The 57671-nt window shown below is 41.5% G+C and carries 48 protein-coding genes, 1 tRNA gene and 1 rRNA gene (1 of these 50 running past the window's edge); 23 read left to right on the top strand and 27 right to left on the bottom strand.

Annotation, left to right across the window (positions count from 1 at the left end; translation table 11 throughout):
- The 5 genes from uppS to rpsB form a co-directional block, all read right to left on the bottom strand.
- On the bottom strand, positions 1-665 hold the 5' portion of the coding sequence (uppS, locus tag CTN07_RS14210; RefSeq protein WP_005297922.1) for an undecaprenyl pyrophosphate synthase. The gene continues 100 nt to the left of window position 1, outside the view; 665 of the gene's 765 nt are visible here — the first part of the coding sequence; its start codon is at positions 663-665; its stop codon lies beyond the left edge, outside the window.
- Between the two features lie 80 nt (positions 666-745).
- Entirely contained in the window at positions 746-1303 is a 558-nt protein-coding gene (frr, locus tag CTN07_RS14205; protein WP_005297920.1) for a ribosome recycling factor, read from the bottom strand.
- A gap of 59 nt (positions 1304-1362) precedes the next feature.
- On the bottom strand, positions 1363-2091 hold the full coding sequence (pyrH, locus tag CTN07_RS14200; RefSeq protein ID WP_005297918.1) for a UMP kinase: 729 nt from the start codon (positions 2089-2091) through the stop codon (positions 1363-1365).
- A 92-nt stretch (positions 2092-2183) separates the two neighbouring features.
- Positions 2184-3029, bottom strand: a complete 846-nt coding sequence (gene tsf, locus CTN07_RS14195) for a translation elongation factor Ts (protein WP_005297916.1) — start codon at positions 3027-3029, stop codon at positions 2184-2186.
- A 113-nt stretch (positions 3030-3142) separates the two neighbouring features.
- Positions 3143-3868, bottom strand: a complete 726-nt coding sequence (rpsB, locus tag CTN07_RS14190) for a 30S ribosomal protein S2 (protein ID WP_005297915.1) — start codon at positions 3866-3868, stop codon at positions 3143-3145.
- Between the two features lie 324 nt (positions 3869-4192).
- On the opposite strand from rpsB, the gene map reads away from it, so the two are divergent.
- Positions 4193-5020, top strand: a complete 828-nt coding sequence (gene map / locus CTN07_RS14185; RefSeq protein ID WP_005297913.1) for a type I methionyl aminopeptidase — start codon at positions 4193-4195, stop codon at positions 5018-5020.
- A 79-nt stretch (positions 5021-5099) separates the two neighbouring features.
- Positions 5100-7721 carry a bifunctional uridylyltransferase/uridylyl-removing protein GlnD gene (gene glnD, locus CTN07_RS14180; RefSeq protein WP_005297911.1) on the top strand — a complete coding sequence of 874 codons (2622 nt, stop codon included), beginning with the start codon at positions 5100-5102 and terminating at the stop codon, positions 7719-7721.
- A 128-nt stretch (positions 7722-7849) separates the two neighbouring features.
- Here the strand turns inward: glnD and CTN07_RS14175 are convergent, their stop codons facing one another.
- The 3 genes from CTN07_RS14175 to CTN07_RS14165 form a co-directional block, all read right to left on the bottom strand.
- Positions 7850-8311 carry a flavodoxin gene (locus tag CTN07_RS14175; protein ID WP_036763308.1) on the bottom strand — a complete coding sequence of 154 codons (462 nt, stop codon included), beginning with the start codon at positions 8309-8311 and terminating at the stop codon, positions 7850-7852.
- A 97-nt stretch (positions 8312-8408) separates the two neighbouring features.
- On the bottom strand, positions 8409-9188 hold the full coding sequence (gene truC, locus CTN07_RS14170) for a tRNA pseudouridine(65) synthase TruC (RefSeq protein WP_005297909.1): 780 nt from the start codon (positions 9186-9188) through the stop codon (positions 8409-8411).
- Between the two features lies 1 nt (position 9189).
- Positions 9190-9507: a YqcC family protein gene (locus CTN07_RS14165; protein ID WP_036763305.1), complete on the bottom strand. Its 318-nt coding sequence runs from the start codon at positions 9505-9507 to the stop codon at positions 9190-9192.
- Between the two features lie 148 nt (positions 9508-9655).
- On the opposite strand from CTN07_RS14165, the gene CTN07_RS14160 reads away from it, so the two are divergent.
- Positions 9656-10696, top strand: coding sequence for a DUF3549 family protein (locus CTN07_RS14160; protein WP_005297907.1), 1041 nt, complete (start codon positions 9656-9658; stop codon positions 10694-10696).
- A 3-nt stretch (positions 10697-10699) separates the two neighbouring features.
- Complete coding sequence (locus CTN07_RS14155) at positions 10700-11023, top strand: DUF3301 domain-containing protein (RefSeq protein ID WP_036763302.1); 324 nt, start codon at positions 10700-10702, stop codon at positions 11021-11023.
- Here the strand turns inward: CTN07_RS14155 and norR are convergent.
- Complete coding sequence (gene norR / locus CTN07_RS14150; protein WP_005297906.1) at positions 11009-12529, bottom strand: nitric oxide reductase transcriptional regulator NorR; 1521 nt, start codon at positions 12527-12529, stop codon at positions 11009-11011. The two genes, CTN07_RS14155 and norR, sit on opposite strands and share 15 nt — an antisense overlap.
- A 190-nt stretch (positions 12530-12719) precedes the next feature.
- Between norR and CTN07_RS14145 the strand changes: the two genes are divergently transcribed.
- The 3 genes from CTN07_RS14145 (at position 12720) to CTN07_RS14120 (ending at position 17722) form a co-directional block, all read left to right on the top strand.
- Complete coding sequence (locus tag CTN07_RS14145) at positions 12720-14984, top strand: nitric-oxide reductase large subunit (RefSeq protein ID WP_005297904.1); 2265 nt, start codon at positions 12720-12722, stop codon at positions 14982-14984.
- 2224 nt (positions 14985-17208) lie between these two features.
- Positions 17209-17439: a DUF2789 family protein gene (locus CTN07_RS14125; protein WP_036763299.1), complete on the top strand. Its 231-nt coding sequence runs from the start codon at positions 17209-17211 to the stop codon at positions 17437-17439.
- Between the two features lie 16 nt (positions 17440-17455).
- Entirely contained in the window at positions 17456-17722 is a 267-nt protein-coding gene (locus CTN07_RS14120) for a hypothetical protein (RefSeq protein WP_036763296.1), read from the top strand.
- A gap of 28 nt (positions 17723-17750) precedes the next feature.
- Here the strand turns inward: CTN07_RS14120 and CTN07_RS14115 are convergent, their stop codons facing one another.
- Together CTN07_RS14115 and syd are read right to left on the bottom strand one after the other, a co-directional pair.
- On the bottom strand, positions 17751-18524 hold the full coding sequence (locus CTN07_RS14115) for a Zn-ribbon-containing protein (protein WP_005297902.1): 774 nt from the start codon (positions 18522-18524) through the stop codon (positions 17751-17753).
- Positions 18525-18526: 2 nt separating this feature from the next.
- Complete coding sequence (syd, locus tag CTN07_RS14110) at positions 18527-19081, bottom strand: SecY-interacting protein (protein ID WP_036763295.1); 555 nt, start codon at positions 19079-19081, stop codon at positions 18527-18529.
- A 132-nt stretch (positions 19082-19213) separates the two neighbouring features.
- Between syd and queF the strand changes: the two genes are divergently transcribed.
- The 5 genes from queF to xni all read left to right on the top strand — a co-directional run bounded on the left by queF (position 19214) and on the right by xni (position 26572).
- On the top strand, positions 19214-20062 hold the full coding sequence (gene queF, locus CTN07_RS14105; protein ID WP_005297900.1) for an NADPH-dependent 7-cyano-7-deazaguanine reductase QueF: 849 nt from the start codon (positions 19214-19216) through the stop codon (positions 20060-20062).
- Between the two features lie 118 nt (positions 20063-20180).
- Positions 20181-22457, top strand: coding sequence for a tetratricopeptide repeat protein (locus CTN07_RS14100; RefSeq protein ID WP_005297898.1), 2277 nt, complete (start codon positions 20181-20183; stop codon positions 22455-22457).
- A 149-nt stretch (positions 22458-22606) separates the two neighbouring features.
- Positions 22607-24157: a GGDEF domain-containing protein gene (locus tag CTN07_RS14095; RefSeq protein ID WP_005297896.1), complete on the top strand. Its 1551-nt coding sequence runs from the start codon at positions 22607-22609 to the stop codon at positions 24155-24157.
- 190 nt (positions 24158-24347) lie between these two features.
- Positions 24348-25724 carry a nucleotide 5'-monophosphate nucleosidase PpnN gene (gene ppnN, locus CTN07_RS14090; protein WP_005297895.1) on the top strand — a complete coding sequence of 459 codons (1377 nt, stop codon included), beginning with the start codon at positions 24348-24350 and terminating at the stop codon, positions 25722-25724.
- A gap of 71 nt (positions 25725-25795) precedes the next feature.
- Entirely contained in the window at positions 25796-26572 is a 777-nt protein-coding gene (gene xni, locus CTN07_RS14085) for a flap endonuclease Xni (protein WP_005297892.1), read from the top strand.
- A 56-nt stretch (positions 26573-26628) separates the two neighbouring features.
- On the opposite strand, the gene rlmM is transcribed toward xni, so the two are convergent.
- From rlmM to CTN07_RS14065, 4 genes are read right to left on the bottom strand one after another with little or no spacing between them, the layout of a single operon-like run.
- Positions 26629-27717 carry a 23S rRNA (cytidine(2498)-2'-O)-methyltransferase RlmM gene (gene rlmM, locus CTN07_RS14080; RefSeq protein ID WP_005297891.1) on the bottom strand — a complete coding sequence of 363 codons (1089 nt, stop codon included), beginning with the start codon at positions 27715-27717 and terminating at the stop codon, positions 26629-26631.
- 9 nt (positions 27718-27726) lie between these two features.
- Positions 27727-28131 carry a DUF423 domain-containing protein gene (locus CTN07_RS14075; RefSeq protein ID WP_050787745.1) on the bottom strand — a complete coding sequence of 135 codons (405 nt, stop codon included), beginning with the start codon at positions 28129-28131 and terminating at the stop codon, positions 27727-27729.
- Between the two features lie 4 nt (positions 28132-28135).
- Positions 28136-28834 carry an alpha/beta family hydrolase gene (locus tag CTN07_RS14070; RefSeq protein WP_005297889.1) on the bottom strand — a complete coding sequence of 233 codons (699 nt, stop codon included), beginning with the start codon at positions 28832-28834 and terminating at the stop codon, positions 28136-28138.
- Positions 28824-29735, bottom strand: a complete 912-nt coding sequence (locus tag CTN07_RS14065; RefSeq protein WP_005297886.1) for a transcriptional regulator GcvA — start codon at positions 29733-29735, stop codon at positions 28824-28826. The genes CTN07_RS14070 and CTN07_RS14065 overlap by 11 nt, the downstream gene beginning before the upstream one ends.
- Before the next feature lie 371 nt (positions 29736-30106).
- Here CTN07_RS14065 and csdA point away from each other — a divergent pair, with 371 nt between their 5' ends.
- Together csdA and csdE are read left to right on the top strand one after the other, a co-directional pair.
- Positions 30107-31327, top strand: coding sequence for a cysteine desulfurase CsdA (gene csdA / locus CTN07_RS14060; RefSeq protein ID WP_005297885.1), 1221 nt, complete (start codon positions 30107-30109; stop codon positions 31325-31327).
- 17 nt (positions 31328-31344) lie between these two features.
- Complete coding sequence (gene csdE, locus CTN07_RS14055; protein WP_036763294.1) at positions 31345-31770, top strand: cysteine desulfurase sulfur acceptor subunit CsdE; 426 nt, start codon at positions 31345-31347, stop codon at positions 31768-31770.
- Between the two features lie 27 nt (positions 31771-31797).
- On the opposite strand, the gene CTN07_RS14050 is transcribed toward csdE, so the two are convergent.
- Positions 31798-32076 (bottom strand): hypothetical protein, encoded by a 279-nt coding sequence (locus tag CTN07_RS14050; RefSeq protein WP_036763291.1) that lies wholly within the window; start codon positions 32074-32076, stop codon positions 31798-31800.
- 143 nt (positions 32077-32219) lie between these two features.
- Positions 32220-32615 carry a hypothetical protein gene (locus CTN07_RS14045; protein ID WP_036763288.1) on the bottom strand — a complete coding sequence of 132 codons (396 nt, stop codon included), beginning with the start codon at positions 32613-32615 and terminating at the stop codon, positions 32220-32222.
- A 541-nt stretch (positions 32616-33156) separates the two neighbouring features.
- Between CTN07_RS14045 and CTN07_RS22800 the strand changes: the two genes are divergently transcribed.
- The gene (locus CTN07_RS22800) at positions 33157-33333 is read left to right on the top strand and encodes a hypothetical protein (RefSeq protein ID WP_153274593.1); all 177 of its coding nucleotides are present in this window, start codon (positions 33157-33159) and stop codon (positions 33331-33333) included.
- A gap of 88 nt (positions 33334-33421) precedes the next feature.
- Here the strand turns inward: CTN07_RS22800 and tcdA are convergent, their stop codons facing one another.
- Together tcdA and mltA are read right to left on the bottom strand one after the other, a co-directional pair.
- Positions 33422-34225, bottom strand: coding sequence for a tRNA cyclic N6-threonylcarbamoyladenosine(37) synthase TcdA (tcdA, locus tag CTN07_RS14040; protein WP_005297881.1), 804 nt, complete (start codon positions 34223-34225; stop codon positions 33422-33424).
- Positions 34226-34329: 104 nt separating this feature from the next.
- Positions 34330-35472, bottom strand: a complete 1143-nt coding sequence (gene mltA, locus CTN07_RS14035; RefSeq protein ID WP_080551705.1) for a murein transglycosylase A — start codon at positions 35470-35472, stop codon at positions 34330-34332.
- A 414-nt stretch (positions 35473-35886) separates the two neighbouring features.
- Between mltA and argA the strand changes: the two genes are divergently transcribed.
- A complete protein-coding gene (gene argA / locus CTN07_RS14030) occupies positions 35887-37212 on the top strand; it encodes an amino-acid N-acetyltransferase (protein WP_005297878.1) in 1326 nt (441 codons plus the stop codon).
- A 10-nt stretch (positions 37213-37222) separates the two neighbouring features.
- Here argA and CTN07_RS14025 read toward each other — a convergent pair whose 3' ends face one another.
- From CTN07_RS14025 to CTN07_RS14005, 5 genes are all read right to left on the bottom strand, one after another.
- A complete protein-coding gene (locus CTN07_RS14025; protein WP_036763285.1) occupies positions 37223-37657 on the bottom strand; it encodes a DUF302 domain-containing protein in 435 nt (144 codons plus the stop codon).
- Positions 37658-37848: 191 nt separating this feature from the next.
- A complete protein-coding gene (gene recD / locus CTN07_RS14020) occupies positions 37849-39972 on the bottom strand; it encodes an exodeoxyribonuclease V subunit alpha (protein ID WP_005297876.1) in 2124 nt (707 codons plus the stop codon).
- Complete coding sequence (recB, locus tag CTN07_RS14015) at positions 39965-43630, bottom strand: exodeoxyribonuclease V subunit beta (RefSeq protein WP_005297874.1); 3666 nt, start codon at positions 43628-43630, stop codon at positions 39965-39967. Before recB ends, recD begins: the two co-directional genes overlap by 8 nt.
- Before the next feature lie 293 nt (positions 43631-43923).
- Positions 43924-47379 (bottom strand): exodeoxyribonuclease V subunit gamma, encoded by a 3456-nt coding sequence (gene recC, locus CTN07_RS14010; RefSeq protein ID WP_005297872.1) that lies wholly within the window; start codon positions 47377-47379, stop codon positions 43924-43926.
- Between the two features lie 201 nt (positions 47380-47580).
- Positions 47581-48567 (bottom strand): TDT family transporter, encoded by a 987-nt coding sequence (locus tag CTN07_RS14005; RefSeq protein ID WP_005297871.1) that lies wholly within the window; start codon positions 48565-48567, stop codon positions 47581-47583.
- A 153-nt stretch (positions 48568-48720) separates the two neighbouring features.
- Here CTN07_RS14005 and CTN07_RS14000 point away from each other — a divergent pair, with 153 nt between their 5' ends.
- Entirely contained in the window at positions 48721-49608 is an 888-nt protein-coding gene (locus tag CTN07_RS14000) for a LysR substrate-binding domain-containing protein (RefSeq protein WP_036763283.1), read from the top strand.
- Here the strand turns inward: CTN07_RS14000 and CTN07_RS13995 are convergent.
- On the bottom strand, positions 49605-50294 hold the full coding sequence (locus CTN07_RS13995; protein ID WP_005297869.1) for a DNA-3-methyladenine glycosylase I: 690 nt from the start codon (positions 50292-50294) through the stop codon (positions 49605-49607). The two genes, CTN07_RS14000 and CTN07_RS13995, sit on opposite strands and share 4 nt — an antisense overlap.
- A gap of 81 nt (positions 50295-50375) precedes the next feature.
- Here CTN07_RS13995 and CTN07_RS13990 point away from each other — a divergent pair, with 81 nt between their 5' ends.
- The 6 genes from CTN07_RS13990 (at position 50376) to CTN07_RS13965 (ending at position 57317) form a co-directional block, all read left to right on the top strand.
- Positions 50376-50678, top strand: a complete 303-nt coding sequence (locus tag CTN07_RS13990; protein ID WP_005297868.1) for a YebG family protein — start codon at positions 50376-50378, stop codon at positions 50676-50678.
- Positions 50679-51013: 335 nt separating this feature from the next.
- Positions 51014-52045, top strand: a complete 1032-nt coding sequence (dapD, locus tag CTN07_RS13985) for a 2,3,4,5-tetrahydropyridine-2,6-dicarboxylate N-succinyltransferase (RefSeq protein ID WP_005297867.1) — start codon at positions 51014-51016, stop codon at positions 52043-52045.
- A 546-nt stretch (positions 52046-52591) separates the two neighbouring features.
- Positions 52592-54118 carry a glutamine/gamma-aminobutyrate antiporter GadC gene (gene gadC, locus CTN07_RS13980; protein WP_005297866.1) on the top strand — a complete coding sequence of 509 codons (1527 nt, stop codon included), beginning with the start codon at positions 52592-52594 and terminating at the stop codon, positions 54116-54118.
- A gap of 10 nt (positions 54119-54128) precedes the next feature.
- Entirely contained in the window at positions 54129-55088 is a 960-nt protein-coding gene (gene glsA / locus CTN07_RS13975) for a glutaminase A (protein ID WP_005297865.1), read from the top strand.
- An 11-nt stretch (positions 55089-55099) separates the two neighbouring features.
- A complete protein-coding gene (gene gad / locus CTN07_RS13970) occupies positions 55100-56500 on the top strand; it encodes a glutamate decarboxylase (protein WP_005297864.1) in 1401 nt (466 codons plus the stop codon).
- A 202-nt stretch (positions 56501-56702) separates the two neighbouring features.
- Positions 56703-57317 carry a trimeric intracellular cation channel family protein gene (locus CTN07_RS13965; protein ID WP_005297863.1) on the top strand — a complete coding sequence of 205 codons (615 nt, stop codon included), beginning with the start codon at positions 56703-56705 and terminating at the stop codon, positions 57315-57317.
- A gap of 96 nt (positions 57318-57413) precedes the next feature.
- On the opposite strand, the gene CTN07_RS13960 is transcribed toward CTN07_RS13965, so the two are convergent.
- Positions 57414-57502: transfer RNA gene (locus CTN07_RS13960), tRNA-Asp, on the bottom strand.
- A gap of 42 nt (positions 57503-57544) precedes the next feature.
- Positions 57545-57660 (bottom strand): 5S ribosomal RNA (rrf, locus tag CTN07_RS13955).
- Positions 57661-57671 lie beyond the last annotated feature (11 nt).

Below are 57671 nucleotides of genomic sequence, written 5' to 3'. Positions count from 1 at the left end.
AAATCAGGCCAGTGTTGCTCGGTAAAATACAATTCAGCATAAGCCGTCTGCCAGAGCATGAAATTACTGATTCGGCATTCGCCACTGGTACGAATAAGTAAATCAACATCAGGCTCCCCTGCTGTTGATAGTTCCGCAGAAATCATTTCTTCAGTCATAGAGTCAGGTTCTAATCCTTGCTCTATTAATTTCTGCATCGCCTTTTTAGTCGCTTGGAGAATATCCCACTGACCGCCATAGTTTGCAGCGACATTTAATACCATTCCAGTATTATTTTCAGTAAGAGCTTCTGCTGAAGCTATTTTATCTTGAAGGCGCTGACTAAAACGACTTTTATCACCAAGAATCTTTAACTTAATGCTATTTTTGTGCAGACGCTTAACTTCGCGACCAAGTACGGTGATAAAGAGCTCCATCAATAGAGAGACTTCATCTTCAGGTCGACGCCAGTTTTCGCTACTAAATGCAAATAAGGTTACAGCCTTAATACCAAGACGATTAGCTGTAGAAACGGCTTTACGAACCGCTTCGACTCCCGCCTTGTGGCCAAATACTCGAGCTTTACCTTTGGCTTGAGCCCAACGGCCGTTACCATCCATTATTATGGCAATATGCTTAGGCAAACTGTCTGCACAAAGTTCAGTTTCGATCATTTGCTCTGCCATATTTCTCCCTCAAAGAAAAAGCGCTGTACTGCACGCACAGCGCTTCAAATTTCAAAAAGCTAAAGCGCTAACAGAATGGATTACACTTCCATTAACTCTTTTTCTTTAACTTCTAGAACAGCTTCAATTGACTTGATAGCGTCATCTGTCAGTTTTTGAATTTCGTCTTGTGCACGACGATCATCATCTTCTGAAATTTCTTTGTCTTTTAGTAGAGCTTTAACATTCGCGTTAGCGTCACGACGAATATTACGTACTGCTACACGACCTTGCTCAGCTTCTGCGCGAACGATCTTAACAAGATCACGACGACGCTCTTCTGTTAGTGCTGGCAATGGAACGCGAATTACAGTACCTGCAGACATTGGGTTTAGACCAAGGTCTGACATCATGATTGCTTTTTCTACTTTAGGAGCAAGCTCACGGTCAAATACAGTAATAGCAAGAGTACGAGAATCTTCAGCAACTACGTTAGCTACTTGATTCAACGGAGTGTTTGCACCGTAGTACTCAACGTAGATAGTATCCAATAGGCTTGGGTGCGCACGACCAGTACGAACTTTAGCTAGTTGGCTTTTAAGCGCATCAACGCTTTTTTCCATACGCGTTTTAGCGTCTTGTTTGATTTCATTAATCACGATTAATACCCTTGATCATTCGGTCAACAATAGCATGTTATCCAACATGCTAGCTTGAATTAGTCGTTTGAAATTAGTGTGCCTTCTTGCTCACCCATCACCACGCGGCGAAGAGCACCTGGCTTGTTCATGTTAAATACACGAATTGGCATGCCATGGTCACGAGCAAGAGTAAATGCAGCAAGATCCATTACTTTCAGTTCTTTTTCAAGAACATCTTGATAGCTTAGCTGAGTATATAGCGTTGCTTCTGGGTTCTTAACCGGATCGGCTGTAAATACACCATCAACTTTTGTCGCTTTCAATACTACATCGGCTTCGATTTCAATACCACGTAAACACGCAGCAGAATCGGTTGTAAAGAATGGATTGCCTGTACCTGCAGAGAAGATCACCACGCGACCTTGACGAAGCTGGCTAATTGCATCAGCCCAGTTATAGTTGTCACACACACCATTTAAAGGAATTGCAGACATCACTCGAGCGTTCACATAGGCACGGTGTAGTGAATCACGCATAGCTAAGCCGTTCATCACAGTTGCTAGCATACCCATGTGGTCGCCCACAACTCGGTTCATACCTGCTTCTGCAAGGCCTGCGCCACGGAATAGGTTACCACCACCAATAACAAGACCGACTTGAACACCTAGCTCAACAAGCTCTTTAATTTCTTGCGCCATACGATCAAGTACATTCGCATCGATACCAAAGCCTTCTGCACCTTGTAGTGCTTCACCGCTTAACTTTAAAAGAATACGTTGATAAGCTGGTTTTGGGTTTGTGGTCATAAATTTTACCTTCCAGGGTTACTTAAGAGATATGGAGTTGTAAAAAGACCGTAGCCATGGCCACGGTCTTCTATCAGCAATTCACTCAGGAATTAACCTTTCTGAGCTAGTGCAACTTCTTCAGCGAAGCTTAGGCCTTCTTGCTTCTCGATACCTTCACCAACTTCTAGGCGAACGAAACCAGAAACAGTAGCACCAGCTTCTTTAAGCACTTCACCTACAGTTTTCTTAGGTTCCATGATGAAAGCTTGACCAGTTAGAGAAACTTCGCCAGTGAACTTCTTCATGCGGCCTTCAACCATCTTCTCAGCGATAGCTTGTGGCTTGCCTTCGTTCATTGCGATTTCTACTTGAACTTCACGCTCTTTAGCAACAACTTCAGCTGGTACATCTTCAGGAGTTACGTACTCTGGGCGAGATGCAGCAACGTGCATTGCGATGTGCTTAAGAGTTTCTGCATCACCGTTACCAGCAACAACAACACCGATACGTGCGCCGTGGCTGTAAGTTGCGATGTTTTCGCCTTTGATGTACTCAACGCGACGGATAGAAACGTTTTCACCGATCTTAGCAACAAGAGCTACGCGAGCTTCTTCGAACTTAGCTTGTAGTTCTTCAACAGAACTTTGAGCAGCTAGAGCAGCTTCAGCTACTTCGTTTGCAAAACCAAGGAAGTTGCCATCTTTAGCAACGAAGTCAGTTTGGCAGTTCACTTCTACAAGTGCAGCTACACCTTCACCTTCTTTGATGATGATGATGCCTTCAGCAGCTACGTTACCTGCTTTCTTAGCAGCTTTAGCAGCACCGCTCTTACGCATGTTTTCGATTGCTAGCTCGATGTCAGCGTTAGCTTCAACTAGCGCTTTTTTACATTCCATCATGCCTGCGCCAGTACGTTCACGCAGTTCTTTAACTAGGGCAGCTGTAACTGTTGCCATTGTCATATCCTCAGATTGAATTCTTTTATTAAAAATCAGGGGCCATTAGCGGCCCCTGGTAACCATTCTTAGTTTACACAAGGTAACTTAAGATGCTCAAATGGAGCTGGCTATTATTCAGCTTCTACGAAACCGTCTTCAGCTTGAGCAACGATGTCTTGGTTACGACCTTCGTTAACAGCTTGTGCTACTGCACCAGTGTATAGCTGGATAGCACGGATCGCGTCATCGTTACCTGGGATAACGAAGTCAACACCGTCAGGATCTGCGTTAGTATCAACTACTGCGAATACTGGGATACCTAGGTTGTTAGCTTCTTTAATTGCGATGTGCTCACAATCTGCACCAACTACGAAGATAGCGTCTGGTAGGCCACCCATGTTTTTGATACCACCAAGAGATTTCTCTAGCTTCTCCATTTCGCGAGTACGCATTAGAGCTTCTTTCTTAGTTAGCTTATCAAAAGTACCGTCAGTAGATTGAGTTTCAAGATCTTTTAGACGCTTGATTGATTGACGAACTGTTTTGTAGTTAGTCAACATACCACCCAACCAACGGTTGTTCACGTAGTACTGATCACAGTTGATAGCAGCTTCTTTAACTGCTTCGCTTGCTGCACGCTTAGTACCAACGAAAAGAACTTTACCTTTGCGAGCTGCAATCTTGTTGATTTCAGCTAGCGCTTCGTTGAACATTGGTACAGTTTTCTCAAGGTTGATGATGTGTACACGGTTACGAGCGCCGAAGATGAATGGCTTCATCTTAGGGTTCCAGTAACGAGTTTGGTGACCGAAGTGTACACCAGCCTTAAGCATGTCGCGCATTGATACAGTTGCCATTATAAATTCCTCTATGGGGTTAGGCGTCCACATATCCCATTCAGCCGACCCCACTAAAGCTTTGCGAAAGCTAAGGAGCACCCCGGAGAATGTGACGATATGTGTGAATGATTAAAAATAGTTTAGTTAACTCACCAATAAGTTCCTACTTTTAAAAGGTAAGAGACAAATTAGCGAATTACGGCGCGCTTTATACCATATATTGCTACCAGTAATCCAGCTTAATATGCATATGAGAACGAATCTTACTTTCCATAACCTAGCTTGGACTGGTAAGATAGTGGTAGGAGTAATTCCATTAAATAACGCTTAAGAGACGATTATATGAGCATTAAGATCAAGACGGCTGAAGAAATTGAAAAAATGCGCGTCGCAGGCCGTTTGGCTGCTGAAGTGCTGGAAATGATCGAACCACACGTTAAAGCCGGTGTGACCACGGAAGAATTGGATCGTATTTGTCACGATTACATCACCAAGGAACAAGGTGCGATTCCAGCGCCACTGAACTACCATGGTTATCCAAAATCTGTTTGTACTTCTATCAACCACATTGTGTGTCATGGTATTCCAAGCGCAATTGATGAAAACATGGGTAGCAAATACAGCAAACCAGCTGTATTACAAGATGGTGATATCATCAACATTGATGTAACGGTTATCAAAGATGGCTACCATGGTGATACATCTCGCATGTTTGAGGTGGGTGAAGTATCAATGGAAGATAAGCGCCTTTGCCGTGTTGCTCAAGAAAGCTTATACATTGGTATGAAGAAAGTGAAACCTGGTGCTACCGTTGGTGATATTGGTACTGCAATCCAAAAATTCATCAAAAATGGTACAAGCCGCTTCTCTATCGTAAAAGACTACTGTGGTCATGGTATTGGTAACGAGTTCCACGAAGAGCCTCAAGTTGTTCATTACAAAAACAACGACCGTACCGTACTTAAAGAAGGTATGTGTTTTACCATTGAGCCAATGATCAATGCTGGTAAATTTGGCTGTGTAACAGACGACGATGATGGTTGGACTGTTTACACTGTTGATGGCAAAAAATCGGCACAGTGGGAACATACTCTACTTGTGACTAAAGACGGTTGTGAAGTGCTTACTCTTCGTTCAGATGAAAGCATTCCTCGTCTAATGCATAACTAATTCTAGTTAGAATGATAAGGCCGGCTATGATGCCGGCTTTTTATTATCTTGCGCCAACTTTGCACGGACAGCCTACATTATGGAATCATTAATCTCTGCAGTTGCTCACTACACTCCCTCTCAACTCAATCAGGATTCTCTTCGTCAAGCTTTGGAACAATTTGGCGAACAACAGAAAATCTTATTTAAGCGCCATCACCCAATTGCAGATCTGGTTCATGCCCGAGCAAAATTTATCGATCAGTTACTGATTAGACTGTGGCATCATTTTGATTTTGCAAAACACCAAGATTTAACGTTAGTCGCAGTAGGCGGGTATGGTCGAGGTGAGCTACATCCCCTCTCTGATATTGATTTATTAATTCTTAGCCACCAGCCTTTAAGTGATGAGCTTGGTGAACAGTTGTGTCAATTTCTCACACTACTGTGGGATTTAAAACTTGAAATTGGCCATAGTGTACGTACCGTTGATCAATGCATAGATATCGGCCGAGAAGATCTCACTGTTGCAACCAATTTAACCGAATCAAGATTACTATTTGGAAACCCTTCAGCATTTGAACAACTCAAACAACGCATATCGCTACCCGATTTCTGGCCCAGTGAACCTTATTATCGAGCCAAAGTAGACGAACAAATAGCCCGACACGCTCGCTATCACGATACTACGTACAATTTAGAGCCCGATATTAAGTCTAGCCCCGGTGGTTTAAGAGATATTCACACGTTAGGTTGGGTAGCTCGTCGCCACTTTGGTGCAACAAACCTACTTGAAATGAGTCGGTTTGGATTTCTAACCGATGCTGAGTATCGAGAGTTAGTTGAATGCCAAAATGCATTATGGCGTATCCGCTTTGCCTTACACATTGAGCTCAGACGTTATGATAATCGCCTAACCTTTGCTCACCAACCCTCTGTCGCCGAAAACCTAGGGTACAAAGGCGAAGGCAACCAAGCCGTTGAAATGATGATGAAAGAGTTCTATCGCACCTTACGTCGTGTGGTTGAACTGAACAAAATGTTATTGCAACTGTTTGATCAAGCAATCTTAAATAATGGTTTAGAAATTGACCCCACCCCTCTTGATGATGATTTTCAATTACGCGGCCATTTAATTGAAGCAACTAAACCGGCACTGTTTCAAGCTCGACCTGAAACCATTTTAGATATGTTTCTCCATATTGCTAAAAACTCAACCATTGATGGTATTGCGGCACCAACGCTAAGGCAATTGAGAACAGCAAGACGTCGACTTAACCGCTTCTTAGTTGAAATCCCCGCTGCCCGTGAAAAATTTATGGAGCTGGTTCGCCAACCGAATGCTCTGCAAAAAGCATTTCGTCTGATGCATCGTCATGGTGTATTAGCCGCGTATCTTCCTCAATGGAGTCAAATAGTCGGTCAGATGCAATTTGATCTGTTCCATGTTTATACCGTTGATGAACACAGTGTGCGACTTCTAAAAAATCTAAATAAATTTAATGATCCTGAAAATCGCACGCGCCACCCTATTTGCTGCGAAGTCTTTCCTCGTATTATCAAGAAAGAAATCTTGATCCTTGCGGCTATCTTTCACGATATTGCCAAAGGTCGCGGAAGTGACCACTCTGAATTAGGTGCGATTGAGGCTCATGATTTTTGTCTGCAACACGGCTTATCACGACCAGATGCAAAGTTAGTCGCTTGGCTGGTACAAAAGCATTTATTAATGTCTGTCACCGCTCAACGACGAGACATCTATGACCCAGAAGTGATCACCGAGTTTGCGAAAGAAGTTCGGGACGAAGAGAGATTGGATTATCTGATCTGTTTAACAGTAGCTGATATTTGCGCGACAAACCAAGAGCTATGGAATAGTTGGAAGCGAACCTTATTGGCAGAGCTTTATTACGCCACACAAAAGTCCCTTCGTCGCGGATTAGAAAACCCACCTGATATGCGAGAACGAATTCGTCACAATCAGCAAATGGCCTCAGCATTATTGCGAAGCCAAGGATTCGCTCAGCGTGATATTGATGTGTTATGGCAAAGGTTTAAAGCTGATTATTTTTTACGTCATACCCATAAGCAGCTGGCCTGGCACGCTGAAGCTTTATTGAATCACGACCATGAAAAACCGCTTATATTAATCAGTAAAAAGCCAACTCGAGGTGGAACAGAGGTTTTTGTTTACAGTAAAGACAAAGCCAAACTGTTTGCGATTGTTGTGGCTGAACTGGATAAGAAAAATCTTAGCGTTCACGATGCGCAAATCATGAATAGCAAAGATGGCTATACCTTAGATACCTTTATGGTGCTCGATCCTAATGGTAAAGCGATCAGTGAAAACCGTCATGCTGTTATCAGTAAAGCCCTGAAAAAAGCCTTAACAGAGATGAAGTTTGAGCGTAAAAAACGCCGAACTCGACGTCAGTTACTGCACTTTAACGTGAAAACCCGAGTCGATTTCTTAGCGACCAAAAACGGTAAAAAGACCATGGTAGAACTGGTTGCTCTTGATACCCCAGGGCTATTGGCAACGGTAGGTTCGGTATTCGCCAATCAAAACCTAAGCTTGCAAGCGGCAAAGATAACAACAATTGGTGAGCGCGCCGAAGACTTCTTCATACTGATCAATGAACAGGGCCAGCAATTAACCGAAGAAGAACAGATATTATTGCGCAATGAACTAATCGATAAAATTAACCAAATTCAGCAATAGTTATCCAACCACTGAGTTTATAACCAAATAGAAAGCCAAACCCTCAGACCATACAGATATTAATTATGGTCTGGTTTGGCTTTTTAAGCTTAAGCTAATTGAATTGCAGCAAACGGATAATAATGGCTTTACTTAAGAAGTTGCTGTTGCCATTTGGCTAACCAAGGCTCGGCCACTACTAAAGGGTCAAAGTGTATACAAGCATCAACATCCAGTCTTGGTGTTAACTCTTTGGCTTGTAGCTCTTGCAACAGCGCCTCAAACTGACGTCCACCACCACAAAAGCGCTCTTCCCCATAACTTGCATCTCCTAACGCAATCACTCCATAGCTTAAATTAGGAAGCAAAGGAAATGCCTCGCGCAGATGAACAAACAGTGGCAATAACGTTTCAGGGATCTCTCCCTGCCCTGTGGTCGACGTTACGACTAATACCACTTCATTTTGATAAGCGAGAAATGACTCAAGTGTGCTCTCATCAATAAAACATTCGACTTGATGGCCAGCTTGCTGTAATTGCTCTTGAGCCCACAGCGCCACATCTTCTGCCCCGCCGTATACAGTACCGACAAAAATTCCAATCTTAGCCATAGTACATCCTTGTCTATTTAATTACATTTACTGTGGCACAGATAAGGAAATTTACAATAAGATCCAAGGTATTACACAATACAGAGCACAATTTCCCTTAAGCTTGTGGTTGTAACAAAGTGACATCCCAATTAAAAGCTGCCATAACTCGTAACCAGGTTTCATCAACCTGAGCTCGAATATCAAGCATCTGTTTTGTTATAGGATGCTCAAATTGAATTCTTGAAGCGTGCAACATTAAACGATGGCAATCATAGTTATCTCGGAACATTCGATTATGACGACCATCACCATGGTTTACATCACCAATAATATGATGACTTAAATGGTGCATATGACGACGCAACTGATGTTTACGGCCGGTCTCAGGCTTCATTTCAACTAGGCTATAACGACTACAGCTATAACGCCCAACAGCAATAGGTACTTCAACTTTAGCAATCGGCGCATAAGCTGTAACAGCAGGCTGGGCTTCCTGTTCTTTGCTGGCATTCTTATCTGCTATTTTATCGAGCTCTTTTTTTAGCGGATAATCCAGAACTGCCGCCTCTTTTACCCAACCTCGAACTACAGCGTGATATGTTTTATGAACATCGCGACCAGCAAACTTAGGCATCATCTCCGCTGCCATTTCACTTGAAAGCGCAAACAGTAAAACACCCGATGTTGGTCGATCCAAACGATGGAGTGGAAAAACATGCTGACCAATTTGATCGCGCAGCGTCTGCATCACAAATACCGTTTCATGACTATCTAACCAAGAACGGTGCACTAACATACCCGATGGCTTATTAACAGCAACGAGATACTCATCTTGATACAAGATCTCAAGTTCTACTTTTGGAATTAGTGGTGTATCTAGCGTGACATCATGCATCTTAGGAACCTAATATCTGTTCAATTTGACGAGTAATAGTTAACAATTCGCTTTGGCCTGGCTCTGATTTCATCGCTTCTTCAATATAAGGGGAAATTTCAAATCCAGTTGGTAGTGGCCATTGTTCTAAGATAAGTTGGTTAAACTTGGGAATAAAAATCCACTGCAGCCACTGGGGGCAAGAGAGCGTATCAACGGCAAAAGGTAAGGTACTCGCCAAAGCTTGCACATCTGGACTTTGTGATTGCCAATGGTTGTGTTCTCGCAATACCGCTTCTAATGCGCTCAGTAACTCAGCTGTCTGATGATAACGATTCATAGTCAATCCAACCTTCTATTTAAGGTGCGCAAGAATACCCTGCCTAAAAGAGAGACTCAATCAACCCCAGTGTGAAAAAGTGAAAAGGTGGGATTTCACGTATCCTCTCGCTATACTGATCCTCTTGTTTGCAGTTCGGATATTTTCCATGGATCAATTTCATACTCTTACCCAGCTACTGGATAACGCTCAATGCCAGTACGCAATTTATGATTTAGGCCGTCGAGTGACTCAACTTGATGTCGACCAATTTAAAGCGGTTGAAGAAAACCGTCAGCCTTACCCATGGCCGCTACAACAGCATGCAAATTTAGCCCTTTCGTTTTGGCAACCCAACCACACGCCGTGGATCTGGTTTTTACGCTTACCGTTAGATGAGAGAGGCTTATTAAAACAGGCCGCTGTTGGCGATTTTATTAAATATGTCATCGAAGCGATGGGGGCTACGCTCAACCGCACACCAAGCGAAGAAGAGCAGAAAAAACTGGCCAATAACCCTTATACCTTTAAGCCTAATGACGACAAAATGGCGATGTTTCATGGCAAGTTGCGATCTCAACTACAATTAGAGCCTAGTCAATATTATGCAGGAGCGCAGCAATATTTAACCGGTGAGTTAGGTTGGGATAATTGGCAACAACTAGGGTTACAGGGCCTTGCAGATGTCTGTTCGCGCTTATCTCAAGAAAATAACGCCACTTTAGTTCGTAAAGCAATTAATCATCTGCCTATGACACCATTGTATGCACTATTAGGTTGTCTCGAGCACATTGAGTTACCTGATAATTTAACGTCAAGAATAAGTGAACGCCTTGCCACAGAGATGGCTCAATCTGCTCCTGATATTTTTCTTATTTCGGCGTTAATCAGAGCACTATCAGGTAGCAACGAAACCGTACTCAAAGGTGAAATTGCTCAACTATTGGCGCAACCGCATTTATGTCACCCAGAGATTCTAATTGCGATTGCAGGTCGATGCTGGCAAGGGTTAAACCAGCCTAATAATGCAGAATTATTCTTGCTACGCCTTGCCCAAAGCCAAAACCAAGCACTGTTTAACCAACTCTTTAGTGATCTGGTGATGCTCCCTATGCTAAGAGGTATTATGCTCCAACTCTTGCATGGTCAAGCCAATCCCGAATTGATCCAAGCGATTGCTGAACTGCAGCAACATGCTAGAGGTCAATAAATAATGAGTAATTTGCTATGGATTTTCATTGTTGCTCTCTTTGCCTTTTTATTTTTTCAACAAAGAAAGCAGACAGAGTTGGCCCAACAGTTTGTTGAACAACGCTGTAATACAATGGGATTGCAGCTGCTTAGTGTGGCAAGAGGCAGCCATAAACTTAAAGATCATAATGATGAGTGGGGCTGGCGTACGCTGTATCACTTTGAGTTTTCGACCAATGGCATTGACCACTACCAAGGCTTTATTGAAATGAAACGATTTAGAGCCAGTTATTTTTATCTACCGCCTCACCATATGCCTGAAATGGACTCATCATTTGAGCCCTAGTCGTTTTGCTAATCGGTGTAAGTTAGCGCGATCCAATTGCAAAGCTTGCGCCGTTTTAGCCCAATTACCTTGTAGCTCTGTGAGTTGTTGCTCGATTAACTGACGCTGAAATTGATCAGTATTTTCTCGTAAAGAACCCACAATAGTCACCTTATCTCCCCTTTTGGGCGCTTGCCTTGTATTTTCAGTTACCGATGGTTGTTGAGTAAAATTAAAGTATTCAGGTTGAATGGTCACATAGTCTATCCCTTGTTCAGAACGTGCGATTAAAGCCGCTCTACGCAATTGATGTTCAAGTTCTCGAATATTACCTGGCCACGAATATTGCTCAAGAAGGGGCAAACAACTGGGAGCAAGGCGTAAAACAGATAAACCTAATCGGCAACGGGATAACTCTAAAAAATAACCTGCCAATAGCACAATGTCACTTTGTCTATCTCGCAGTGGCGGTACTTCAATAGGATATACACTTAAGCGGTGGTATAGATCAGCACGAAAAGTCTGATCTTGTACAGCTTGAGCTAATCGCTTATTTGTTGCGGCAATGACTCTAACATCCACGACTCTATGTTGATCATCACCCAGACGCTGTAAGTCACCATACTGTAATACACGCAATAATTTGGCTTGTAAGTTTAAAGATAATTCGCCGATCTCATCTAAAAAGAGCGTACCACCATCAGCTTGCTCGAACTTCCCTTTTCGATTTTGGATAGCCCCGGTAAATGCTCCTTTTATATGCCCAAACAGCTCACTTTCTGCTAAGTTTTCTGGCAATGCAGCACAATTTAGATACACCATAGGCTGCTGATTACGATTGGAGTAGCGATGAATTTTTTCAGCTACCAACTCCTTACCTACCCCAGTTTCACCTTCAATTAATACGTTTAATTCTGATTGAGCGACCACTTGAATAGAATGTTTAAGTTGTTGAATGGCATCTGACTCTCCCACCATCTCTTTAACCATCTGCTTTGAAATAGGCTTAGATTTTCCACCAAAGACTTGAACTTCCAATAGTTGCTGCTGTTGGTAACAGTACAAGGCTAAAGCAAAAGTAGACATTAAGACTCGCAGTGAATCTTGCGAAAAACGATGAAAATAATTAGGTTGTAAAGCTTCAAGAGATAAAACCCCAATAAACTCACGCCCATACAAAAGAGGCAGCCCCAGACAGGCATGTATATGAGGCTCAGGGCAATTTAATAATAAGCCATCAAAAGGGTCTGGCAATTCATCAGCGGCATGAAAACAGATAAGATCTTGAACCTTAGCAACAATCTCAAATCTGGGATGTTCCGATAATTTAAACTGGCGGCCCATCACATCTTGATTCAATCCCACTGTCGCCACTGGGATCAACCGATCCTGGCGATAAAGCAACAAAGCCGCCGCATCACAACCCAATATATTAGTAAGGTGATATAAACAGGTCTGCAGGCCATGCGCATGAGAGCTATGTAAAGTAACAAGACGAGCAATTTGGGCTAATTCAATCGAATTCATAACAACCAAGTTTTATTGCGTTCAATAACATGCATTTATGATGTCACATTAACACGCTCGTTGTCATTTTAACGCCTTACCAAGAGGTCAAATTAACAACATCACAAAACAAAATGCTTAAAAATCATAATATTAATTATTGGCACGATATCTGCCTTTAAGGAGCGAATTTATTTTACAAGGACATACTGTGAGCAAATTAAAACTCAGTGCACTGGCACTACTGATTGTTTGCTTCGCGTCATTTACTGTCTTACTGAGTTTAGGCAGTGATATCTACCGCGAAGCGCCACCGATTCCAACTCAAATAAAAACAACCTCAGGTCAGATCATTTTTACTCAGCAAAATATTGAACAGGGTGAGATGGTATGGCGTTCTATGGGTGGACACCAATTAGGGTCTATTTGGGGTCATGGCTCTTATGTCGCTCCCGATTGGACCGCAGATTGGTTACACAGAGAAAACCAAAACTGGTTAAATTTATTAGCGCAAAAGCAATTTTCATTACCTTATTCAGCGTTAACTCGACCACAACAAGCGGCTTTGCAACAACAAGTCACTGATGAGATGCGTAAAAACACTTATAACCCGCAAACAGGGGTTATTACTCTGTCTCCACTTCGAGCACAAGCCATTGCTCAGCTTGAGCAGCATTATATTGCGCTATTTGGCGATGATTCGTCACTTAATCAGTTGCGCGAAGATTACGCGATAAAAACCAATACATTGCCATCATTAGAGCGTCGCCAAGAGCTGAATGCGTTCCTATTTTGGGGGGCATGGGCTGCAATCACTGAGCGTCCTGATCAAAATTACACTTATACTAATAACTGGCCTTATGATCCGGCACTGGGTAATACGCCAACCTCTGATAATGTTGTTTGGTCTATTTTAAGTATTGTGGTACTGCTTGCAGGTATTGGGGCATTAGCGTGGTACCAAGCAGCACAACGCCACGATCCATTACCGAAATTACCAGCACAAGATCCATTATTTGGTCAAAAGCCAACGCCATCACAAAAAGCGGTTGGTAAATATTTTATTACTGCTATTGGTCTATTTTTATTGCAGATCGTATTAGGCGGTATTACTGCCCATTACGGTGTTGAAGGGCAAGATTTTTACGGTATTCCTCTAGCTAAAATTTTACCTTACTCATTAACCCGTACTTGGCATACTCAACTGGCTGTCTTTTGGATTGCAACTGCTTGGTTAGGTACTGGCCTTTATATTGCGACATCACTATCAAAGCATGAGCCTAAATATCAAAAACTTGGAGTTAATTTACTTTGGGTTGCTCTCGTCTTTGTTGTATTAGGGTCTATGGCAGGTGAATGGCTCGCTATTCAACAATACTTTGACCTTGATACTAGCTACATCTTTGGCCATCAAGGTATGGAATATATCGACCTTGGTCGTCTATGGCAGGTACTGCTGCTTATTGGTCTTTTACTCTGGCTAACTCTAGTGACAACAGCAATTCGACCAGCACTGTCAGAACGTAGTGATAATCGTCCAGTAATTTGGGTGCTGTATGCTTCTTGTGTGGCGATTGGTCTGTTCTACGGTGCGGGCTTATTCCAAGGCAAACATACCAATCTGGCTATGGCCGAATACTGGCGTTGGTGGGTGGTACATCTCTGGGTTGAAGGCTTCTTTGAAACCTTTGCAACTTCAGTTATATCTCTAATGTTTGTTCGTCTAGGTTTGATTCGTGCGAAATCTGCAAACAGTGCGGTTTTATTTACAACCGTTATTTTCTTAACTGGCGGCTTGCTCGGTACGCTACACCACTTATACTTCACCGGAACCCCAACAGCCGTTATTGCTTGGGGAGCAATTTTCTCTGCGCTTGAAGTTGTACCATTAGCATTAATTGGTTTTGAAGCCGTTGAAAGTTACCGCTTACGCAAAGCAACGCCTTGGATGCAGCGTTATCATTGGGCAATTATGTTCTTTGTTGCCACGGCATTTTGGAACCTTGTTGGCGCAGGTATTCTAGGTTTCTTAATCAATCCACCTATTGCCTTATATTATATTCAAGGTTTAAACACGACAGCGACTCACGCTCATGGCGCCTTTATGGGTGTATACGGCATGTTGGGTATCGGCTTAATGTTAACTTGTCTTCGTGGACTTGCAGGCCAAAACAAGGCTTGGAACGATAAAACCTTAAAATATACATTTTGGTGTTTAAATATCGGTTTGGCAGCCATGATTTTCTGTTCGTTACTGCCGGTTGGTTTAACGCAATTTTTTGCTGTTATCGAACATGGTTACTGGTATGCCAGAACGCCAGAAGTTCTACACAGCCCATTAGTTCAAGATCTTATTTGGGCTAGAATGCCAGGTGATATGCTATTTGGTCTAGGTGGGGTATTGATGGGGTGGTTCTTACTTCAGCTTATCGTATCAAAGGTCAAACACAATTCGACCGTAACAAATAACCAATAAAAGAACGGGGGCAACTTTCGTTGCCCCCTTAGGTCTTACTCGCAGCATTCCCGCTACTATGGAGCTCCCTGCATCATTCCTTTGACTGCTGTAATCCGTCAGCAACTGTCCTTTATACTTCGTCCTGAAGTTGTTCCTATGGTCATCCTAACCCGTCACCGCTTCCTGCTATGACTCTCATTCTCCATCCTGGAGGTGTCCCTTGCTTTATCCTTAAAGCGTTCCTTTATGCCCCTATCCTAGAGGTGTTCCCTGACTTCTTCCTGAAGTTGTCCTTTGTCTTCCTGACCAGTAAACATCCTATTTACTGCTACTACATCCTGTAGTTATCCCTTCACAGTCCTTGTTGATATACCATCCTAGTACATCATGTCTCATCCTAAGACTCACCTTAATCCTTGGTGATAATTCCTGTTCCGTTTGTCAGTTCCCTTCCGACATGATTAATAATACGCGACACCCAATAAAAAAGAATTAGGTAAAAATGAATTGTTTTGCCATCTGTTTATTTCCACAAAAAAATAGAAACAAAAAATACATATAAAACAATAAATTAAAATTAATATATGACTGATTTTCTATAACAAATAACGCTATATCCCACAACCTTGTAAGAGATATCGCACAAGATGATCAGCATAAAATACATCACAAGATGTGCAGCTAAAAATCTAAAGTTTAATTGCATGATTTGTAATGATTTTTAAAAGAGGTGCGAGGTGCGAGGTGCGAGGTGCGAGGTGCGAGGTGCGAGGTGCGAGGTGCGAGGTGCGAAAAAATACCACAAAAAAGAACGGGCGCAACATCCGTTGCGCCCTTAGGTCTTACTCGCAGCAATCCAGCTACTACTGTGCTCCCTGCTATCAATCCATGACTTGCTTAATCCCAGCGTAATCCTAAACTCTTTCCTAGAGTAGTCCTTTGGTTATTCCTTAACCCATCAAGCCATCCAAGCTTAATTCTCTCGACCATCCAGTGGCGGTGTCCCTGACCTATCCTTAGGCTATTCCCTTTACTTCGTCCTGAAGCTATCCATTCACATCATCCTGATGTCAGTCCTACTAAATCCTTTTCTGTAAACATCCTATTTACAGTCTGCATCCAGCAGTGTTCCTCTCTGTCCCTAAAAGCAAGTCTATCCTAACTTACTTCCTCTAATCCTTAGAGTTCCAACTGGTGTCGCCATCCGTTCGACAGAGTTAATAATACTGATATTTTCTGTTCTCACAATCGATTACATGACCATAAATTCATGCAAATACAATTCAAATATTAATAGAAAATATAAATATATGAACAAACAATGAGTTACAGAACAATGATTCTATTTGTCGCAAAAACGAATAGCATAACTCTTACAGATTTGTAAGAGATCTCTTACAAGACGATCAGAGAAGTAGAGAATAGAGCAAACCAAAGATGGCCTAACACCATGAAAATAAAATGAATCTATACTAGAAAGGGATGATATAACGAGAAGAGAAAAAAGTTGGGAAGAACCAATAAAAGAACGGGGGCAACTTTCGTTGCCCCCTTAGGTCTTACTTGCAGCATTCCCGCTACTATGGTGCTCCCTGCATCATTCCTTTGACTGCTGTAATCCGTCAGCAATTGTCCTTTATACTTCGTCCTGAAGTTGTTCCTATGGTCATCCTAACCCGTCACCGCTTCCTGCTATGACTCTCATTCTCCGTCCTGGAGGTGTCCCTTGCTTTATCCTTAAAGCGTTCCTTTATGCCTCTATCCTAGAGGTGTTCCCTGACTTCTTCCTGAAGTTGTCCTTTGTCTTCCTGACCAGTAAACATCCTATTTACTGCTACTACATCCTGTAGTTATCCCTTCACAGTCCTTGTTGATATACCATCCTAGTACACCATGTCTCATCCTAAGACTCACCATAATCCTTGGTGATAATTCCTGTTCCGTTTGTCAGTTCCCTTCCGACATGGTTCATATTACCGTTTTCATAACTTATCACAAGCGTTTAAATTCACATTATTTTTGCGCAATAAATGAATAACTACGCAAAAAACAATTAAATCATTAAATATCAAAGAGATAATAAAAATGATGTCGATTACACTGACAAGATAGAGTGAATATCTCTCACTTTCTTGTAAGAGATCTCGCACAAGGTGAAAAGATATTTCCCATTATGAATGATTTTTAACAAAAGAATCTATACTCAATAGAATACCAACATACTCAATATGGGGATGAGACTATGGAGCCATTCAGCCATGATATTTCGCATTTATTCAAACAGTTAGGAATGCAAAGTTCCCAAGAATTTATTGAAGAGTTTATCGCTACACATCACCTATCAGCCTCTGAACAATTGAGTGATGCTTCTTTCTTGCATCCAGCCCAAAAAAGATTTATCAAAGAAGCTCAAGAACAAGATGCCGACTGGTGCGAAGTGATCGACCAGTTAGATGCATTACTTAGAAAATAATAGGATCAAAAAAGTTATGACATCCGCTATAAGCCAAGACTTGCAACAAGCTATTCAATCTTTAGTGTCAGAGGGAAAGCAACCAAGTGTGGCTCTTGTGAAGGCACGTCTGGCGCAAAATGTTCCAATGCCCATAATTATTCAAGCACTGCAAAGTTGGAAAAAGAACGCAAAAGTACCCAAGATTACCGAACATAAAAGAGAGATCAGCTTAGAGCAAAGAATCGAACAGTTAGAGCAGCAAGTTGCGATATTGACACAACGTTTATCGCAACTTGAATAGTAAGAAAGGCAAATTCAGATTTCGAGAACTAAATAAATTCCCAAGAAATGTTCGAGACAATTCGGCATTGGTCACACTTAAAATGGAAAATTCCGTGGATAGCCTCCCCCACAAACCATTGGCCACCACAGCTTGGGCATAAACGCAGCCGTTCTTGCTCAAGCGACTCACCGCCCACTTGATATTGATAATAGTAAGTAGGAACTTCACTTAAGGTTTCGATCTGACTACGTAGCATCATACCGCGTTGAAAAAGATCACTATCAATATCTCGGATCTCATGAACCACCGCTTGCTCTACCTGGCTACTGCCTGCCATTTGAATTTCATCACAAGCTTGCCATTCTGTTTGCCATTTCACTGCCGTTTTATGATCCCCTTCTAGCGTTTTTCCTAAACGGTAAAGAGGAATAGGCATCAATGTTTCCCCACATCGTAGAGGCGAACATGTATGAACATAGGTGGTATAAAGCACTTGCCAGCTAGGTTGGAAATCTTCAGCTACCGCTTCTGAATTGAGATCTCGACCCAGTATTTTAATCTTTGGCGTTAATAAACCAGCAGCGGCTAATTTATCTAATCGAGCGCTAACTTGCGGACTATGAAATTGAGGGTGCAAACTCTCTTTTTCAGGACAAACGGCACGGACACGAAAGATAGCATCATCAATTATGGCGGGAAACTCACGTCCAATGACTTGTCCATTGTAGCGAAAAGCATCCATTAATCCATTAATAGCGCCATCAACGGCAGAAATAGTGGTATCAGTAAAGCATTCAAAACTCAGTTCAACAACGTACACAGCTATACCTCACGTACAATGGGTTGTAACTGAGTCAAGAAATGCTCTACATCAGCAGCCAACACTTGATGATCGAGTTTACCTAATGTCTCTAGCACAACTTGTCCGGTCAGATTACAAATCGAAATGACCTTAGATTCATCCTCAACAGTAGCAATAAAAACAGTCGGTTTTAATTTAAGACGACGCTGTGTGACTAAATGGCCTAAAATATTTTCTTGTAAGCGCTTAGCATCTGCTTCACAAAATACTTGCAGCAGATCAAGCTCTAACTCACCAAAACAAGCACTCATATCACCACTAAACTGTGAGCCATAAAACGCAACAATATCTTCATGTAAACGTAATTCGATACCTCGCTCTACCGCAGATAATGGCTGTATAGTTTGATGTTGAACCGGTTTCCAACTCACCCAGTGTGAATTTTCTTCGACAACACATGGCGAATCTAAACCAATCAGATCCTCACTTTTTGGCAAACCGAGATCTGCATCACACCATGTTTGTAAAAAACGAGAAGAAAAGTCAGATAAAGCTCGACTAACAGGATGATTCATTCGCAACCTCTAAAAAGATTCAGTAAACTTTAGGTAAACCATAAACGGTTCAACTCAATACCTATTGTTGTTCATCACTAAGTATTGAGTTGAGTCGTTTTCCTATTCTAATCCAAGAGTGTCATAGACAGTATGAGTAAATATCAAGGCGCTAAAGAATTAGCCGGTTTAACCTTAGGTCAAAAAACCGAGTATAAAGATCAGTATGACCCTTCGCTACTGCAACCTGTTCCTCGCAGTTTAAATCGCAATGATCTCCATATTACTGACGATAACCTACCTTTCACAGGTTATGATATTTGGACGTTGTATGAACTGTCTTGGCTAAACAGCAAAGGACTTCCTCAAGTGGCGATTGGTGAAGTACGTCTACCAGCATCAAGTCCAAACCTAATCGAATCAAAGTCATTTAAACTTTACCTAAACAGTTTAAATCAAACACGTTTCGCTAGCTGGCAAGAAGTAGCTGATGTACTACAAATTGATCTTTCAGCTTGTGCAGGTCAAGACGTTGATGTAACGATTCAACCGCTGAGTGATTTTACTGAAGAACAAATCGTCGCTTTCACTGGACACAATATTGATGATCAAGATATCGAAATTGATGATTACCAATTTAATCCAGCATATCTTGAAGATGCGATAGATGATGAGATTGTTACCGAAGAACTAAACAGTAATTTGCTAAAATCAAACTGCCTGATCACTAGCCAACCAGACTGGGGCAGCGTACGTATTTCCTACAAAGGGAAACGTATCAATCGTGAAAAATTATTGCGTTATATTATTTCATTCCGTAACCATAATGAGTTTCACGAACAGTGCGTTGAACGTATCTTCACCGACATTATGAAGTACTGCCAACCTGAACTATTGACGGTTTATGCACGTTATACTCGTCGTGGTGGTCTAGACATTAATCCATATCGTACAAACCAGGGCAAAACACCAAGCAATAATTTCCGTATGGCTCGCCAATAAAATTAGATAAATCTAGCTATTTAGATAATTAGTCCAGCAAAAATGCCCTCTTTGCTGGACTTACCTTTCCAAGCCAGTAATATTAGACGTCTGTTTTTTTTGTGGTACGAATAAAAAAATGAAGCTGCGTCGCTGGGTTCTAACTGGTTTACTTCTGTCCTCTTTGTCTTTTTCAACTCAGGCTAAACTTTACTCTACGCCAATTTTAGGCGAAGCCAGCGATCTTCTGCAAACCAACCCAGAACAGTCTCTTGTCATTACTAAACGGTATTTATCGCAACGCCGTCTTAGTGAGCCAAGTGAGCAGTCTCGTGTTCATACCAATAATGAAGTCGACCACACTATTCGAACCCCTCTAAATACCATCAATGCCATTCAAATCGAGGCTCAAGCTTATTCTGAACTAAACCAGCCGCAAAAAGCGATCAGTCGAATCAAAGAAGCGGAAAAAATGGCGGAAAAAAATGGCTTAACCTACTCGGTTTTTGAAAGTCGTTTGCTTCAAGCTAAATTTTACTGGGTGAACTTACGAAATAGTGCTATCGCGCTTAAAATGCTAGATGGTATTGATCAAGATATTAGCCATTCTGAACAATTAAAGATGACCAAACAGGTTAAATACCTGCAATATGAATCTTTAATGCAACGTGCGATCATCGAATCTCAATTAGGTGATGATGACAAAGCAACAAAGCTGTTCTTAAAAGCCAAACGTTATTTAGTCTCAATAGATGACCAAGTAGAACTGATTAACTATCAACTTACTGTTGGTCAGCACTATTTACTGCATCATCACTATGATTTGGCTCTGGATCGACTATTGAGTGGTTATTGGCTTGCGGTTGAAAAAGAAAATAGTGCCAAAATTGCTCTTGCAAATTATCACTTAGCCCTTCTGTTTGAAGAACGTAAAGTGTATGACAAAGCATTAGAGCACGCGACTCAAGCTGGTGATTTTTTTGAACGCTATAAACGCAGCCAGATGTTAGCAAAAACCTTAACGCTTATAGCCTCAATTTATGAAAAAGAAGGGCGCTACAACCTAGCCCTCGTTCACTATTTTAATGCGTTAGACCAAGAAAATCAGATGTTACACTATACACGTTCAGCACGTCTGCGCCTGAATATTGCCCGTGTATACCTGCATTTGTATAACTACGACAAAGCAGATCAGTACCTAACCCAAGCTCGAAAGCTAGCTCAACAGACTGGTAATGAAACCATTCTCGCAGAGTCGCAAATTATTCAAGGTCAACTCGATCTTGCTGAAGGCAATAGTGATCAAGCCATCACTCACCTTCAATCTGGATTAATTGCTGCTAGCCGCATTGGTAAAGTGAATTTGCAACTTGATGGCGAATCACTTCTCTCTGAAGCGTTTGAAAAACAAAATGATTATTACAATGCGTTACTTAGCCAACGTCGTTATGAACAGCTCTTTGCCGCCCAACAAAAAAGCCAAGTTCGTAGCAATGTAGAGGTGTTTAAACAACAACAACGCATGTTAGAGCGCTCCCTTCGTTTAGAAGAGATGGAACGGCAACAATTTGAGAGTCAAACGGCGCTCTATAAGCAGCAAAAAGTTAGCTTAGCAATGCTGGCGCTGTTTATTTTCACCTTGCTCTTGCTGGCTCGTCGTCACAAGATTTCTAAACAGTTACAAAGCCGTTTAACCCGTTTGCGTAGTGAATTTTACACTCATCCTCGCAGTGGCTTACGTAATTTACGCATGCTCAATGCACGACTACCTAACTCTTTACAACAGAGTAGTGCTAACTTTGAGCAATGGCATCTTGGCGAGATCATCAATGAACCGTTGAGTGATCGCCTCCGTTTTGCTCTATTTGAAGTGCCATTTTTAAAACATATTTATCTGGAGCGTGGCTACCAATTTGGCCTTGAGATTGAGCGTAAGTTTGGTGATTACTTGCAACAACAAGTTTGTGAACCTGCTCGGGTTTACCACTTCTCCGATGCGATGTTCTTATATATTGAACCTAATTCACGTCTCAACGGTGAACCAAATTCATTAGCAGATTCGATTCAGCAACTGGTTGATGAGTTTGCACAACAGCATGGATTAGATAATAGCATTCGCATTGGTATGGCAGAATATCCATTTTTACCAAGAGCTTACACTGCAATTAATGACCAAGAGCTTATCGATATTTTATTGATGGCCACCAATACAGCTCGTTTAAATAGTAAGTTACAGCCTGGTAGTCAATGGGTTCACCTTAGTGCGATTGATGCGGCACCGGCGGCTAGTTTTGCTTGTGACAATATTCGCATTGCCTGCATTCAAGCTATCAAAAATGGTTTAGTCAAAGTTCAAACCAGTTACGTTGGCGAAATCAAATGGAATGCAGATCACGAATTAGAATCGAAAAAATAATAAAACCTTCGAGTTATATCGGTTGGTGACGATATATAATCAAGAAACTTTTTTAGCGCTACATATTATGCAACTTGCTTTTTATTGCTATTTTTTAACTAAGCCTATATTTTTAAAGGCTTATTTTAAAGATCAGGTATAATAACGACGTGACTAACTTGCTCAATGTTGCTTCAGAAATCAGTGAACTGAAACAACGCTTAGATCAGGCTCAGCTAAACTATCGAGATCAAACCTTTAAATCTCGTCGTGAGTTGACGATCCTAAAACGCCTGATTTCACGTCTTATTGCAGTTTGTATTGGCCTTGATAGCGAATTAGATCGCAAACTATTAGAGCTAAAAGCCGAACTTGAACAGCCCAAAGAGATAACCCAGCTTATCCCTCGCCTCGCAATTATCGAACGCTTAGTTATACTTCAAGCCGAAAAAAATAAAAAATCATCACACCAACTACAACAACAGTTTCAACACAGTGGTGAAGCACTCACCCGATTTGGCGGACTACCAGCACCTCTTAAACGTGATGTCCTTGAGTTAATGCAGCAATCGACTCAGGATAGACATGGTTTACGTTTACATGTTTCTCAGCTCCTTGCGCTTTATCAACGAGCATTGACGCTAAAAGCGACCACAAAGCAAAATAGTGAACTGTCTGTAAGCTATTGCCAACAGTTGCAACAGCTATCTGCAGAACTAATGCAGCTGACAACCGAAGTCGATGTATCAGGAGAAACATTTCAACAATTGCAAACGATCCAGCATCAATTATTGCAAGATGTTGAACCTGATAAGCTAATTGAAATGGCTCTTACTGTCCTACAGATGGAGCTCAAACATAACAAACAACAACGCAAACAATCACAGCACTTTATAAATCAACTGCATGGAGATCTGGCTGCGGCACAAAAAAATACTCAGCATAGCCATGAACAATTTCATTATCTTCATCAACAACGTCAAACGGTTAATGTTGAGCTAAGCGATATCACGACAACACTAACAAACAACTTACAACAGCAAAATTTAGAGACCTTAAGGCCTGTATTTGAACAATTAGTTCAAGAGTTAAAAATCTTAACGGAACGTAATCAAGCGCTCGAAAAGCGAGAACAAACGATCATTGAGCAACTCAATTACAGCGGTAATAAGCTACAACTGGTACTCGATCAAACCGAAACCTATCACCAACAGCTTGAAGATGAAGAGCAACGCCTTTATCTTGACCCGCTCACTCAACTGCATAACCAAGCAGCACTGCGCCACCGACTAGAGCAAGAGTTTCAACGTTGGATTCGCTATAAAAATACGACAGTAGTGGCCATCATTGATCTTAATCGATTTAAAAAAATCAATGAACTATATGGTTATGGTGCGGGTGATAAGGCTCTAAAAATTATTGCAAAATCATTAAGTAGCCATTTGCAATCAACCGATTTTATTGCTCGTTCACAGGGCGATGAGTTTGTGATTATTTTACCCGATACTACAAAAGACCAAGCACATAAGATTTTGGAGCAGATTCAGAGTAACACTCAAAATCTACCATTTCGTTTTCGCCAACAAGGGGTCACAATTACAACTACGGCATGTGCTAGTGTTATTTCAGCACAATACTCTCCTGATGAGTTATTACAACAACTCAAACTGACGGTTATACAACACAGCAGTGATGCCTCTACTGCGCTTACTTGGCTCTAAGTAAAAAACTGCCAGTAACGTCATCTTTCTCGCTTAATCTGGCGATCTCACTTTATTTGATACTGGTAAAACAACTCAACTCTGTGTATGGTGAAATAACCATCCCAATCAACCTATTGGGCTAAAACATCAACAATAATGAAGAGTTAGCACCAACAAAACACATCAGATTGGGATTAAGAGAGGTTGTATGATTACACACATTAGTCCTGTTGGAACTATGGCTTTGCTCTCTCAATTGGAAGTTGATCGTCTTAAAGCGACTGCTTCTAGCGATCTCTATCGCTTATACCGTAACTGCTCACTTGCGGTATTAAATTCAGGAAGTCATACCGACAGCTCAAAGGAACTACTTGAGCAATACAAGACATTTGATATTAATGTTCAACGCCGTGAACGGGGTATTAAACTGGAGTTAGTTAACCCACCCGAGCACGCTTTTGTCGATAAAAAACTGATCCGTGGTATCCAAGAACATATGTTTTCGGTATTACGAGATATTGTTTACGTTAATATGCATCTAGAGCTTCATAAAGAGCTCAATCTTACCAGTAGCACTCATATCACAAACTTTGTCTTTAGTATTTTACGCAATGCCAAAGCGCTGCACGCAGGGGAAGATCCCAATATTGTGGTGTGCTGGGGCGGGCATTCCATAAACCCAATCGAATACCAATATACTCGCGAAGTAGGTAACGAATTAGGGCTTCGCGAGCTGAATGTCTGTACGGGTTGTGGGCCAGGCGCGATGGAAGGTCCGATGAAAGGAGCCGCTATTGGCCATGCGAAGCAACGCTATCCAAGCAGTCGATTTATTGGGTTAACCGAACCATCCATTATTGCAGCAGAGCCACCAAATCCCATTGTAAATGAATTAGTTATCATGCCTGATATTGAAAAGCGGCTTGAAGCCTTTATTCGCCTGGGAGATGGGATTGTGATCTTCCCGGGAGGGGCAGGAACTGCGGAAGAGTTTTTATATATTCTTGGAATTTTAATGGATCCAAGTAATGCTGACCAACCAATGCCTGTCGTATTAACTGGACCAAAAGAGAGTGAAGAGTATTTTAGAACCTTAGATTCATTCATTCGCGATACTCTGGGTGAAGCGGCAACAAAACATTATCAGATTATCATTGATGATCCTGCCGCTGTTGCCAAAGTAATGAAAAAAGCCATGCCAAAAATTAAAGCACATCGCCAAGAAAAAGAAGATGCTTATTGCTTTAACTGGTCTTTGAATATTCCATCTGATTTTCAGCACCCATTTGAACCAACGCATGAAGCAATGGCCAGTTTGGATCTTCATACCAACCAAAAGCCAGAGCAATTAGCCGCTAATTTACGTCGTGCTTTCTCTGGTATCGTGGCGGGTAATGTTAAAGAAGAAGGCATTCAAGCAATAGAAAAATACGGTAAGTTTCAAATCAATGGCGAAGCTTCACTAATGAAACGAATGGATAAACTACTGCAAAGCTTTGTCGATCAGCAACGAATGAAACTGCCCGGTTCTAAATACGAACCCTGCTATGAGATCATCACAGAAAGCGAACCTACAGCTCACTAGCACTTCACACGATTATCAGTACAATAAGGAGCCATTGCGCTCCTTATTTTTTTGAACCAAAGTGATTATTTATGGCTATTCATCTTGTTGTGATTGACGCACTAAATCTAATTCGCCGAGTCCACGCCGCCCAACATGGCGAACCAAACGTGGAAAATACCGCTCAAGTGTGTTGTCAGGCACTAACGAAGATCATTGCGATGTCACAGCCAACTCACATTGTTGCTGTCTTTGATCACAACGGAGAAGATCGTGGCTGGCGAGCTGAGTTATTGCCAAAATACAAAGAAGGTCGAAAACCTATGCCAGAAGAGCTTGCTCAAGGTATGGATAAGATCCAAGACGCGTTTATGGCAATGGGAATAGACTCTCTATTATCCAGCGGTGATGAAGCAGATGATTTAGTCGCAACTTTAGCGATTAAAGTCGCCTCTCATAATGAACAAGTGACGATTATCTCAACCGACAAAGGATACTGCCAACTGCTGCAGCCAACCTTACGCATTCGTGACTACTTTCAAGAGCGTTGGCTAGATAGTCCTTTTATTGAACAAGAGTACGGTGTAAAACCAGAGCAATTACCTGATTACTGGGGCTTAGCGGGAATAAGTTCGAGCAAAATACCGGGGATTCCAGGAATTGGCCCGAAAGCTGCGGTTGAACTACTTTCTCAATATGGTGATTTAGAGTCGGTTCTATCTGCCGATGATTTGGCTGAAAAATGGCAGAAAAAAATCCTAGGTAATGAAGATTTGGCCCGAGCTTGTAAACAGGTTGCCAGCTTAAAAACAGATCTAGAGTTAGGCTTTAATTTACAAGATATCCGTTACACTTCATCCACAGAATAACCCCTTATAAAAAATGCCACTATCGTCTGATAAGTGGCATTTTTACAATGATTATCTTAGTTGATGTGCAGACGGTTATCTAAACAACGAAGATGAACCGTAATCTCTTCACGGTCATGATATAAGTGCTTAGCCTGTAGTGAAAACTTCACGCCGTTTTTAATTAAAAATAGCTTTAGATTTTCAATGTCTTGCAGCACTTCATCATAACGGCCTTTCATTGGCAGTTTTAGGTTAAAGATCGCTTCACGCGCCCAACCTTTACAGATCCACTCACCCATCAAATGCGCAACACGAGCTGGTTTTTCTACCATGTCACAAACAATCCAAGTCACGTTTTTACGTGGTGGCTCAAACTTAAAGCCATCGACTTCATGGTGACGAACTTGTCCGGTATCCATTAGGCTTTGAGCCATCTGGCCATTATCAATTGAGTGAACGAACATTGAACGCTTCACTAACTGATAAGTCCAACCACCTGGACATGCACCTAAGTCAACCCCCCACATACCAGGAGCTAGACGCTCATCCCACTCTTCACGAGGAATAAAGACATGAAATGCCTCTTCCAGTTTTAGTGTTGAACGGCTTGGCGCATCTGCTGGGAACTTAAGACGAGGGATCCCCATAAAGAATGGCGAGTTATTGTTTGAGTATGAGTAACCAACATAACAACAACCAGGCGCAATAAAACAAACATGCAGTACTGGCTTCTTCGGATTATCTTTCGTGTATAGAACATCTGCTTTTCGCAGAGCCGCACGCAATGGCACAGTAAACTTACGACAGAACTTTGATAGCTCTTTTGCATCATTAGTATCTGGTGTCTCGATGCGGATATCGCCACAACGAGGAAAATCTTCGCTGATTGCAGACAAAATAGGACTAATACGATCATCGGCAGGAAGATCAGCCAACAATGGTGAAACTGCAATCATTTGACGAGCAAAGATCAACTCAGCAAACGGTTGAAGCTGGATAAACTTATCGCCATCACCTTGCTGATAAAATTCAAAAACTACATAGCCGGTATTGTTTTTTACCCGAGGGAAACCATACAACTCCAGTTTATTCGCTTTGTCTTGAACTTCACCGGCACATTCTTTTTCAAAGCCTGGACGACAGTACAATAGAACTTGATTCACGTTGAACCCTCAAGCAGAACGCCAAGCAGCCACAGCAAGGACTACCCAGCCAATAATAAAACATATTCCCCCCATCGGAGTGATGGGGCCAAACCACTTAACACCTGTTAAAGCAAGGGCATAAAGACTGCCACTAAAGAGTACAATACCAAGTGCAAATAACAGGGCCGCGTATAATACCTGTTTTACAGGAAAAAATCGTGCCCATAATCCACATCCAAGTAAAGCAAGCGTATGCCAAGCCTGATATTGCACTCCAGTCTTAAAAACATCGAGTAAATATGGCGACAAATGATTGCTCAATCCGTGGGCTGCAAAAGCACCTAAAGCCACAGTCACCGCGCCACTGATTGTGGCAAAGAGTAAAATCGCCCGAGTATAAGATGAAGATGATGATACCGTAAAATCTGACATCTTATTATTGCTCCTCATTTTGCAGGGGATTCCAACACGCACCAACACATTGATATATAAACTGAGCTAATCCATTAGCTGCTTGAGCCATATTTTGTTGCAACGTATATCCAGATGCTTTTCTTGGCTTAAAGCTGTGATCACCATCGGGCAAATATTGAATGCTCACATGTGAAGAGAAAACCATCGCTTCCACTTCAGTGCGCGTCCCAAACGTATCGCGCTCACCTTGTAAAATCAGAGTAGGTGTTTGCATATTGGCAAAATGGTCACCGCGAAAGTTATCAGGCTTGCCGGGTGGATGAAACGGAAATCCAAGACAAGCGACACCTTTAACAATGTCACAGCAGTTAGCAATATTTGCAGCTTGTGTTGCTGTATCGGTTACCATCAAGCTTGCCATTCGCCCTCCCATGGATTTACCGCCAATCACTAACTTGCCATTATCAACAGCGTCAATGTGCTGCTTAAAATCATGTAAAAGTTTAGGCTGACGATCTGGTGGGCGCTTTTTACCATCTTCAGCCCGCTTCACCATGTAAGGAAAATTAAAGCGAATAACCTGAATACGGTATTTAGCAAGTTCTACGGCCATCTCAGTCATAAACTCATGGTCCATACCAGCTCCGGCACCATGAGCAAATAAGAAGGTTGCAACAGCATCAGAGCTTTCAGGACCACAGATTAGATACTCACTCGACATCAGGCATATCCTCTTGCTCACTGCGAGCTTTTGCTAATACCCAATCTCGAAATGCTTGAATACGTCCACTATCGGCTTGTTTTTCTTGGCATACTAAATAGAAAGCATTTTTACTCATTAAGACCTCATCAAATGGGCAAACAAGTCGTCCTGCTTCTAATTCTGGCTGAGCTAACACATTGTTTCCTAATGCGATACCCTGCCCATGTGCTGCAGCCTGTAACACCATAGTTGAATGGCTAAAAATAGGTCCCTGGTTAACATTAACGCCTTTAATATCGTACTGACGAACATAGTTTTTCCACTCTTTACGAGAAGTATCGTGCAATAGCGTATGATTTTTAAGATCGTCTAATGTTCGTAGCGGCTTAGGTCCTGTTAGCACCATTGGTGAACAAAGAGGCATCATAAACTCTTGGTATAATTTATCCGCGCGCAGACCTGACCAGTTACCACGGCCATAATAAATAGCAACATCGACATCATCGGTAAGAGAACCTTCGTCCAAATCTACCGCTTTAATGCGCACATCTATGTCGGGATGTTGCTCATTAAAATCAATTAAGCGCGGCACCAGCCATTGAATGGCAAAGCTTGGTGGTAAACTAATGGTTAATGCCCCTTTAGCTCCGCGCTCTAATACTTTGTCTGTCGCATCAGCAATAGATGAAAAAATGTCCTTAATGTCGAGAAAATAACTCTGCCCTTCTTCTGTTAGCAAAAGAGAACGGTTGCGGCGGCGGAATAATTTAAGCCCTAGAAATTCCTCTAATGCTTTGATTTGATGGCTAACTGCGGCTTGCGTCACAAAAAGTTCTTCTGCCGCGCGAGTAAAGCTTAAGTGGCGAGCAGCCGCCTCAAAAACTTTTAATGAATTCAATGGTGGTAAACGTCTAGACATACTTATTCAAACTTATTTATACATTAGTTTTTTTTATGGTGAACATTATAAATTGTCCATTGTTCAAGTGCCACAGAAAACCTATGATTCGACACGCAACGCAGGCTAATGTGTCTCGATGATTTCAATTTGGAATCCCATAAGCCTACGCTGCGATGTTGTGTTTGCATATTGTCCGAACCCTGTCGGACTGGTAGATGATTCTACCGATTTACTTCCTGTATTTTTGACCTGTCTGTCAAAGTTTCTATTGTTAGCACTGCGCCCCAACGCAGTGCTATTTTTTTATCTCTGAGCCAGAAAATATTCGCGTTCTTTGGTAACATAGCAGATATACCCAATAACACCGTTCCTTTTTAACAGTATCTGCCATGACCTCTCAATTTAATGTCGACGCTATTGTTGCTCAATTTCCTGCTCTTAATGACAGCAGTAATTCGCACGCTATGGTTTATCTAGATAGCGCTGCAACGGCCCAAAAACCTCAGGTTGTTATCGATACCCTGACACGCTATTACAGTGGTCATAATGCCAATGTGCATCGGGGCAGCCACAGTTTAACGGCAAATGCTACGGCACTCTTTGAACAAGCAAGAACAAAGGTCCAACAATTCCTTCATGCCCAAAGTAGTAAGGAGATCATCTGGACTCGTGGAGCAACAGAGGCTCTAAATTTAATTGCGCAAACCTATGGTTGCCAGAATTTACAAGTGGGTGATGAAATCTTAGTCAGCGAATTAGAGCATCACGCTAATATCGTTCCATGGCAGATGATTGCAGAGCAAACTGGCGCGGTCGTAAAAAAAATTCCAATGCATTCAGATTGCACATTAGATATGGATGCTTATAACCAACTTCTGAGCCATAAAACCAAAATCGTTGCTGTTGCTCATATGAGTAATGTCACAGGGACTCGCAATCCTATTGAGCAGATGATTCAATTAGCTCATCAATATGGTGCTGTTACGGTTATTGATGGGGCTCAGGGTATTGCTCATGAAGCTGTCGATGTTCAGACATTAGATGCTGATTTTTATGTGTTCTCTGGACATAAAATTTATGCCCCAGCAGGAATTGGGGTTCTTTATGGCAAACAAGCTCTACTGGAAGCGATGCCCCCTTGGCACGGTGGCGGCAAAATGGTGGAAAAAGTCTCATTTGATGGCACAACTTACGCCCAATTACCCGGTAAATTTGAAGCGGGCACTCCTAATGTTGCAGGCAGCTTAGCCCTTGCAGCTGCGATTACTTGGTTGCAATCTTTAGATCGAGAAGCCGCTGAAGCGTATGTGCTGCAATTACGTCAAAAAGCCATCAATGGTATTAAAGAGATCGAAGATCTACGTATTATTGGCTTACAACCCAACGCGAGCCTTTTCTCATTTGTTGTCGATGGTGTCCATCACCAAGATATTGCAACACTACTGGATCAACAAGGTATCGCGCTTCGTGCAGGTCATCACTGTGCACATCCAATGCTTGATGCTTTAGGTCTAAGTGGCACATTACGTGTTTCTTTAGCTATGTATAATACAGAACATGATGTTGAACGCTTTATTGCAGCGCTGAAAAAAGCCTGTGATCTTCTTTAATTATGAGTAATCGATAAATGACTTTTCCAACACACCCTTTTGGCTTAGAAATTACAGCAGAAGATATTGCTGCGATGATGCAAAATGCAACAGGCTGGGAAGATCGCTACCGCACCGTGATTCAGCTAGGTAAAAAACTGCCTGTACTTGGTGATGAATTTAAGCAAGAACAAGTAAAGGTCAGTGGCTGCGAATCTCAAGTATGGTTACACCATGAGGTAAGAGATCAACACTTTTACTTTATTGCTGATTCTGATGCTCGTATTGTGCGAGGCTTAATTGCTCTTGTATTAGCTGCATTTAATGGTAAAACCGCAGTACAAATTCAGCAATTTGATATTGATGCCTATTTTGATCAATTAGGTTTAATCAATCATCTAAGTCCTTCTCGTGGTAATGGACTCAAGGCAATTGTTGATGATATAAAATCACTCGCTCAATAAAAAAAGGGCTATTACAGCCCTTTTTTATTACTTTTCAAGTTTTCTGAAATTATTTCGAATCTCTCTAATATCCCTAATTAAATTTAATTCTGATTTTCTATATTTAAAAACTCCAATAATATGAGCGTACATTAGAACACTCCCCCATATTAACATCATAAGGGCAAGAGCATACTGATTGGTTTCTATATTTAAAATAGCAATCGATAAATGAAAAAATACAATCGCTAAAGGTATAATTAACTCAATCGGATTAAATGTCATTAATTTATAATAACGTTTAATCGATTTTTTATAAGAAGGCATGATTAATTCCAATAGCTTGTATTTTTATTAAATTAGAATAAGTAGAATGTTAATTTAAAATAAAACAATTAACTTATTGAGATTTGATATGTATAACCTAAATTACTCTCGCTGGTTCTAGCACCGACAGTTACTTAGATATACTACTTACAGTTCGCACTAAAACCATTATCAATACGAGTCTGAGCTTCTTTCTTACCTGAATCTAATATATCTTTCTTAATTTGATTAAAAGATTGGCTATCAGAATGTTTTTCTAGGCGCTTGGCAATTAGATTAACTTTATTCATATCACCATCAGCAGCATAATGAGCACCTAAAGCGATTAAAGCTGCAGAGCTCATCATTTTATTATTATCATCAGTTGTACGCTGTAAATAATTTAATCCAGATAAATCACAACGATCTAGTCCTTCTGATGCTTTAACAAACTCATCACCAAGAACCATTTTACCCGCAGCATTTTCAATTGCATTACAACCAACTAGAGTTGAACCAGATAATAATAATGCCAAAAGAATTTTATTTGTATTTTTCATGAGGTTTGTGCCTGTTTTGTTATATATATTCTCATTCCATTGACCGATTCCATCTAATTTATAATTATCGAGTTCAGAATAATTTAATTATTTATATTATAGGAAATAATTTCTCTTCCTGAACACGAACTGAATAGTAAAGAAGCTAATATGAAAATTCAAACACCAAAAGAACAGTGTTCTATATCAACTGTAAAGCAATGTTTACAAAAATGAGAATGTATATTATTACCAATACAAATAAATGAAATAAATCCAATGTAATAGATTGATATAGAAAATCAGTCAATATCTTTATATATCAACACATTAAGACAATAAGCATTCCCTCCACTTATCATTTTCATTCATACAACCACTAAGATTTAAATATTGAATCGACACGATAAATTATTTTAATCATTGAATTCGAGCGCTTACTATTTAACCTTGATGGTGCTTTAATTTTAACCAATGCAATTAATTGATAGAATTTGCGTTAACTCTGGAATCATCAAATGACCCCGTTTCGTTAAACTTAAGCTTTAGCAAGGAGCATAATATGCATGAGTTTTACATCGGAATGAAATTATTGGCAGCCTATTTACTGGTAATGGCAGCCATCTTTCTCCTCTTTAAACCTGTTTTTCATTACTCACTGGGCTCTATCATCAACAAAACTTTACTCTCTATTCCATTTGGATTTCTGGTTCTCATCGCCCTTTCTATAGCTTTTTAATTGATTTCTTCTTAATTAATTTCATCCAATAAAAAGCCCAGAACAATCGTCTGGGCCCAATCAATCTTATTGTTTGTATAACGAATACTTAATTTCTTTTTTGTTCAGTTAATTTTTGAATAATGCGCGATACTGCTACAAAACCAAATGTTGCAGTAACAACCGTTGCAGCACCAAAACCACTGGCACAGTCCATTCTCTTAGGGCCTTCTGCCGTTGCTTTTGCATTACAGACTGAACCATCCGCTTGAGGGTACTTTAGTTGCTCAGTTGAAAACACACACTCAATACCAAACTTACGAGTTTTACTAAAATTATAAAAACGACGTAATGTATCACGAAGCTTTTTCGCCAATGGATCTTGAATCGTTTTTGTCAGATCAGCAATTTGAATTTGAGTTGGATCTGTTTGACCACCAGCACCGCCAGTTGTAATCACTTTAATTTTATGGCGCTTACAATAAGCCAGAAGTGCTGCTTTTGGCTTCATGCTGTCAATAGCATCTAACACATAATCAAACTGAGGCCCAATGTATTCAGCTAGGTTTTCTGGCGTAATAAAGTCATCAATAAGATTAACTTTACACTCAGGGTTAATCAAAGCAATGCGCTGTGCCATCACTTCAATTTTGCTCTGTCCGACGGTACCTGTCATCGCATGGATTTGACGGTTAATGTTCGTTACACACACATCATCCATATCAATTAAGGTAATTTCACCAATACCAGAACGAGCCAACGCTTCAGCAGCCCACGAGCCCACACCACCAACACCGATAACGCAGACATGAGATGCACGTAAGATCTCAACTTCGCTGTTACCATAAAGTCGACGAGTGCCACCGAAACGTTGGTTATAACTGTCAGATGCTGGAGTGTCTAATTCACGCATGCTTTACGCCTGTTTAAGTCGATTCAAAAAGAAAGAGTGCGTTTTTATACGCACTCTTATCGTTGTTGTCCAGTCACTCGCAATAATACGAATCTGAAATTAATTTAGTCAGAAAGTTGACCATTCGCCATCAGCCAAGGATCTTGAGTCGCTGTACCTTTTAAACCCAGCTTCCATACACGACCAAAATGCTTGTAGTGGCCTGCGGCAATACCCGCTTTTTCGCCTCGGCCATGGTAAATATCAAAGTGATTACGTTTTACTGCACCACCTGTATCTAACACAATAAATAGCTGTAACTGATGCTTACCCGTCCAGTGACCAGCTTCATTCAATTTTGGAACTTCAGCTAAAATGACACTACCCATTGGGAAATATTTACGATCACCGGCTACTGCTGAATCTGCCAGTAGAGGAATACCAGCACTGCCCTTAACATCTAAACTTGGTCGACGCTCAAAGAAGACATACGATGGATTTTGTTCCAATAGCTCACGAAGTTTAGCTGGACTCTGCTTTTCGGCCCAATCGTGGATTGCTTTTAGCGACATTTTATCACGAGGTACTTCACCGCGGTCGATCAGTACCTTACCAATACTGACATAGCGATGGCCGTTCTTACCTGCATAGCCAAAGTACTGCATTTCATCGTTATCACCATAATGAACAAAACCGCTACCCTGAACTTCCATCATAAAGACGTCAATCATCGACTTGCTGTAACCAAGTTCAAGTCCCTGACCTTTTAGCGCACCAGCATAAATTTGGGCACGAGATGGGCAACGACCTTTACATTTTGGCATTGCATATACTGGGTATTTATATTCAGCATCAGGGTAGTGACGAATCTCTAATACAGGAGAGTAGTAACCAGTAAACATTACGTTACCACGGTCATCACTGCCACCTAATTGAGCAGCTTGAATGCCGTATTTGGTTAAGTCCTGTACCTTACCATCGGTCTTGATCCACTTTTCAAGCTGACGATAAAGAGGACCATATTTGCGATCCATTGAGGATGAATTTACCGTTACTTCATCCGCTTGATCGGCAAAATTGCTGTAATCAGAAGGCTTATTCGACGTCACATGGCTGACACGGTTTAACATTCGACTAAAGTAGTTACCCGTATATTGATGACCAAATTCATTTGGACGGGAAGTCGAGACTTGTTGTTGCTTTTCTGGTGCCGATGAACATCCCACCAAACCAAGCATAATCATTGCAATAGTTGCTTTACGTAACACAGTAAAATAAGCCTTAAATAAAAACAGCGAAAACCGATGTTCCAATGGTAGCAAAAACTTACAGCCCCAATGGAATATAATTACTTTTTAAATTGTTTCTGAATATCAATGTTCATCAAAACAAGAGAAAACGACAGTAGCTTACCGTCACCTAGAGAAATTCCGATAACACCAAGCAAAAATATTCATATTACGAATAATAAAACATGCTCAAAATGATAAACAAAAACAGTGTACAGCAGAGACAATCATAGAATATAAAAGTTTCATCACCATACTATTTATCAGCAGGGTTTGACTGAAACCTAACACAAACCCCATGATTAAGATCCAATAAAATTTCTTGTTTACCCTCTGTACAAATCAGAAAAATCATTTAACTTAAATGAATAAATATTGATATGGACATCAATCATGAAATTAAGAAGTATGGCTCTGGTCAAAGGATTTCGCCAATCAGCCCCTTATCTCAATGCTCATATTGGCAAAACCATGGTGATAATGTTAGGTGGTGAAGCCATTTATGACCGCAATTTTAATCATATCGTTAACGACCTAGCACTTCTCAATCGACTCGGAATCAAATTGGTGATTGTGTACGGTGCTCGACCTCAAATATCCGATCTTCTTGCGCAACATGATTATGCAACGCCGTATCATAAAGGGATTCGAATTACCGATAATCGAGCCCTTGAAATCGCAAAACAAGCTGCTGGACAATTACAACTCGATATTACAGCTCGTTTTTCTATGGGGCTAAATAATACTCCAATGGCGGGTTCGCAAATTAACGTTATTAGTGGGAATTTTATTATTGCTCAGCCACTTGGGATCGATGATGGTATTGATTATTGTCATAGCGGCCGCATCCGTCGAATCGATATTACGGGTATTGAACGACAGTTAACCCAAGGATCTATTGTTCTTCTCGGTCCCATCGCTAGTTCGGTTACTGGTGAGTGCTTTAATCTTATGTCAGAAGAAATTGCCACTCAGCTTGCCATCCGTCTGCAAGCCGACAAGTTAATCGGCTTTTGCTCTGAACAGGGAGTACTCAACAGCCAAGGAGAGGTTCATTCCGAACTGCTGCCTAACGAAGCTGAATATTGCCTTGAACAATTAACCCAACAACAAGCCGATAATACAGGAACCGCTCGTTTTCTTCGTGGTGCTATTACCGCATGCCGAGCTGGCGTTCCCCGTAGTCACCTCATCAGCTACAAAGAAGATGGAGCATTAATTCAAGAACTGTTTTCTTTAGACGGAATTGGAACCCAAATCGTGATGGCCAGTGCTGAGAAACTTCGAAGTGCAAATATCGATGATATTGGTGGCATCCTTGATTTAATTCGCCCATTAGAGCAAGAAGGAATTTTGGTCCGACGCTCTCGCGAACAACTAGAGCAAGAGATCAACCAATTTACCATTATAGAAAAAGACGGTTTGGTTATTGGCTGTGCTGCTCTATACCCTTTTCCTGATGAGCAAATGGCAGAAATGGCATGTGTTGCTATTCACCCTGACTATCGTGATGCAGATCGCGGCGTTGTACTGCTTCAACGGCTATGCCAGCAAGCCCGCACACTGCAACTAACATATTTATTTGTATTAACAACCCGCAGCCTGCACTGGTTCTTAGAGCAAGGGTTTGTTGAATCAGATATCGATACATTGCCTGTGGCTAAAAAAGCTCTGTATAACTTCCAACGCCGTTCAAAAATCTTACGACTCAAATTGTAATAATTATGCGTTACTGGGCAATTGCATTATAAATACTGGTCACTAAGACTTGATGAATATGGGTAATTGCCTTTTCTTCTCCCATTAATGCATGGCGTTTTGCAATAAACTGGGGATCATTAAAGTAAATATACGTTTTTGATTCTTCTTCAGTGATCAGTATTTTTTGTGGCAGGTCAATGGCGATGGTTGGGTTATCACGCATCAATAACGATCCCATTTTGGGATTGCCAAATATGATTAATTCAGTCGGAGACATCACTAGACCTATTTTTAACGCCCCTTTAGCATGATCAATACGGTTAAAGATCACCATATCTTGTGCTAATAATTCTTGCTCAATTCGATCGGCAACTAAGTTAACCGCAAGTGAACTAGAAATTTTATACATACCGTTTGAGGTTAATGTAAACGCAGATTTTATAGACTCAAGTTGATGGCTCATAACAAATGCCTTTTTATGCTTTCATAACAGATAATGGCACCATAGCACTTGATTTATCTCTGTATCATCAAACTTAGATTCAGTTTCGTTTTACTTTCAACTAGCTTGAAAATAAATACATATCGATAAAAAACGCCAACTTCATCACTGACAGTTGACGTTCTTTTCACAATCCCAAGATTGAATCATGATTAGCTAAGTAGATGACTCAAGCCACTTGCTCGCAAGGTTTTCGTGCGAATACCCCGAGCCATCACCTCTTGTTGGCCATACAGATATAAACGCGCTTTTGCACGGGTCACTCCGGTATAGACCAATTCTCGCGTTAAAATAGGGCTGTAATCTTTCGGTAAAACCATCACAGTATCAGCAAACTCCGAGCCTTGTGACTTATGAATGGTCATAGCATAAACCGTTTCATGCTCAGGTAAACGACTAGGTAAAAAGCCTTTTACTTCGCCATCTGACATTTCAAAGTAGACTTTCATTCTTGGGGTTGAACCCGCTGCAATATCTGTATTTGGTTCAAGCATCGCAATACCAATATCACCGTTATATAAACCTAAACCGTGATCATTTTGGCTGATCATAATAGGTCGGCCAATGTACCAAGTTTCGTCACTTTGCTTAATCTTACCAATACGACCTAATTCATGCTCAATCCGTTGATTTAAGCCAACAACACCAAAGTCCCCTTCCCGTAATGCACACAGCAGGCGAACTTGAGCAAAGGCTTGTAAAACCTCTCGAGGTGATTGTGATTGCTCTATGGCATCGAGATAATTTCGATAAAACATCACAATTTGATTGATCATACTTTTGTAACTGTCAGTCGATAATGGATAAAAATTAATATCTTTAAATCCTTGCTGCCACACTGCTTGAACTTTATTTTCTCGACCACCATTGATCGCTTTTGCTAACTGGCCAATGCCCGATAAAGCATGGAAACGATAACTTTTTTGTAGCATACAGAGACAATCAGCAACCACATTCGTCTTGCTGGTATTGCTGGAAAGATCAAAGCCCGTTAACTGACTCAACACCTCAGCTTGTTGCTTGCTATAACTTAGAGCCGAGAAAGAGCAGATATCCCCCAGTACAGCACCCGCTTCAACAGACGCTAGCTGATCTTTATCGCCCAATAAAATTAATTTAGCGTGAGCTGGCATCGCTTCTAACAATCGAGCCATCATAGGTAAATCTACCATTGAGGCTTCATCTACTACCAGCACATCTAAGTGAAGCGGATTACCTTTATGATGACGAAAATCCACACGCCCAGGAATCGCCCCAAGTAAGCGATGAATCGTACTTGATTGGGTTGGAATATGCGCTTTTATCTCATCGGTCACAGGCAGTGATTTCACCGCATTGGTAATCGACTCGGTCAAACGAGCCGCCGCCTTACCCGTAGGAGCCACCAGCATAATATTAGGGATATGTTGCGGATTTTCCATCACCAAAGCCGCCAACAGCTTGGTTACCGTAGTCGTTTTACCTGTACCTGGGCCACCAGAAATAACCGCAAACTGTCGGGTTAATGCTACCGCAGCCGCTACTTTTTGCCAGTTTAAACAAAACGAAGATGGCACAAGCGTATCAAGAATCTGTAGATCCGAGATAGTTTGGGCTTGAGCTAAAACGGCATCAATCTGCTTCCAATCTAGCTGTGATATTTGATCGGCAACAATATCGAGCTTATCGATCACTTCCAATCGACGGGCTTCTTCACTGTCTACTCTTGTTGTTTCACCCAAGCGTAATGCTTGTAAACTGCTAAGTAGATAATGATAAACTCGAGGAAACAATTGATCTAAGTTCTGCTGCAGTTGATCAATATGATGTGATGATAACGCTTGAGCTGCAGTATCCACTCCTTTAGCCGTTGCCATGGCTAAGATGCGCCCAGCGACACTCTGTTCAAACTGCCAATAGCGATTAAGATACAAACGTCCGTCGCTTAATACTAATGGCGTTGGTTGACTACCATCAGATACGGCATGGGATTGAATCAGCACTTCTGGCCAACATTGAGGATGATGTAATGCCTCAGGTAACAATTGGACCACCTGCTGCGCCAACTCGCCATGCAAACCAAACATTCCCATACTTTGCTGATCTTCTGCCGTTAGCGGCAAACAGACATGACCTCGTCCCAACTCACTACTGAGCCAAGCTGAAGCAAGTGAGACTAATTGCACTACCTCTGGCGTATCAATACTGGTCACCGAACGAGCCACAAATTTAGCAAATTGAGAATCTATTGCTCGTAGCACACCCTGCTCAGTTAAACGATCCAACATATTAAGCATGGGATGACTCCTGTTTGTTCTCAATTAACTGCTCAAGCTCAGTAAGCAGTTCCAGACTTGGTTTGGCGTGAAAAATACCACTATCTTCATTGGCTTTCACTCCACGTAAAAAGAGATAATACACGCCACCAAAATGCTGCTCATAATCGTAATCCGACAAGCGATTTTTTAAGAATCGGTGTAACGCCAGTGCATAAATTTGATACTGAAAATCGTAACGGTGATCGCGCATCGCCTCTTTTAGCATCTCACCTCGATAAAGCTCTGGATCATCACCTAAGTAATTAGATTTCCAGTCTAAAACGTAATACTTTCCTTGGTATTCAAACACTAAATCGATAAAACCTTTTAGCATACCGCTAACAGTCGCAAATCCTAATTCGCCTGCTTTGGCTGATAATTCATCATGACGAGCCAGTGTTTTATTAACCAAACGAGATGAGAGCAACTCAATCGGCAACATAAACTCCATCTCGGCTAAACGACGGTTAGCACCAATTTGCCCCAATCGCAGCGCTTGTCCATCTAAAGGACACTGCATAACATCCACAATCAGTTGCTGCAAAATAGGTAACCATTCCGGCTCTAGATTTTCTAACCGTAATAGCTCCAACAAAATCTGTCGCGTCTCATCACTATCAGCAGATGTTGTAAATTCAATCTCTTCAAAAATGGTGTGTAAAAACGTACCCGGACGCGCCCCTTTCGGGAAGGTATAGATAGAGCGTTCAGGCACTAACACAGGTTCGTCATCGGCTTTATCTTGCGACGAATCAACGTCAAATCCCGGCGCTTCAAACGAGGCGTCATGGTGCTTGTTACCTTGTTTTACCAACCCAGAATAACTTGTAATCCACCAGTTACGTTCAATATCACGCTGAAAACGACTTGCAACTAACTCTTGAGGGATTTCTTCATCAGCTTGCCAAAGCTCTGAGCTACACTTAGGAGGTTCTGCAATGGTCATCACTTGGGCGTTAGTTTGCAGCAGATTCAGGGCCGCAGTAAGATCAGCAACACCACCTTCTTTACCATTTTGAACTAACCAGCCAATGGCACAATGGTGTAATCCGGTTGGCTCTTTACGACTCATGCCATTACGAACAGGAGCCATTCCAATATAACAACCATACACTGCTCGGGTTAGGGCTACATAAATCAAACGTAAATCTTCAGCCAAACGTTCTTGTTCAGCTAAAGCCATGCTCGCCTCCCCCCCTTTTACATCGAAAATTGCCTGCTGGGTTTCTTCATCATGATATAACGCACGATCAACGGCTCGATAACCACAAACAAAGGGTAAAAAGACTAAATCATATTCCAACCCTTTGGATTTATGGATAGTAACAATTTGAACTAAATTACGGTCTGACTCTAAGCGCAATTGCTCTTCATCCAGATTACCGTTAGGCGATTCAATGCGCTCAGCCAACCAACGAATCAAGCCATAGTCACTATCAAGCGTTTGACTGGCTTGTTGCAATAACTCACCAATATGCAAAATATCAGTCAGTGAACGTTCACCACCATTATGAGTGAGTAACCGCTCAGCTATTTGATGCTTTGCAATCACATGGCGTAACATCGGCAATACCCCACGGTTTTGCCATAAGGTACGATAATCACGGAAAGCCCCAACCCAGCGTTCCCATTCATCTTCTTCTTGGTTTAATCGATCAAGTTCAGTTGCGGTTAACGCAAAAAAGCTCGATGCTAAAGCCGCACGTAAGGTTCGCTCATTTTCCGGCAATAAAACCGCTTGCAGTAATCGCTCGATATCTGCCGCTTCAATCGATGAGAAAACACTATCACGATTAGAAAGATAGACACTGGCAATACCTTGTTGAGCTAACGCTTGGCGGATCATTGCGCCTTCACTACCCGTTCGTACCAATACCGCAATATCGCCAGCTTGAATTTTGTTTTGCTCACTGCCATTAACAAAATGGGCTTTATCTTGTTGCGCCAAAGTCAAAATACGCTGAATTTCGCTCGCGGTTGCTTCAGCCATTTGCTTGTTGTAATCCCCTTTACTGATAGGGGCAATTGGCGCTTCCTCTTGTGCGAGCCAAAATGTCAGAGCTTTTTGATCTACGCCATCGAGAATCCAACCTCGTTCTGTTGCCTTAGGGCTATGATTTACAGCAGCAAATGGAATATCGCTATCATAAATAAAGGGTCTATCTGGTGTTGCAAAAATGGTGTTCACCGCCGCGATCATATCGGCACTGGAACGCCAGTTCGTCGCTAGTGTGTAATGAGCACTAACCTGACGACGAGCTTGAATATAGGTGAAAATATCAGCACCACGAAACGCATAAATTGCCTGTTTCGGATCGCCAATCATAAACAGACCTGATGGTCCCCTTGCTGCATCACTGTCAGAACCCTCAGAGAAATTTTCATCTTCTACAAGAGAGCTATGACCATAAACCGTATTAAAAATATAGTATTGCAATGGATCCGTATCTTGGAATTCATCGATCATGGCAACTGGATATAACGTCCGAATTCGCTGTGCTAATTTGGAGGCTGAAGCGTTATCATTGGCTTGCAGAGCTGCGGCTAATTGGGTTAAGAGATCATCAAAAGAGAGCCATCCTTTGCGTAGTTTTGCTTCTGCTAACAGTTCGCGGCACGACGTAATTGCATCAGCTAAAACAGGGTCTTTAATATTCGGTGGATTTTGTAATAGCTCCCCAATAGCTCGAAATGCTTCATGCTCTGGCACTTCACCTTTGCTGGTTTTTTCACGCAATACCGTTTGATCAAATTTCTCTAACGATTTCGGTAATTGATAACCGTAAGTCGCACTTTGTGCCCATTCACCTACCTCTGTTAGTGCCTTTGGTAAACTGGTTTTGGTATAGCTACGTTTATTAACCCCAGAATTGGCAATCAGATCATGAAAATCCCCTTCGCCCTCACGCCACAATTTTTTAATGTGCTCAATTCGACGAATATTTTCTTGATGTACATTTTCTAAATTATCACTCAGCGTTGGAGCCACAATCTTAACCGGCGCTCCAGATAAAAATGGATTGATCTCTTTTAATAACGCCTGTGGAGTTTGCCAAAAGCTACGAATCTCTCCAGCTAAAGAGCGTGAAAGAGGATAGAACTGACGACGCCAATAATCAGCCGCTACCTGTGCTCGTAGTTGACTCTCTTCGGTAACAAACTCATTGGTAAATAAACTGCCCGACTCAAAGGCATTTTGTGTCAGCATTCGTTGACAGAAGCCGTGAATGGTATAGATCGCAGCCTCATCCATCTGACGTTCTGCTTGCAATAAGGTAGCAGCAGCCGCTTTATGATCAGCAATATCTTCTAATAAAGGAGCAATTACAGGGTCTGAACTGTTTCCGCGAGCAAACGCAATACGAGCATCATGAATACGACGACGAATACGGTCGCGCAGCTCAGCCGTTGCCGCTTCGGTGAAAGTTACCACCAAGATTTGATCGACCGTCAACGGATAAGGAAATCGACTCTGCTCATCACCGTGGCCCAACAGTAAGCGCAAATATAAGCTGGCAATGGTAAAGGTTTTTCCTGTACCTGCTGAGGCTTCAATTAAGCGACTACCATGCAGAGGAAAGCTCATTGGATGGAGTACTTGCGGCTCTATAGTGGTTAATAGATTGTCTGGCGTCATGACGTATGCTCTAAATTAGGAGATCAAATCGATGCTAAAAATTCGCAGCGAAAAATAAATCAGTTTTGTGATCAATAGCTTATAACGTTAAATTGATAGAATAAGCCAAGCAAGATGAGAGATCTTTCACGGTTTACAATCGTGCTATTGCGTACTATTCGCGGCACGAAATCAAGGTCACCTCTGGACCTGTGGCCGTACGGCGAACACCCTACATCAATAATGATTTGCCGGCGGCCACCCTACATTCAACTCCAATCTTACTTGCTTATCCCCTTGGTTATATGGCTGTTTTATTTAACTTCACTCAATTGTGAAATAGCAGGCTTTAACAGTTTCTCCGCCATTTCATACACTTCTTGAGCAAGTTCTTGTGACCATTCAGGCCATACACGGGCGATATAATGGTTGATACCTTCACCATCAAACATATAGACACCGTTAAACCCTTCTGCCATTTTATTAAATATTTTCTCAATGCTGGCTTCGTCAGTTAACCAATTTCCTTGCTTATCCCGGCCCGCTTCAAGTCCAGCTAATATTGTGCGAGGGAAATACGGCAACGGTTGTACAAGTCCTTGGAAATAGTGCTCTAACAAAGCTTCAAGTTGCGGAATTGCGACTTCACGAGAGAGTGGATTAAAAACCAGATGCTGATCGACACCGATCAAATGCGTTGGCTTTTCGATCCCAGCACAAGCTAAACAAAGGTGCTCGATCCAACCACTTAAAATATCGTTGCTGCGGATCTTACCAGGGCGATAGCGAATTAATCCTTGTTGATAATATTGCTTTAACCATCCTTGAAGTTGCACTTGTCGCTCTGCTATTGATACCAATAGATTCACTTCTACATCAGGTTGCTCATGATCCATCAACTGAACCACTTTCTCTGCTAATTGCTCTATTTGCGCTCGCTCTTCCAATAAGGTTAATTGGCCAAACTCCGCTAACGGTAAGCCACCAGCGGCATTTTGATAAGCAGTAAAGCGTTCAAACAATTGGTCTTTAGTCAGTTGCCCTTGAGAAACTTGGGTCATTACTTGATGATTTAAAAATTCACTTAATAAAGCTTCTCGTAACTGATAACGTCCTAACCCATCTAAAGAGAACGGCTCATCATCAGCTAATGCACCTTGGCTTGGGTCAAAGAAGACTTTTAACCGGCGATTAAAGAAATATTGCACTGGTAAGCGCCAAAAACGCACTAACTCTGATAGCTCAAGTAGTTGAGGAATATGCGGTGTCACCAATTCGGGTTCCAGTGGTTGCTGATAAAAGTGAGAGGTTATTATCTGCTCACGATTTGCAGCGGGTAACCACTCAGCAGCAAAGCTTGGTTGCTCCCCTAAAAAGGCTTGAGGGCTAAACGGTGTAAGTGGATGCGTATAAATACGTGATTTAACTAAGCGCTCCGCGGAATCATCAGCAGTTAAGGCTTCATCACCTTCTAAACAGTAACCTTGACCGCAATATTCAAGTAACTCACTCACCAAAACTGATGGCATTTTTTCACTGTTATCTTGAATTGAACGGCCCACATAGCTGATATAAAGCTTCTGCTGCGCCGATTGAATCGCTTCTAAAAATAGGTAACGGTCATCATCACGACGAGAACGATCCCCAGCTCTATGATCATGACTCATTAAATCAAAACCTTCAGGCGCAATAGAGCGTGGGTAAACACCATCATTCATCCCAAGTAGACACACCACTTTAAAAGGGATTGAACGCATTGGCATCAAGGTACAGAAATTCACTTGTCCGGCAAGAAAACGTTGACTGACTCGCTCACCAGATAACTTACCCATTAAATAATCGCGCATTACAACGGGGGTGATCTTTTCACCAAATCCCGCATCATCAAGCTGTTGTTCAAGTTGCTGCAATTTATCACGGATAAGATGAAGTACTCGCTCACCTTCTAACTCAACGCTAAAGAAATCATCCAACAACTGATTAAGTATTAAGGTCCACTCGGTAACACCTTGCTCTTGAGCTAACTGCATCCGGTAATGCATTAACTTTTCAATAAACAAGCCTAATTGTCCTGCAAGAACCGCATCCATTCCTTGTACTTCATCATAGGCCAGTGTACCTTGATAAAGCCCTAATTCTTGCGGCATTGCATAACCCAATAGCATGCGTTGCAAACCAAAAAGCCACGTATTTTGCTGTTGTTTCGGTAAAGAGAACTCACAAGCGGTACTGTCGTCCAATCCCCAACGAATTCCGACCTCTTCAATCCATTGTTTAATCTGCTCAAAGCTATCGGCATTAAAACCAAAACGAGCCATTACAGCAGGAACTTCAAGTAGTTCTAACAATTCAGAAGCTTGGCAACGACTTTCAGGCAAGGCAATAAGTTTTAAAAACGCCAGTAGTATCGGGTTTTCTTGGTCAGCACTGCGGTCAGAAATAGAAAATGGAATATAGCGATCGCCTGGGGCATTACCAAATACGGCCTGAATATACGGACTGTAGTTATTGATATCTGCCACCATCACCACGATATCACGAGGCGTCAAACTTGGGTCTTGCTCCAACATAGCCAAAATATTATCGTGTAATACTTCAACTTCACGCATTGCAGAATGACAAGCGTGAATGGTCAAAGAGTGATCTTGGCTATTGATTGCAAGTTTATGGTGACTGTTTTCAGTTAGATGATCTTGAATACGATCTTCAAGATTTAAAATATCAGCCTGAATAGCATGGAGCAGAGAGTCATGCTCAATATCAACAAAGGCTTCAACGTCAAACGCTTCCAGTTCTGACATAAGATATAAGTTATCTCGTCCCAATTTACCCAACGAGGCCAGCAAAGTATTGCCAACCGATGCTTCTTGGGTTTCATCAAAGACATTGTCATCCACCGAGCCTTTTAATGTGCTAACTTGAGCACCTAACTCACTGCGTTCCCCTTGAACCTGTAATTGCTGACGGTGTTTGGCCGCCAAGCGTGCGATATATTTACGATCGCGAACATCGCCCCAGTAATGACGACAAGGGTTGGTAAACATCAGATGAACATCAATGTGTTTGCCAAGTGCTGCTAATGCGTCCAAATAACGTGGCGGTAATGCAGAAATACCAAAGACAAAAAGACGCTTTGGTAAGCCTTGCGGTAATGCTGTACCCGTTTGACTGTAATTCTCTAAAGTCTCAATAAAATGTTGGTACAAGTTTGCACGGTGATATGGCGATTGCCCCAAGCTTAGGGTGTGATCGTACAGAGCTTGCCACAATAAGGGTTGCCACGGATGATCTGCACAAATCTCAGGGTCTATCTCGCCCCCTTCCCAAGCTTGAATCCATTCTGGGCGATATACCAAATATTGGTCAAAAATATCGGCTATCTTTTCAGCCAATTGATAACGTTTTTGTCCTTGCGCATCTTGCTCTAAGTAACGTTGTAATGGCTCAAATTCTGGTCGTTCAAGCTGATCAGGCAGAATTTGCATTAACTTCCAAGTCATGGACTCTTTGTTAAAAGCACTGCGTTTAGGTACATCACTCAAGACTTGGGTAAACATATCCCAAATAAAGGTCGCAGGTAGTGGAAAAGTAATATTGGCAGCAATCCCCATAGACTGGGCCAGCTCCAATTTTAACCACTGAGACATACCTGGGCTTTGCACTAAAATTTGCTCTGGTGTGAAAGGATTATCGAGCGGATCGAGGCGAATAAGCTCAACGAGGAGGGATTTTAGCAAATCTAGCTGGTTAGAGTGATAAATGGTAAACACACAGAATTCTCAATCGCTTGAAGACAATAAATAAATTGTCTACCAAGCCATCGAGAGTGTAAACCTATCTTATGTATATCGGTTCAAAATTTAGAACGAAAAAAGGCCCAAGTTACCTTGGGCCAACACACTAAATCTTTACAACATTCTAATTGGTATTACCCGGTACACAGTGTGCAACCCAATCAGATGCTATCGCCATTAAAGATTCTGTGGGCTGTTTGGACAGCGAGTAAATAAACGTGATAATGGGCGGTAGAACATTTTGTAACGAAGAGCCACATAACCTACCACAACAGTTGCCACGTAAAGTTCAAGTGTTGCAAGAGTATGAACCTGATTTACATATTGTTCTGCAAAGCCGTAATGAGTCATCCAAGCCGCTGTTTTAAATAGTGCAGTAGAACCAATAACCATAGGGAAGGTAAAGGCTGCATAACCTGGGCTAAACTCTAAACGCATTAAGCGGAAGAACGCTAAGTAAATAATAAATGTCATCAGAACTGCAATACCACCAAGTAGGGCAATAATTACAGGTGATGGAGTTTGACATACAGTTAAGTAACCAGCCAAAGAGAGACTTGCAGGCGCTGCTAAGATTGCAATAGTTGGTTTTGCAGCATCAGGTACTTCATGACTGAAAATAAGACGGTAAATCATAATTGGTAACATGATTGCGTAAGCGACCATACCAAAGATTAATAGACCTTCCGCTAATGGACGTAATGCGCCACCAGGGAAAGCAACATCCGCTACAATAATACCGACTGGTGGTACAAACCAACTCGGAACCATGTGATGTAATTCAAATTCAATAACACGGTGGTAGGTAAATAAAGTTAGGAATACAAGATGTAAAATTACCGCAAAGAGCCAAATCGCTTGAGCTAGTACCGGAAAGTACATACCCACAGCCTTTGACACCACCATTAATGCCATTGCAAAAGTAGGAACAACACTACCTACAACATGATGACGTAAATCACCCAACAATAGATTAGGATGAAGAACGAACTTAACAACGAGAATGGCTAATAATACCGCCGCAATCGATGCACCAATAATCTGTCCAGCGCCGTGTAATGAGGCACCATTTTCCCAACACCAACCAAGGCTACCAATCCCTAGTGCCAAACCAGCCATTGGCGTTGGCGCTCCTGCAACTTTTCTTTTAGTAGCTTGAATCATTCTTTTCTCTCCACTTCTATTCCTAGAAGGTATTCTTAATTTGCGATAGCTGTTATTTCTTGGAATAGGTGTAGTGTATTAGGTTTGTATGATTTATCATAATTGAATATATTTAAATATAGATTCAATTAATGTGAACATTTGACTATGAGAATGAATATAGCCCTTAAGCAACTGAATGTCTTTGTGACCGTTGCCCAAGAAAGAACCATTACAGCCGCAGCTGAAAAACTATTTTTATCTAAACCCGCCGTCAGCATGGCATTATCAGAATTGGAGAAACAGCTCGATCATAAATTGTTTGATCGTAATAACAACCGATTGATTATTAATGAACAAGGAAAGCGCTTACTGCCTCTTGCAGATGAGCTACTTGCCCGATCTCATGCCATTGAGCAGCTATTTGATCAAGATAGCATCGTTACAGGAAAAATTCGTATTGGCTCCAGTGACACCGTTGGTAATCAGGTAACGCCTTTTCTTCTTCGCGATTTTCGCCAGCATACCGACCACAAAGAACAATCCTTATTTATTTCCAATACCGCGCAAATCTGTCAAAAATTATGTGAATTTGAACTGGATGTAGGTTTGGTCGAAGGTAATGTACAAGATCCAGAGCTAGAAGTTATCCCGTGGCTAGAAGATGAAATGGTGATTGCTTGCCATCCAAATCACCCTCTAGCGCAGCAAGATCATGTGACATTAGCGGATCTAGAAAATTATGACTGGGTATTACGTGAAACCGGATCTGGTACCCGTGAATTTTTCTTAAACCGAGTGGCACCAAGGCTGAATAAATGGCGTCCAGCTTTTGAGCTCAATACAACGGAAGCGATCATCAATTGCATTGCCGCTGATTTAGGCATTACCTGCATTTCAAAGCGTGCGGTTAAATACGCCGAGATGGATTATCGGGTTCATACGCTTTCACTTCCATTGGATATGCATCGCCAATATTGGCTACTGTTCCATAAAGAAAAATATCAAAGCCCACTGCTTACATTATTTATCGATTTTTGTAAGCAGTGGCAACAGCCTTAGAATACATGATTATCGCCGCAACTAAACGAAATAATCTGGCTTACTTGACACATTGGTCGGCCAGATTCTTGTTGCCAATCATTAAATGCTGTTTGAGTCGCTTTTAATGATTTTAGTGACGATTTCCCACCCTCAATCACCCCTATATTACGTAAATAAGCTTCAACATCTTGGCTAATAATAAAGGTATCTTTTCCCATGGTTCGTAGCGCATAAGGCCCTGTGTTTCCACCGAGTCGAGACCCTTTTTTCTTAAGATATTGCCACAACCCAATAATATCTTCACAAGGCCAATCAGCAACCATCTGAGCAAAAGAACCATATTCAACTGCAGCTCGATGAATCATGTCAGCATTAGCAGGAATGGTCATCACCTTACCCAAATGACGAATAATCGCCGGATCCGTGGCTTTTCTTTCCCACATTTCATCCGGTACTAACAACATCTTTTCAATGTTAAAACCAAAGAAAACATCTTCAAAATTAGGCCATTTATTGCGAACAACTTGCCAGGTCATCCCCGATTGAAAAATACGTAATGTAAATGTCGCTAACCAGCGGTCATCCGTTATAAGAGCCAACTCTTGCTGACTTTTAGGAACGACTAATAATTTTTCAAGGGCTTGTATCCCCCCTTTTCGCTCTGCTGCACGATCGTATATTTGATTAAATTTTTCTCTTACCATCACAGAAACTCGCTTATCACTGGACGAACCGTTTAGGGTACTGTATAAACAACCAGTTTATCACTTTGGGAGAGGATGACCATGGCAGTTATCGTCAAATATGTTGTTGAGCGAAACGGAGAAGAGAAAATGACTTTCACCTCTAAGTCAGAAGCCGACGCATACGACAAAATGCTTGATATGGCAGATGAGATGTTTGAGCTATTAAGCACAAGCGACCTGTTTGCCGAAGATGAAGCAAAACAAGAAGAGCTATCATTGTTCTTAGCACAAAAACGCGAAGAAGTACTTGTTGCTCTTGGTGCTAAAAAAGCTAAACCAGCAGCCAAGAAAAAGGCAACAAAGCCAGAACTTGTTGCTGATGAACAAGAAGAAGCAGCTTAATTCTGTTTTGCGAAGCCTCCTACTATGGAGGTTTCTTTTTAGCTCACCTTTTTACCTCAACCATCCTCACTTCTTTTATCTTGCAACAATCTAAGCGACTCAGCCCTTTTATCCCAGTTTAACATGCTGCTATTGGTAAGTTTTGCGTCAATATTTCATGATTTTAAACGGATTCTGATATCTAACCTTGCTATCTGTTTCGAACTGCTTTTATGATGGGAGCATCTTACTCATTGAAAAAACCAATGGGTTAATCGATTTTTATCAGCTGACCCTAATTCACATTTATGGTTTTATGTTAGCTGTATTTATTTTGACACGGAGAACCAAGAATCATGGCTCGCTTTTCTCTTGCCCTAGGCACTGCAACTAAAAACCGCGATGGAAAAATCATTGAAGCTTACTTCCCAACGCCAATCCTAAATCCATCGGATGCATTGGTAGATGAGATTGCAGCCGTTGTTACTTACAAAGAAGGTAATCAAGCTGTTGAAGTAACCTCTGAGCAATGTGTCGCGCTTGCCTCTATTTTTGCTGCTCATGATCAAGCAGAAAGTGCACTATTTGCATCTAAAGCAGTAAATTCAGCTCAACCGCTTGTTTTAGTGATTCTTGCTAATGATGAAACACCGGTTTCTGTGGCTGAAGCATTTTTAAAACTGCAACTTATCTCTCACCGTTTAGTAAAACCTCATGGTCTAGTATTAGATGGTATTTTTGGTCTACTTCATAATATTGCATGGACCAACAAAGGTGCGATCGATCTACCTGAGCTTGCTGAGCGTCAAATGGAAGCTCGTTTAAATGGCGAAACCATTATTGTTGATTGTGTAGATAAATTCCCGAAAATGGTTGATTACGTTGTCCCAACAGGCGTTCGTATTGCTGATACATCACGAGTACGTCTTGGTGCCCATGTTGGTGAAGGCACAACCGTTATGCACGAAGGCTTTATTAACTTCAATGCAGGTACAACTGGCGTAAGCATGGTAGAAGGTCGTATTTCTGCTGGTGTGGTTGTTGGCAATGGTTCAGATATCGGTGGTGGTGCATCTATTATGGGTACCCTATCTGGCGGTGGTAAAGTGGTTGTCTCTATTGGTGAGAACAGCTTACTAGGTGCTAACGCAGGCCTTGGTTTCCCAATGGGCGATCGTTGTACTATCGAATCAGGCCTATACGTAACAGCAGGCTCAAAAGTTCAGATGCTCGATGCTTCTGGTAAGCCGGTAGAAGTCGTTAAGGCTCGCGATCTAGCGGGTAAACCAGATCTTCTATTCCGTCGTAATTCAATGACAGGCCAAATCGAATGTTTAACGAACAAAACTGCGATTGAGCTAAACAGCGAACTGCATAAGAACAACTAATCACTTACTCTCATCGTGATTAAACAGTAACTTTGCATAAATGCCGCATAATATTTGCGGCATTTTTATATTCATTCGCTATATTTGCGCACATAGATGCTTCCATTTAGCCCTCTACTTTTAATGCATATTTTTTGCATAAGCCATTAATTTATGCAATTCCAATAAAAGCTTAAATCTACTAGCAAATTTAGTTCCAACTCTTCACAAAATACCTTATTAGCAATTCTGTGATCCCTATCTCATACCACGTAAATATTCTATTTGTCACAACAAAACAATTCACAAGCTAAATAAATCAACAGCAAAACATAAGAAAAACAACACAAGATCATGCCAAATGCTAATAAGATCAAATATGGAATATTACATAACCATATTGAGCATACCTTATACGAAATCATGGTGCTACTTTTTGCTCACTGTTCAATTTAACTAAAAATTCATTCGGTTAAATAACATAACATTCGAAAAAAGGGAAAGTTGACTTCAAGCAGTACTGTGGAGCCGCTTTGTTTAGCGCACTATGTATAAGGGTTTTAAATTATGGCAAATTTAAACTCAGCGAATAAAAAAGGGATCAGTATTTTTGCCCTTGCGATGTTGAATATTGTCGCAGTGGTAAGTTTACGTGGATTACCTGCCGAAGCTGAATATGGTTTAAGTTCGATCTTCTACTATATTTTTGCAGCAGTAGTATTCCTCGTTCCGGTCTCTCTTGTTGCCGCTGAATTAGCAACTGGTTGGTCAGAAAAAGGCGGTGTTTTCCGCTGGGTTGGTGAGGCGTTCGGTCCCCGTTTTGCTCTTATCGCTATGTTTATGTTATGGATTGAAGTTACAGTTTGGTTTCCAACCGCTCTAACATTCGGTTCTGTTTCTCTTGCTTTTGTTGGTCCAGATCAAACTTGGGACCAAGCCCTATCTCAGAATAAATTCTTTGTCTTAGGTATTGTGTTAGCCATCTATTGGATAGCAACTTTTATTGCTCTTCATGGTACAGAAGCTTTCTCAAAAGTGGCTAAATGGGGCGGTATGATTGGTACAGTAATTCCAGGTATCATTCTGATTGTTCTTGGCTTTTCTTATGTTTTTGCCGGAAATACACCACAGATTGATTTAAGCTGGGATAAAGTGATTCCAGACTTTACCAATTTCAATAATGTGGTTCTCGCTGCCAGTATCTTCTTGTTCTATGCGGGTATGGAAATGAACGCCATCCACGTAAAAGAAGTTGATGACGCGCCTCGAAACTACCCTATCGCTATCGCGATCGCAGCCATTGGTACCGTTTGTGTTTTCGTATTAGGTACATTAGCCATCGCTTTTGTTATCCCACAAAAAGACATCAACTTAACTCAAAGCCTATTGGTTGCATATGATGATATGTTTGCCTGGGCGGGTATCAGCTGGGCCGCACCGATTATGGCGGCATGTTTGGCTCTTGGTGTTCTAGCGGGTGTTGTTGGCTGGGTAGCCGGTCCTTCATCTGGTCTACTTGTGGTCGCAAAAGGTGGTTATCTTCCACGTTTTTGGCAATACACTAACAAACACGGCATGGCAACTCACATCATGCTTGCTCAAGCTCTATTGGTTACCTTGATTTCAACCGTATTTGTTGTATTACCATCAGTACAAGCGGCTTACCAAATCCTTAGTCAGTTAACCGTTGTTTTATACCTCATCATGTATCTATTGATGTTTGCAGCGGCAATTCACCTTCGTTATAGCCAACCAAACCGTCCACGTCCATACCGTATCCCAGGTAAAGAAAACTCAGGTATGTGGTTAATTGGTGGTCTTGGCTTTATTGGTTCATTAACCGCGTTCCTATTCTCATTTATCCCACCAAGCCAAATCTCCGTTGGTAGCCCTGCAGAATATGTTGGCTTCTTAGTGGTACTAACTGTTGTCTTTGTTTCTGTTCCACTATTTATTTACAAAGCTCGTAAACCACACTGGAAAGATCCAGCCGTTACCGACTTTGCACCATTTACGTGGGAGATTGAAGACATACACCCAGGGGTAATTAACCCTTCTGATAAAGCAACTCATACACTACATAACGCAAAATAAGGAGTGGAGTATGTCCAGTTGTCAGCATGATATTAGAACGGTAATGGAACAAGCGTTTGAACATTATAAGGATAATCATGAAGGTAAAAATGCCTCTTATATTCCTTATTTAGATTCCGTACCCAGTAATCTTGGTGGTATTGCGTTTGTTTCTGTAACCGGTGAAATCATTGATCTTTACGATGCTCATTACCCATTTGCCATAGAGTCAATCTCAAAAATTATGACAATGGGTCTAGCATTAGAACAAGTTGGCGCCCATTCAGTTCAAAGTAAAATTGGGGCTGATCCAACAGGATTACCTTTTAATTCAGTTTTAGCTTTAGAGCTGCATAAAGGAAAACCACTGACTCCATTGGTCAATGCTGGTGCTATTGCAGCAGCAAGCCTTATCGAAGCATCAGATAAAGAAGATAGATGGCAACAAATTATTGAGTTTCAAAGCCGATTAGCTGCGACTCAAATCCAACTCTCTGAAGAAGTGAATCATTCAGAGCAAACAACAAATTTACATAATAGGGCAATAGCCTTACTGCTGGCTTCATCAAATCGGATCTATTCCGACCCATTAGAAGCTTGTGAGGTCTATACCCGTCAATGTTCAACTCTATTTGATTGCGTCAGTTTAGCAACAGTAGGTGCAACATTGGCAAATGGTGGTGTAAACCCTATCAGTCAAGAACAAGTTTTACATCAAACTAACGTTCCTCATATTCTCGCCGAAATGGTTATGGAAGGTCTTTATGATACTTCTGGAGATTGGGCATATAGCGTTGGTTTACCAAGTAAAAGTGGTGTTGGCGGTGGATTACTTAGCGTGATTCCAAATGTTGGTGCAATCGCCGCATTTTCACCTCGATTAGATAAATATGGCAATAGTGTTCGAGGCCAATTGATGATTAAGCATGTAGCTAAAACCATGGGCTGGAATCTATTTAACTGTACTCAACACTTCGCAACAACCAAATAGGACACATAATTATGGCTATTCATGAAGTTAACCGTGAACAAGGCGCAGACCCTATTTTTGGATCCGATGCACTTTCTCATATTGCCTCTAGCAAAAAAATGCCTCAGCAAGAGCAATCACCACAAGCTATCTATCAAATGATTCGAGACGAACTCTATCTTGATGGTAATGCTCGTCAAAACCTAGCAACCTTCTGCCAAACTTGGGAAGAAGATGAAGTACATAAATTGATGGATCTTTCTATCGATAAGAACATGATCGACAAAGATGAATACCCTCAATCTGCTGAAATTGAAAACCGCTGTGTTCATATTCTAGCGGATTTATGGAATTCACCTGATTCAGTTACGACCATTGGTACTTCAACAACCGGTTCAAGTGAAGCGTGTATGTTAGGTGGTTTGGCTGCTCTTTGGCGTTGGCGTGCAAAACGTCAGGCTGAAGGACAACCAACTGATAAGCCAAATATGGTATGTGGTCCAGTACAAGTTTGTTGGGAAAAATTTGCCCGTTACTGGGATATTGAAATGCGTCAAACCAAAATGGATGATGGTCACTATATGATGACACCTGAAGACATGTTGGAGCTTGTTGATGCCAATACTATTATGGTTGTCCCAACCTTCGGTCAAACCTTTACGGGTCTATATGAAACCGTAAAACCATTGTCTGATGCACTTGATACTTACGAGCATGATACTGGTAACTCTATTGATATTCACGTTGATGGTGCCAGTGGTGGTATGCTAGCACCATTCTGCGCTACTGATATTGAGCCATGGGATTTCCGTCTAGAGCGTGTGAAATCTATCAGTACCTCAGGCCATAAGTTCGGTTTAGCTCCTGTCGGTTGTGGTTGGGTTGTTTGGCGTAGTAAAGAGGATCTTCCTGAAGGTTTGATTTTCCACGTGAACTATTTAGGCGGAGACATGCCAACTTTCGCATTGAACTTCTCTCGCCCTGCCGGACAAATCATTGCTCAATACTATGATTTTCTTCGTCTAGGCTACGAAGGTTACCAACGTATCCACAATTCAAGCTATGACGTATGTCGCTACCTAGTACAAGAGCTCAATAAATTCGATCTCTTTGAGTTTATTTTTGATGGTAACCCTAAAAAAGGTATTCCTGCTATCTCGTGGCGATTAAAAGATCATGCGAATGTTTCATTTAGCCTATACGATCTTGCAGATCGACTACGTACCCGTGGTTGGTTAGTGCCTGCTTATAGCTTACCTGCCAACGCACAAAATATTGTGGTGCAACGTATTTTGGTTAAACAAGGATTCTCACAAGACCTTGCAAATCTACTCATTAAAGACTTCACTCGCAGCATCGAGTTTCTACAAACTCACGGTACAACTAAATGCAGTGAAGCCGATGTAAAATCATTTGATCATAGTGGTCGCTAAGACTTCCTACTGCTCTTTAAAAAAACCTAACTTATTTATTAAATTAGGGTAATTGAAAGGCCAATTGTCTCTACAGTTGGCCTTTAGCATTATAAAAACAACATATTGTTTATCACTAAATTGTGAGGTGGTATCTCATAAAACGTAGATAGAGCAGGTTTAGTTCTATTTCTGTCTTGAAATTTTCCATGAGATCTCAACTATGTTTGTCCATATCATAGAACTTATCTGTATTTGCGCTTTTGCACTGAGTGCTGTGATCAGTGAAGCCAATCGGGGAAAAGATATCATCAGTGTTTTAGTGCTGGGATGGGTAACGGCATTAGGTGGCGGTACAGTTCGCGATGTTATCTTATCGACTGACCAAGTTTTCTGGATCAAAGATCCTTCGTATTTTTGGGCCGCTTTAATTAGCTCTTTAATTGGCTTTTTTATTGCAGGATCCTTACGGAAATTAAAAGCTGAGCGTCTTATCATCGTCTTGGATGCGATTGGTATTTCGATGTTTTCAGTACTTGTAACAAAAAACATGATTCATCAAGATTATGCCGCTTATGTCGCAATAACTATGGGTATGGTAACAGCCGTATTTGGTGGTGTTGTCAGAGACATTATTGTTAACCGCCCCACCATGTTTAATAACACTGAGTTTTATGCCACTCCTGTTATCTTAGGCTGCACCTTATTTGTGGTGTTCTCTCATTTGGGGATGAATGCTGATATCAATACCATTATCTGTATTGCCCTCATTATTTTCTTACGTATGTATATTGTGGTTAAGAAAAAAACGTTTCCAAGTTATCTACTATTGAAATAAAACTGAACTACCGCTCAACTTTCATCTATCTTTTATTTATAAAGCATGTAACGAAAAAAAGCCTGACTCTTTCGAATCAGGCTTTCTCTAAATAAGTGGCGGAGCGGACGGGACTGCTATACCGAAAATCAGCGCGCCCCCCCGGCGTGACAGGCCGGTATTCTAACCAACTGAACTACCGCTCCACTCAAACTACCGTATGTTCAGTACGATAGTTTAAATTTGGCGCTTGGCGATGTCCTACTCTCACATGGGGAGACCCCACACTACCATCGGCGCTGCTGCGTTTCACTTCTGAGTTCGGCATGGATTCAGGTGGGACCACAGCGCTAAGGTCGCCAAGCAAATTCTTTT

Source organism: Photobacterium damselae, from assembly GCF_003026815.1.
GTDB lineage: Bacteria > Pseudomonadota > Gammaproteobacteria > Enterobacterales > Vibrionaceae > Photobacterium > Photobacterium damselae.
This window is presented reverse-complemented; position numbering and strand designations above follow the sequence as displayed.

Bases quoted from the DNA above. Each gene is read 5' to 3' on its own strand.
- CTN07_RS14075 (WP_050787745.1), bottom strand. From the start codon at position 28,131: ATGTCAGATTTTACGGTATCATCATCTTCATCTTATACTCGGGCGATT.
- argA (WP_005297878.1), top strand. From the start codon at position 35,887: ATGAAATTAAGAAGTATGGCTCTGGTCAAAGGATTTCGCCAATCAGCC.
- CTN07_RS14155 (WP_036763302.1), top strand. From the start codon at position 10,700: ATGAGTAATTTGCTATGGATTTTCATTGTTGCTCTCTTTGCCTTTTTA.
- norR (WP_005297906.1), bottom strand. From the start codon at position 12,529: ATGAATTCGATTGAATTAGCCCAAATTGCTCGTCTTGTTACTTTACAT.
- CTN07_RS13995 (WP_005297869.1), bottom strand. From the start codon at position 50,294: ATGGTAAGAGAAAAATTTAATCAAATATACGATCGTGCAGCAGAGCGA.
- CTN07_RS13990 (WP_005297868.1), top strand. From the start codon at position 50,376: ATGGCAGTTATCGTCAAATATGTTGTTGAGCGAAACGGAGAAGAGAAA.
- csdA (WP_005297885.1), top strand. From the start codon at position 30,107: ATGACCTCTCAATTTAATGTCGACGCTATTGTTGCTCAATTTCCTGCT.
- xni (WP_005297892.1), top strand. From the start codon at position 25,796: ATGGCTATTCATCTTGTTGTGATTGACGCACTAAATCTAATTCGCCGA.
- queF (WP_005297900.1), top strand. From the start codon at position 19,214: ATGAGTAAATATCAAGGCGCTAAAGAATTAGCCGGTTTAACCTTAGGT.
- CTN07_RS14160 (WP_005297907.1), top strand. From the start codon at position 9,656: ATGGATCAATTTCATACTCTTACCCAGCTACTGGATAACGCTCAATGC.
- CTN07_RS14045 (WP_036763288.1), bottom strand. From the start codon at position 32,615: ATGAAAAATACAAATAAAATTCTTTTGGCATTATTATTATCTGGTTCA.
- CTN07_RS14125 (WP_036763299.1), top strand. From the start codon at position 17,209: ATGGAGCCATTCAGCCATGATATTTCGCATTTATTCAAACAGTTAGGA.
- glsA (WP_005297865.1), top strand. From the start codon at position 54,129: ATGTCCAGTTGTCAGCATGATATTAGAACGGTAATGGAACAAGCGTTT.
- dapD (WP_005297867.1), top strand. From the start codon at position 51,014: ATGGCTCGCTTTTCTCTTGCCCTAGGCACTGCAACTAAAAACCGCGAT.
- CTN07_RS14025 (WP_036763285.1), bottom strand. From the start codon at position 37,657: ATGAGCCATCAACTTGAGTCTATAAAATCTGCGTTTACATTAACCTCA.
- CTN07_RS14050 (WP_036763291.1), bottom strand. From the start codon at position 32,076: ATGCCTTCTTATAAAAAATCGATTAAACGTTATTATAAATTAATGACA.
- pyrH (WP_005297918.1), bottom strand. From the start codon at position 2,091: ATGACCACAAACCCAAAACCAGCTTATCAACGTATTCTTTTAAAGTTA.
- CTN07_RS14000 (WP_036763283.1), top strand. From the start codon at position 48,721: ATGAATATAGCCCTTAAGCAACTGAATGTCTTTGTGACCGTTGCCCAA.
- glnD (WP_005297911.1), top strand. From the start codon at position 5,100: ATGGAATCATTAATCTCTGCAGTTGCTCACTACACTCCCTCTCAACTC.
- rpsB (WP_005297915.1), bottom strand. From the start codon at position 3,868: ATGGCAACTGTATCAATGCGCGACATGCTTAAGGCTGGTGTACACTTC.
- tcdA (WP_005297881.1), bottom strand. From the start codon at position 34,225: ATGCGTGAATTAGACACTCCAGCATCTGACAGTTATAACCAACGTTTC.
- truC (WP_005297909.1), bottom strand. From the start codon at position 9,188: ATGCATGATGTCACGCTAGATACACCACTAATTCCAAAAGTAGAACTT.
- gad (WP_005297864.1), top strand. From the start codon at position 55,100: ATGGCTATTCATGAAGTTAACCGTGAACAAGGCGCAGACCCTATTTTT.
- CTN07_RS14120 (WP_036763296.1), top strand. From the start codon at position 17,456: ATGACATCCGCTATAAGCCAAGACTTGCAACAAGCTATTCAATCTTTA.
- CTN07_RS14070 (WP_005297889.1), bottom strand. From the start codon at position 28,834: ATGTCGAGTGAGTATCTAATCTGTGGTCCTGAAAGCTCTGATGCTGTT.
- recD (WP_005297876.1), bottom strand. From the start codon at position 39,972: ATGCTTAATATGTTGGATCGTTTAACTGAGCAGGGTGTGCTACGAGCA.
- CTN07_RS14165 (WP_036763305.1), bottom strand. From the start codon at position 9,507: ATGAATCGTTATCATCAGACAGCTGAGTTACTGAGCGCATTAGAAGCG.
- CTN07_RS14175 (WP_036763308.1), bottom strand. From the start codon at position 8,311: ATGGCTAAGATTGGAATTTTTGTCGGTACTGTATACGGCGGGGCAGAA.
- map (WP_005297913.1), top strand. From the start codon at position 4,193: ATGAGCATTAAGATCAAGACGGCTGAAGAAATTGAAAAAATGCGCGTC.
- CTN07_RS14100 (WP_005297898.1), top strand. From the start codon at position 20,181: ATGAAGCTGCGTCGCTGGGTTCTAACTGGTTTACTTCTGTCCTCTTTG.
- CTN07_RS14005 (WP_005297871.1), bottom strand. From the start codon at position 48,567: ATGATTCAAGCTACTAAAAGAAAAGTTGCAGGAGCGCCAACGCCAATG.
- CTN07_RS13965 (WP_005297863.1), top strand. From the start codon at position 56,703: ATGTTTGTCCATATCATAGAACTTATCTGTATTTGCGCTTTTGCACTG.
- gadC (WP_005297866.1), top strand. From the start codon at position 52,592: ATGGCAAATTTAAACTCAGCGAATAAAAAAGGGATCAGTATTTTTGCC.
- ppnN (WP_005297895.1), top strand. From the start codon at position 24,348: ATGATTACACACATTAGTCCTGTTGGAACTATGGCTTTGCTCTCTCAA.
- syd (WP_036763295.1), bottom strand. From the start codon at position 19,081: ATGAATCATCCTGTTAGTCGAGCTTTATCTGACTTTTCTTCTCGTTTT.
- recB (WP_005297874.1), bottom strand. From the start codon at position 43,630: ATGACGCCAGACAATCTATTAACCACTATAGAGCCGCAAGTACTCCAT.
- csdE (WP_036763294.1), top strand. From the start codon at position 31,345: ATGACTTTTCCAACACACCCTTTTGGCTTAGAAATTACAGCAGAAGAT.
- CTN07_RS22800 (WP_153274593.1), top strand. From the start codon at position 33,157: ATGCATGAGTTTTACATCGGAATGAAATTATTGGCAGCCTATTTACTG.
- CTN07_RS14065 (WP_005297886.1), bottom strand. From the start codon at position 29,735: ATGTCTAGACGTTTACCACCATTGAATTCATTAAAAGTTTTTGAGGCG.
- tsf (WP_005297916.1), bottom strand. From the start codon at position 3,029: ATGGCAACAGTTACAGCTGCCCTAGTTAAAGAACTGCGTGAACGTACT.